At 71.1% G+C, this 57,671-nt stretch carries 44 protein-coding genes (2 of these 44 cut by a window edge); 17 read left to right on the top strand and 27 right to left on the bottom strand.

The window, feature by feature from the left end; genetic code table 11:
• From WMF33_RS40875 to WMF33_RS40860, 4 genes are all read right to left on the bottom strand, one after another.
• A protein-coding gene (locus WMF33_RS40875) for a zinc-binding dehydrogenase (RefSeq protein WP_061624923.1) crosses the window boundary here: on the bottom strand, positions 1–413 show its 5' end (the start). 757 nt of this gene lie to the left of the window's left edge; only the first 413 of its 1,170 coding nucleotides appear in the window; it begins with the start codon at positions 411–413; the stop codon falls past the left edge of the window.
• A gap of 136 nt (positions 414–549) precedes the next feature.
• A complete protein-coding gene (locus WMF33_RS40870; protein WP_437333673.1) occupies positions 550–1,224 on the bottom strand; it encodes a hypothetical protein in 675 nt (224 codons plus the stop codon).
• A gap of 114 nt (positions 1,225–1,338) precedes the next feature.
• The gene (lepB, locus tag WMF33_RS40865) at positions 1,339–2,793 is read right to left on the bottom strand and encodes a signal peptidase I (RefSeq protein ID WP_437333672.1); all 1,455 of its coding nucleotides are present in this window, start codon (positions 2,791–2,793) and stop codon (positions 1,339–1,341) included.
• Between the two features lie 235 nt (positions 2,794–3,028).
• Positions 3,029–4,102 carry a hypothetical protein gene (locus WMF33_RS40860; RefSeq protein ID WP_437333671.1) on the bottom strand — a complete coding sequence of 358 codons (1,074 nt, stop codon included), beginning with the start codon at positions 4,100–4,102 and terminating at the stop codon, positions 3,029–3,031.
• A gap of 118 nt (positions 4,103–4,220) precedes the next feature.
• Between WMF33_RS40860 and WMF33_RS40855 the strand changes: the two genes are divergently transcribed.
• The 4 genes from WMF33_RS40855 (at position 4,221) to WMF33_RS40840 (ending at position 10,833) form a co-directional block, all read left to right on the top strand.
• Positions 4,221–5,219 (top strand): NAD(P)H-dependent glycerol-3-phosphate dehydrogenase, encoded by a 999-nt coding sequence (locus tag WMF33_RS40855; RefSeq protein ID WP_437333670.1) that lies wholly within the window; start codon positions 4,221–4,223, stop codon positions 5,217–5,219.
• 111 nt (positions 5,220–5,330) lie between these two features.
• Positions 5,331–6,377: a hypothetical protein gene (locus tag WMF33_RS40850; protein ID WP_437333669.1), complete on the top strand. Its 1,047-nt coding sequence runs from the start codon at positions 5,331–5,333 to the stop codon at positions 6,375–6,377.
• 50 nt (positions 6,378–6,427) lie between these two features.
• Positions 6,428–8,374 carry a sigma 54-interacting transcriptional regulator gene (locus WMF33_RS40845; RefSeq protein WP_437333668.1) on the top strand — a complete coding sequence of 649 codons (1,947 nt, stop codon included), beginning with the start codon at positions 6,428–6,430 and terminating at the stop codon, positions 8,372–8,374.
• Entirely contained in the window at positions 8,374–10,833 is a 2,460-nt protein-coding gene (locus WMF33_RS40840; RefSeq protein WP_437333667.1) for an endonuclease MutS2, read from the top strand. The genes WMF33_RS40845 and WMF33_RS40840 overlap by 1 nt, the downstream gene beginning before the upstream one ends.
• A 57-nt stretch (positions 10,834–10,890) precedes the next feature.
• Here the strand turns inward: WMF33_RS40840 and nusB are convergent, their stop codons facing one another.
• The 8 genes from nusB to WMF33_RS40800 form a co-directional block, all read right to left on the bottom strand.
• On the bottom strand, positions 10,891–11,313 hold the full coding sequence (gene nusB, locus WMF33_RS40835) for a transcription antitermination factor NusB (protein WP_020740334.1): 423 nt from the start codon (positions 11,311–11,313) through the stop codon (positions 10,891–10,893).
• Between the two features lie 16 nt (positions 11,314–11,329).
• Positions 11,330–11,839: a 6,7-dimethyl-8-ribityllumazine synthase gene (ribH, locus tag WMF33_RS40830; protein WP_437333666.1), complete on the bottom strand. Its 510-nt coding sequence runs from the start codon at positions 11,837–11,839 to the stop codon at positions 11,330–11,332.
• A gap of 109 nt (positions 11,840–11,948) precedes the next feature.
• Positions 11,949–13,136: a 3,4-dihydroxy-2-butanone-4-phosphate synthase gene (ribB, locus tag WMF33_RS40825; protein WP_437333665.1), complete on the bottom strand. Its 1,188-nt coding sequence runs from the start codon at positions 13,134–13,136 to the stop codon at positions 11,949–11,951.
• 37 nt (positions 13,137–13,173) lie between these two features.
• Positions 13,174–13,917: a riboflavin synthase gene (locus WMF33_RS40820; RefSeq protein ID WP_437333664.1), complete on the bottom strand. Its 744-nt coding sequence runs from the start codon at positions 13,915–13,917 to the stop codon at positions 13,174–13,176.
• 17 nt (positions 13,918–13,934) lie between these two features.
• Positions 13,935–14,297, bottom strand: a complete 363-nt coding sequence (locus tag WMF33_RS40815; protein WP_020740330.1) for a PilZ domain-containing protein — start codon at positions 14,295–14,297, stop codon at positions 13,935–13,937.
• 6 nt (positions 14,298–14,303) lie between these two features.
• Positions 14,304–17,045: an Rne/Rng family ribonuclease gene (locus tag WMF33_RS40810; RefSeq protein WP_437333663.1), complete on the bottom strand. Its 2,742-nt coding sequence runs from the start codon at positions 17,043–17,045 to the stop codon at positions 14,304–14,306.
• Between the two features lie 1,114 nt (positions 17,046–18,159).
• Entirely contained in the window at positions 18,160–18,705 is a 546-nt protein-coding gene (locus WMF33_RS40805) for a hypothetical protein (RefSeq protein WP_437333662.1), read from the bottom strand.
• A gap of 321 nt (positions 18,706–19,026) precedes the next feature.
• Entirely contained in the window at positions 19,027–20,592 is a 1,566-nt protein-coding gene (locus WMF33_RS40800) for an acyl-CoA carboxylase subunit beta (protein ID WP_437333661.1), read from the bottom strand.
• 782 nt (positions 20,593–21,374) lie between these two features.
• Between WMF33_RS40800 and WMF33_RS40795 the strand changes: the two genes are divergently transcribed.
• A complete protein-coding gene (locus tag WMF33_RS40795) occupies positions 21,375–24,035 on the top strand; it encodes a protein kinase domain-containing protein (protein ID WP_437333660.1) in 2,661 nt (886 codons plus the stop codon).
• A gap of 9 nt (positions 24,036–24,044) precedes the next feature.
• Here WMF33_RS40795 and WMF33_RS40790 read toward each other — a convergent pair whose 3' ends face one another.
• The 3 genes from WMF33_RS40790 to pyrH all read right to left on the bottom strand — a co-directional run bounded on the left by WMF33_RS40790 (position 24,045) and on the right by pyrH (position 27,225).
• The gene (locus WMF33_RS40790) at positions 24,045–25,280 is read right to left on the bottom strand and encodes a KamA family radical SAM protein (protein ID WP_437333659.1); all 1,236 of its coding nucleotides are present in this window, start codon (positions 25,278–25,280) and stop codon (positions 24,045–24,047) included.
• Positions 25,267–26,343, bottom strand: a complete 1,077-nt coding sequence (locus WMF33_RS40785; RefSeq protein ID WP_437333658.1) for a peptidylprolyl isomerase — start codon at positions 26,341–26,343, stop codon at positions 25,267–25,269. The genes WMF33_RS40790 and WMF33_RS40785 overlap by 14 nt, the downstream gene beginning before the upstream one ends.
• A 120-nt stretch (positions 26,344–26,463) precedes the next feature.
• Positions 26,464–27,225, bottom strand: a complete 762-nt coding sequence (gene pyrH / locus WMF33_RS40780) for a UMP kinase (RefSeq protein WP_020740322.1) — start codon at positions 27,223–27,225, stop codon at positions 26,464–26,466.
• A gap of 169 nt (positions 27,226–27,394) precedes the next feature.
• Here pyrH and rpoZ point away from each other — a divergent pair, with 169 nt between their 5' ends.
• Complete coding sequence (gene rpoZ / locus WMF33_RS40775; protein WP_044986749.1) at positions 27,395–27,637, top strand: DNA-directed RNA polymerase subunit omega; 243 nt, start codon at positions 27,395–27,397, stop codon at positions 27,635–27,637.
• 141 nt (positions 27,638–27,778) lie between these two features.
• Positions 27,779–28,612: a class I SAM-dependent methyltransferase gene (locus WMF33_RS40770; protein ID WP_437333657.1), complete on the top strand. Its 834-nt coding sequence runs from the start codon at positions 27,779–27,781 to the stop codon at positions 28,610–28,612.
• 169 nt (positions 28,613–28,781) lie between these two features.
• On the opposite strand, the gene WMF33_RS40765 is transcribed toward WMF33_RS40770, so the two are convergent.
• Positions 28,782–29,519: a metallophosphoesterase family protein gene (locus tag WMF33_RS40765; RefSeq protein WP_020740319.1), complete on the bottom strand. Its 738-nt coding sequence runs from the start codon at positions 29,517–29,519 to the stop codon at positions 28,782–28,784.
• Positions 29,520–30,090: 571 nt separating this feature from the next.
• On the opposite strand from WMF33_RS40765, the gene WMF33_RS40760 reads away from it, so the two are divergent.
• Entirely contained in the window at positions 30,091–30,588 is a 498-nt protein-coding gene (locus WMF33_RS40760; protein ID WP_437333656.1) for a hypothetical protein, read from the top strand.
• A gap of 132 nt (positions 30,589–30,720) precedes the next feature.
• A complete protein-coding gene (tssM, locus tag WMF33_RS40755; protein ID WP_437333655.1) occupies positions 30,721–33,633 on the top strand; it encodes a type VI secretion system membrane subunit TssM in 2,913 nt (970 codons plus the stop codon).
• 10 nt (positions 33,634–33,643) lie between these two features.
• Here tssM and rimI read toward each other — a convergent pair whose 3' ends face one another.
• The 6 genes from rimI to WMF33_RS40725 all read right to left on the bottom strand — a co-directional run bounded on the left by rimI (position 33,644) and on the right by WMF33_RS40725 (position 38,833).
• Positions 33,644–34,168 carry a ribosomal protein S18-alanine N-acetyltransferase gene (rimI, locus tag WMF33_RS40750; protein WP_437333654.1) on the bottom strand — a complete coding sequence of 175 codons (525 nt, stop codon included), beginning with the start codon at positions 34,166–34,168 and terminating at the stop codon, positions 33,644–33,646.
• The gene (locus WMF33_RS40745; RefSeq protein WP_437333653.1) at positions 34,165–35,361 is read right to left on the bottom strand and encodes a vWA domain-containing protein; all 1,197 of its coding nucleotides are present in this window, start codon (positions 35,359–35,361) and stop codon (positions 34,165–34,167) included. The genes rimI and WMF33_RS40745 overlap by 4 nt, the downstream gene beginning before the upstream one ends.
• Before the next feature lie 71 nt (positions 35,362–35,432).
• On the bottom strand, positions 35,433–36,713 hold the full coding sequence (gene alr, locus WMF33_RS40740) for an alanine racemase (protein ID WP_437333652.1): 1,281 nt from the start codon (positions 36,711–36,713) through the stop codon (positions 35,433–35,435).
• A gap of 98 nt (positions 36,714–36,811) precedes the next feature.
• Positions 36,812–37,357 (bottom strand): hypothetical protein, encoded by a 546-nt coding sequence (locus WMF33_RS40735; RefSeq protein ID WP_437333651.1) that lies wholly within the window; start codon positions 37,355–37,357, stop codon positions 36,812–36,814.
• 391 nt (positions 37,358–37,748) lie between these two features.
• Positions 37,749–38,339 carry a GTP-binding protein gene (locus WMF33_RS40730; protein ID WP_012239857.1) on the bottom strand — a complete coding sequence of 197 codons (591 nt, stop codon included), beginning with the start codon at positions 38,337–38,339 and terminating at the stop codon, positions 37,749–37,751.
• An 11-nt stretch (positions 38,340–38,350) separates the two neighbouring features.
• Complete coding sequence (locus tag WMF33_RS40725) at positions 38,351–38,833, bottom strand: roadblock/LC7 domain-containing protein (protein ID WP_012239856.1); 483 nt, start codon at positions 38,831–38,833, stop codon at positions 38,351–38,353.
• 768 nt (positions 38,834–39,601) lie between these two features.
• On the opposite strand from WMF33_RS40725, the gene WMF33_RS40720 reads away from it, so the two are divergent.
• From WMF33_RS40720 to WMF33_RS40705, 4 genes are all read left to right on the top strand, one after another.
• Positions 39,602–43,414 (top strand): DUF3857 domain-containing protein, encoded by a 3,813-nt coding sequence (locus tag WMF33_RS40720; protein WP_437333650.1) that lies wholly within the window; start codon positions 39,602–39,604, stop codon positions 43,412–43,414.
• Positions 43,415–43,607: 193 nt separating this feature from the next.
• Positions 43,608–43,805: a 50S ribosomal protein L35 gene (rpmI, locus tag WMF33_RS40715; protein WP_020740309.1), complete on the top strand. Its 198-nt coding sequence runs from the start codon at positions 43,608–43,610 to the stop codon at positions 43,803–43,805.
• A gap of 26 nt (positions 43,806–43,831) precedes the next feature.
• The gene (gene rplT, locus WMF33_RS40710) at positions 43,832–44,191 is read left to right on the top strand and encodes a 50S ribosomal protein L20 (protein ID WP_020740308.1); all 360 of its coding nucleotides are present in this window, start codon (positions 43,832–43,834) and stop codon (positions 44,189–44,191) included.
• A 1,417-nt stretch (positions 44,192–45,608) separates the two neighbouring features.
• Positions 45,609–47,093, top strand: coding sequence for a sigma-70 family RNA polymerase sigma factor (locus WMF33_RS40705; protein ID WP_187345762.1), 1,485 nt, complete (start codon positions 45,609–45,611; stop codon positions 47,091–47,093).
• A gap of 163 nt (positions 47,094–47,256) precedes the next feature.
• On the opposite strand, the gene dacB is transcribed toward WMF33_RS40705, so the two are convergent.
• Positions 47,257–48,831 (bottom strand): D-alanyl-D-alanine carboxypeptidase/D-alanyl-D-alanine endopeptidase, encoded by a 1,575-nt coding sequence (gene dacB, locus WMF33_RS40700; protein WP_437333649.1) that lies wholly within the window; start codon positions 48,829–48,831, stop codon positions 47,257–47,259.
• Positions 48,832–48,989: 158 nt separating this feature from the next.
• Here dacB and WMF33_RS40695 point away from each other — a divergent pair, with 158 nt between their 5' ends.
• Both WMF33_RS40695 and WMF33_RS40690 read left to right on the top strand, forming a co-directional pair.
• Positions 48,990–49,505 carry a hypothetical protein gene (locus tag WMF33_RS40695; RefSeq protein ID WP_020740305.1) on the top strand — a complete coding sequence of 172 codons (516 nt, stop codon included), beginning with the start codon at positions 48,990–48,992 and terminating at the stop codon, positions 49,503–49,505.
• Positions 49,502–49,975: a hypothetical protein gene (locus WMF33_RS40690; RefSeq protein ID WP_437333648.1), complete on the top strand. Its 474-nt coding sequence runs from the start codon at positions 49,502–49,504 to the stop codon at positions 49,973–49,975. Before WMF33_RS40695 ends, WMF33_RS40690 begins: the two co-directional genes overlap by 4 nt.
• Positions 49,976–50,008: 33 nt before the next feature.
• Here WMF33_RS40690 and WMF33_RS40685 read toward each other — a convergent pair whose 3' ends face one another.
• Complete coding sequence (locus tag WMF33_RS40685; RefSeq protein WP_437333647.1) at positions 50,009–50,908, bottom strand: fumarylacetoacetate hydrolase family protein; 900 nt, start codon at positions 50,906–50,908, stop codon at positions 50,009–50,011.
• A 447-nt stretch (positions 50,909–51,355) separates the two neighbouring features.
• Between WMF33_RS40685 and WMF33_RS40680 the strand changes: the two genes are divergently transcribed.
• Complete coding sequence (locus WMF33_RS40680) at positions 51,356–53,041, top strand: CTP synthase (RefSeq protein WP_437333646.1); 1,686 nt, start codon at positions 51,356–51,358, stop codon at positions 53,039–53,041.
• A gap of 164 nt (positions 53,042–53,205) precedes the next feature.
• Here the strand turns inward: WMF33_RS40680 and WMF33_RS40675 are convergent, their stop codons facing one another.
• Positions 53,206–54,090, bottom strand: a complete 885-nt coding sequence (locus WMF33_RS40675) for an acyl-CoA desaturase (RefSeq protein ID WP_437333645.1) — start codon at positions 54,088–54,090, stop codon at positions 53,206–53,208.
• A gap of 222 nt (positions 54,091–54,312) precedes the next feature.
• Positions 54,313–55,296: a diacylglycerol/lipid kinase family protein gene (locus WMF33_RS40670; RefSeq protein ID WP_061628286.1), complete on the bottom strand. Its 984-nt coding sequence runs from the start codon at positions 55,294–55,296 to the stop codon at positions 54,313–54,315.
• Positions 55,297–55,391: 95 nt separating this feature from the next.
• On the opposite strand from WMF33_RS40670, the gene WMF33_RS40665 reads away from it, so the two are divergent.
• Positions 55,392–56,714, top strand: coding sequence for a hypothetical protein (locus WMF33_RS40665; RefSeq protein WP_437333644.1), 1,323 nt, complete (start codon positions 55,392–55,394; stop codon positions 56,712–56,714).
• A 36-nt stretch (positions 56,715–56,750) separates the two neighbouring features.
• Here the strand turns inward: WMF33_RS40665 and WMF33_RS40660 are convergent, their stop codons facing one another.
• A protein-coding gene (locus WMF33_RS40660; protein ID WP_437333643.1) for a hypothetical protein crosses the window boundary here: on the bottom strand, positions 56,751–57,671 show its 3' portion. Its footprint extends 951 nt past the window's final position; only the last 921 of its 1,872 coding nucleotides appear in the window; its start codon lies beyond the right edge, outside the window; its stop codon occupies positions 56,751–56,753.

Genomic DNA, 57,671 nt, shown 5'->3' with positions numbered 1-57,671 from the left:
TTATCGTCGGCGCACACGTGGGTGTCGCCGACGCGGCACTGGTAGCAGGCGCCGCAGGCGATGTGGCTCTCGGTCGACACGATGTCGCCGATCTCCAGCCCGAAGGTCCGCCGCGCGTCCGTCCCGAGGTCGACGACCCGGCCGAGCAGCTCGTGGCCGATCGTGCGCGTCGCCTTCCGGTCGCGATCGAGCGACTTGAAGATCATGTCCTTGAACGCGCCGCGGAACCAGATGCCGCGATCCGAGCCGCAGAAGCCCGTCATGATCGGCTTCACGAGGACGCTCGCGCGATCGTGGTAGTCCTTCGCCTCGTTGATCGCCGGGCGCTCGACCTCGTCCTTCGACAGCCCGACGGTGGACTCCCACGGCTGCTTTTCGCGGTTGTACGTCAGCGCCCACATCGTGTCGCTCATGCACCAGGCTCCTGTCTGGAGGTTCGAGGCGCACGCAGCTGGCGCTCGGGCGCCTCAGGCCCGTGTAGCGTGGCGCGCGAACGAGCGAGCGCCCATCAGAAAATTGCGCTCGGGCTGCTCACTTCGTCGGTGCACTCTACGGCCTCTTCAGGATGATCTTGCGCCGCGCGCCGCCGTCCGCCGCGCCCGCGTCGGGGTTGGCGCCGGCGCCGGTCGCCCCCGCGTCGCCGCCGCCGGTCGTCCCCGCGTCGGGGTTGGCGCCAGAGCCGGTCGCCCCCGCGTCGCCGCCGCCGGTCGTCCCCGCGTCGGGGTTGGTGCCGGAGCCGGTCGCCCCCGCGTCGCCGCCGCCGGTCGTCCCCGCGTCGGCCGTCTTGGGCGCAGGGGTCGCCGTCGCCGCGCGCGCCTCCGCGTCGGTCACGGTCGTCGCGCGGGTGTCGTTCACCTTGAGCTCGATCCAGCCCAGCGTGGGCTGGCCCCCGCTCTGGAAGGCCACGAGCATCCAGTCCTGGTAGCTCGCCTTGAGGTCGACGATCGCCCCGCTGTCGAGGCGCGCGAGCTCCTTCGATTTGGCGTCCGCCGACTGGTACGCGGCGAACTGCTGCTGAAGGCGCCGGCGCCCGGGCTGGGGCTCCATGGTCGGGTACGTGGCCACGTACCCGACGAGGTCCGTCGCGGCGGGCGCCACCGGGGGCGCCGAGGCCACCGCCGAGGTCGCTGCGCTCGTCGTCGAGGCCTCCTCCCTGCTGCACCCTGCTCCAGCGAGCAAGCTGCCCGCGAGCGCCAGGCTCCACATCTCGACCGCACGTGCCATCGTCTCCTCCGTCGCCTCGGGCCGGGGGACGCGCTGCGTCGGCCCGAGGGCCGGGGCAACGTACACGAGCGCCGCAGGGAGCGCAGCTCCCCACGCTCGCCTGTTTTGGCGGCCTCAGCGCTTGGATTGCCCGCGCGCGGGCGCGGGCGGCGGGGTCGTCTCGGAGACGGGAGGCCGCTCGCGCAGGCACTTGTCGAGGCCTTCCTGCAGCGTCGCCTCGTGCGCGCCGGGGAGCTTCGGGCGGCCCATCACGTTCACGAAGAGGCGATCCTGCGCGATGCCCCCGCCCGGCCCGAAGCTCATCCACACGAACATCGCGCGCCCCTTGATGTTCTCGAAGGGCACGCCCGCGCCGAGCCCGCCGCGCCAGCTGCGCGAGTCGTGGCTGTTGTTGCGGTTGTCGCCCATCACCCACGCCTCGTCGGCGGCCACCTTGAAGGGGCCCTGGAGCATGCCGCAGATGCCGCCCCGGCACGTGGAGCCCGGCGTGCAGTCGTCGTTCGCGACGCACATCGTCTCGTCGGGGTTCGTGTCGTAGAGCGTGAAGTACGACTTCTCCCCGAGGAACTCGACGAACAGCTCCGCCTGCCGGCCCTCGTAGCGGTAGGGGCCGACGTGACAGTGGGGGACGAGCCAGCCGTTGAGGATGGGGCGGCCGTTGATGGCCTCCAGCGTGTCGCCCGGGATGGCGATCGTCCGCTTGATGAAGTCCTGCTCCTTGTTCTCCGGGAACTTGAACACCATCACGTCGCCCCGCGACGGCGGCAGGCGAGGGAAGAGGCGCTGGTCGGTCCAGGGGATGAGCGGGCCGTAGGTGAACTTGTTGACGAAGATGTGGTCGCCGACCATGAGGGTCGGGATCATCGAGCCGCTCGGGATCTTGAACGCCTCGACGACGAAGGCGCGCAGGATGAGCGCCACGGCGACGGCGATGCCGATCGACTCGGCATACTCGCGCATCTCGCCCTTGCGCCAGCGGCCGAGGTGCTCGCCGACCGTGCGATCGGCGCGGCCGAGGGCGGCGTCGAACTCGTCGGCGTCGAACGTCTCGGCGCTCATCGCGCGCTCGAGGGCGGCGATCGCCTGCATCACCTGCTCGCGCTCGCCGCTCGTCAGCTCGCGCTCGACCTCGCGCTTCCGGCTGCGCAGGATCCGGTGCGCCTCCTCGAGGAGCGCCGCGGCGTCCTCGAAGCGGGCGCGCACCTTCGGCGGGATGTCCCGGCGGCCGCCGACGCCGATCGCCGACGCGAACGGCAGCTCGTAGCGGAACCGCCAGAGGATCATCGCGAAGATCGTGAAGAGCACGATGCCGGCCGGGATCTGCTGCTCGGCGACGAAGACGCGGAGCGGCTGGGTGCTCCCGCTCTCGGACGACGGGGTGAGCAGCCAGACGTTCACGACCGCGAGCGCGAACGGCACGAGGCAGATCCACACGAGGTGGAACAGGAAGCGCAGCACCCGGCCGTCCCGGCCGCCCGGCGGAGGCGCGCCGCCGGCCCCGCGCGCGTCAGCCCCTCCGGTCGGCTTGGCCGCGCTGACGCGGGGCTCCGAGCTCGAGCTGCCCCTCATCGAGGTTCGGAACTCCGAGCTTGCGGGCCGATTGGCCGCGACCGACGGTACGCTCTGGGGTTGTTCATCGGGGCGCGGCGGCAAGAGAGAGCTTATGTATACGCCGACCCTCGCCGCGGCAAGTGCGCAGGCGCGGCAGGCGGCGAGCGGTCCGTCGTCGCCGGCCACGTCGCCGTCCGCGCCGCCGGCGCGGGCGTCCGCGCCATCCGCGCTCCCGTCCGCGTCGCCGCCGCCGTCACGGCGCGTCCCCCGTCTCGACGGCGTAGCTCACCAGGGCGGCCCGGTCGTCGCGGGCGTACGTCGTCGGCTGCGTGCGCCCAGCGGCGTTCGTGTTGTCGATGACCAGGTAGTACTGCCCCTCGGGCAGCGGCACCGTCCGCCGCCAGGGGGCGCCGGAGTACACCGGCTCGTCGAGCAGGGGCGCCGCGGAGAGCGGCGGCGGCGCGGCCTGCGTCAGGTACGCCTGGAGCCACTGCTCGCCGGCGGTCCGGGGCACGAGGATCACGTCCACGCCCGGCGCGCCGTCGACGGCGACCGTGAGCGTCATGGCCTCGCCGCTGCCCGTGATCTCCAGCGGGCCGATGTAATCGCGCTGGCCCTGGTGCACCTCGGTGCGCTCGTTCGCCAGGAGGAGCCGGCCGTTGTCGCGCCGCGCGTAAGGCGCCTGGGGCCGCTGCCCCTTCTCGATGATGCCGAGGCCGAACTGCACGGCGCCGTCGTCGTCGCGGATGACCGTGAACCCCCGGGCGATCTCGGTCTTCACGAGCTGCGCGCCGAGCGCGTTGGCGTACGCGCTGCCCTGGGCCAAGGACACGCCGCCGAGCGAGATCGCCGCGGGCTGCTCGATGAGCTTGGTCGTGAAGCTCGCCGCCGTGGTCGACCGCTGACGGAAGTACACGTACATCGTGTCGCCATCCATCAGGAAGTCGTGATCGTACTCGACGGCGGCGCTCGCATCGAAGCTCATGCGCTTCGTCAGGTTCGTCCAGACCACGCCGCTGCCGCCGAACTGGAGGAAGAGGTTGCCGTTCGCGAGCTCCTGGGCGACGCAGGTGCCCGGGTAGAACCGGCCGGTCACCGGATCCTCGTCGCGGAGGCGCAGCGGCACGCTCCGCTTCCGCATCTCGCTGCAGAGCTGGCTCGTCGCGAAGGACAGGATCGCCCTGCGGAGCGACAGGTTCCCCGGATCGTTGACGACGCCCGGCATGACGCCGAGCGCGCCCTGGCCGCACGCGCCGCCCACCGTCCCGAGCACGGAGAGGCAGAGCGCGAGGCCGAGCGCGCGCAGCGCGGCGGTGCGGAAGAGCATGGGCGCAGCATAGTCGAAACGCCGGCGGGTCGAGCGGCGCGCCGCGTGCGTCCGCCCAGCCGGGCGCGCGGGGCACGCCGCTTTCGGCCCGGAGCGCCGGTGGTGATAGGGTCGCTCCATGGCGAACGTCGCAGTGATCGGGGCCGGCGCCTGGGGGACGGCGCTGGCGAAGTTGCTGGCGGACAAGGGCAACCCCACCGCGCTCTGGGCGCACCAGGGGGAGCTGGCCGAGCGCATCGAGCGCGAGCGCCAGAACCACCGCTACCTGCCCGGCGTGGAGCTGCCCGGGAGCCTTCGGGCGACGGGCGATCTCGAGGGCGCGCTCCGCGGCGCGGAGCTCGTCGTCGTGGTGGTGCCGTCGCACGCGCTGCGGGAGGTGGTCCGCGAGGCCAGGCGCCACATCCCGGAGGGCGCGCTCGTCTGCAGCGCGACGAAGGGCATCGAGAACGACTCGCTGATGCTGATGAGCGAGGTGCTCGTCGACGAGCTCGGGCGCGAGGCCGAGCCGCGCCTGTCGTACCTGTCGGGCCCGAGCTTCGCGCGGGAGGTGGCGACCGGTCAGCCGACCACCGTGGTGGTCGCGGGCAGGGGCCCGCAGGAGACCCACGCGGTGCAGCGCATGCTCGCGACGGATCGGTTCCGGGTCTACTCGTCCGATGACGTCGTGGGCGTCGAGGTGGGCGGCGCCCTCAAGAACGTCGTCGCCATCGCGGCCGGCATCTGCGACGGCCTCGGCCTCGGCCACAACGCGCGCGCCGGGCTCATCACGCGCGGCCTCGCGGAGATCGGCCGCATGGCGGCGGCGAAGGGGGCGAACCCGCTCACGCTGGCGGGGCTCTCCGGGATGGGCGACCTGGTGCTCACGTGCACGGGCGAGCTGTCGCGCAACCGCACCGTCGGGATCGAGATGGGCAGGGGACGGAAGCTCGAGGAGATCCTCGAGGGCCTCGGGCACGTCGCCGAGGGGGTGAAGACGGCGAAGAGCGCGTACGACCTCGCGGACAAGCTGGGCGTGAGCGCGCCGATCACGGTCGAGGTGTACCGCATGCTCTACGAGGGAAAGCCGCCGCCGCAGGCCGTCGTCGACCTCATGACGCGCGCCCTGACGAGAGAGTGAGAAAGAGCGAGGCGCGGGGGCGGCTCGGGGGAAGGCGCTTTCTCGCGCCGCGCGCGCGCCTCGCCGCGCGCGAGCGTGTAAAGTGGCGGCGCGATGCACACGCGACCTCTCGTGAGTCTCCTCTCCGCGATCCTCATGTCGAGCGTCAGCTGGACGGCCTCTGCCCAGTACGGCGCGCCGCCCTACGGCCAGCAGGGCGGCGCGTACGGGGGCCAGTACGGCGCCCCCTATGGAGGTCAGTACGGCGCGCCCTACGGCGGCTACGCCTACACGCCGCCGAAGAGCCAGCCCAAGTCGACGCCGCTCGAGGTCGGCTACCTCTACGCCACGTCCGTGGCTTACGGCGTGGGGACCGGCATCTGGTTCGACGCGCTCGTCGGCATCGACGATCCCGGCGTGCAGTTCATCGCGCCCGCGCTCCTCGGCGTCGCGGCGCCCGTCGGGGTCTACTTCCTCGACTCGCCGCCGATGCCGCGCGGCATGCCGTCCGCGATCGCCACCGGCATGGTGATCGGCGCGGGCGAGGGGCTCGGCGTCGCCTCCTACCAGTACGTCAGCGCGCGCAAGGGCGAGGAGTGGGGCTTCCTCGGGCTCGCCACCTCCGAGGTGATCGGCTCCACCGTCGGCGGCGCGCTGGGCTGGGGCTTCTACCACCTGCTCCGGCCCAAGCCGCAGACCAACATGCTCATCGCCTCGGGCGCGGTGTGGGGCTCCCTCATCGGCAGCGCGTTCGGGGCCGCCGCCAGCAACGGCGGCTGGAGCGAGGCGAACGACAGCATCTCGCTCGGGGGGCTGATCGGGTTCAACGTCGCGACCGCGGGCGCCGTCGGCGTGTCGATCGCCTGGACGCCCTCGTGGAACCAGCTCGCGTGGATGTGGGGCGGCCTCGGCATCGGCACGGTGGTGTCGCTGCCCATCTACTTCGCGTACATCGGCAGCGACCACGACCCGCGCCGCGGCCTCATCGCCCAGGGCGCGGCGGGCACCCTCGGCATCGTGGCGGGCGCCTTGTTCCTCGGGAAGCCGGACCCGCGCGGCGAGGTCGCCCTGGACGAGCCGGAGGAGCGCGGCGATCCCCCGTTCGCGCGCGTGCTCGGCGGCGGCATGGTGCCTTACCAGGGCGGCATGGGCGCCGTCGTCATCGGAGAGCTCTGGTAAGCCGCGGTGCGCACGCCAACACGGCTGCATGGGGCCGCGGCGCGCCTGCTATGCTGCTGTCGATGCCGACCCTGAAGTATTTCGCCTCGGAGGGCGCGCCACTCCTGTACAGCGTCCACAAGCCGGTCACGACGATCGGCAAGGCGCTCGGAAACGACGTCGCGGTCGCGGGGGCCGGGGTGCTGGAGCATCACGCGCAGATCGTGTTCGACGGGCGCGATTTCGTGCTCGAGGAGTGCGAGCGCGACGGCGAGATCGCGATCAACGGCAAGAAGAAGCGGCGCGCGCGGCTGGTGCACGGCGACCGGCTCCAGCTAGGCTCGGTCGAGCTCGGGTTCTCGATGTTCGCCGAGGCGCCGACGGTGAAGGAGCGGCTCCCCGCGTGCGACGGCGAGGCGGAGCGGCCCGCGCCGGCGCAGGGCTCGTCGGAGCTCGCGGGCGTCCGCAAGCTGTTCGCGTTCAGCGAGAAGCTCATCAACCGGCGCAGCGTCGACGAGCTCCTCGAGGCGATGCTCGACGACGTCATCGAGCTGACCCACGCCGACAAGGGCTTCCTGCTCCTCCTCGAGGGCGCGGAGGCGGCGGCGGACACGGCGGTCCGCGGCGGCGCCCCGTCCACGGCGTCTGCGGCCGGCGACCGCAAGCTCGCGGTGCGCGCGTCGCGCAACATCCGCAAGGAGGCCATCACCGACGCCGCCGGGGGGATCTCGGACAGCATCGTGCGGCAGGTCATCTCCTCGGGCCGCCCCGTGATCGTCTCCGACGCGCTCGCCGACACGCAGTTCGGCCGGAGCGACAGCGTCATCGCGATGAAGCTCTCCAGCGTGATGTGCGCGCCGCTCCTGTCGCAGGGCCAGATCATCGGCGCGCTCTACGTCGGCAACGACAAGATCAAGCACCTCTTCGATCGCGCCCAGCTCGACCTGCTCAGCATCTTCGCCTCCCAGGCCTCGCTCATCCTCCAGAACGCGATGCTCCTGAACGCCCTCCGGGCCGACAAGGCCAAGCTCGTCGCCGAGCTGCACGACAAGAAGTTCGGCGAGATCATCGGCGCCTGCCCGTCGATGCTCGAGGTCTTCCGCAAGCTGCAGAAGGTCGCCGCGACCGACATCAGCGTGCTCATCACGGGCGAGACCGGGACCGGGAAGGAGCTCATCGCGAGGGAGCTGCACCGGCGCAGCCCGCGCGAGGGCGGCCCCTTCGTCACCATCAACTGCGGCGCGATCCCCGAGAACCTCATCGAGAGCGAGCTCTTCGGACATGTGAAGGGCGCCTTCACCGGCGCCATCGCCAGCCGCCCGGGCAAGTTCCAGGTCGCCGACAAGGGCACGCTGTTCCTCGACGAGATCGGCGAGCTCCCGCTGAACCTCCAGGTGAAGCTCCTCCGCGCCCTCCAGGAGCGGGTGGTCTTCCGCGTCGGCGACTCGAAGCCCGAGAAGGTCGACATCCGCATCGTCGCCGCCACCAACCGGAACCTCGAGGACGAGATCCGCGCCGGCAACTTCCGGGAGGATCTCTACTACCGGCTCAACGTCGTGAACCTGTGGCTCCCGCCGCTGCGCGAGCGGGGCGACGACGTGCTGATCATCGCCAAGGTCCTGCTCTCGAAGTACGCGGACGAGCTCGGCAGCGCCGTGCGCGGCTTCAGCCCGGCCGCGCTCGCCGCGATCAAGAAGTACTCCTGGCCGGGCAACATCCGGCAGCTCGAGAACCGCATCAAGAAGGCGCTGGTCCTCTGCGATCAGGCGCTCCTCGCCGTGGAGGACCTCGATCTCGGCCCCGGCGCCGAGACGGCGATCATGCCGCTCGAGAAGGCCAAGGAGGAGTTCCAGCGGCGGTACGTGCTGGAGGCGCTCGAGCGCAACAACGGCAACCGCACGCAGACGGCCCGCGACCTCGGCGTCGACCCGCGCACCATCTTCCGCTACCTCGAGAAGGAGCAGAACCCGATGCCGAGCGGGGCCGGCGGCGTGGCCCGCGATCCGACCGAAGCGTGATGGAATACACCCCCGAAGGGCCCTTCGCAGACCCCTGTCCGACCAAGACCCGCGCCGATCTGGAGTGGGACCGCATCCTCGAGGCGCTCGCGGAGCGCTGCGCGTCGCGCGCCGGCAAGCGGCTCGCGCGGGCCCTGCCGTTCGCGTCGACGCGCGCCGAGGCGATGACCATGCTCGCAGAGGTGCGTGAGGCGGTCGAGCTCGCCCGGACCGGGGAGCCGGTGCCGGCGCGCGACGTCGCGGAGCTCGAGGACGCGCTCGACCGGGCGCGCATCGGCGCGTCGCTCGCCAACGAGGAGCTCCGCGCCGTGCTCGGCCTGCTCGAGGCCGCCCGGACCGCGCGGCAGTACCTGCAGAGCCGGCGCCAGATCGCGCCCGCGCTCTACGCGGCGTGCGCGACGAACCCGGAGCTCGACGCCGTCGCGCGCGAGCTCGACGCGGCCTTCGATCCGGACGGCACGCTCTCGGATCGCGCCTCGCCCCGCCTGGAGGCGCTGCGCGCGGAGCGGCGCGCGGTGCGCGAGCGGCTCGTCCGCCGCCTCGAGGACCTCATCAACAAACACGAGGACATCCTCCAGGACCGCTACTGGACCGAGCGCGACGGGCGCTACGTGCTCCCGGTGCGGTCCGACGCGCACGAGCGCTTCCCCGGCATCGTCCACGCGACCAGCGCGAGCGGCGCCACCGTGTTCGTCGAGCCCCGGGTGCTCGTCGAGACCGGCAACCGGATGAAGATGGTCGACGCCGAGGTCGCGCGCGAGGAGCAGGCGATCTACGCGGCGCTCACCGCCCGCGTGGCCGAGGACATCGAGAGCGTCGCCGCCGCCGCCCGCGCGCTCGCCCACGCCGACGTGCGCGCCGCCGCCGCGCGGCTCGCGAAGGACCTCGACCTCACCTTCCCGGACGTCCCCGAGGGCGCGTTCGCCGTGGATCGCGGCGCCTCCGAGGCCGCGGCGCGGCCGACCTCCATCGAGCTCGTCGGCGGCCGCCATCCGCTGCTCGCGCTCGACGGCGTGAAGGTGGTGCCGAGCGATCTCTCGATGAGCGCGGGCCGCGCGATGATCGTCTCCGGGCCGAACGCCGGCGGCAAGACGGTGGCCCTGAAGACGCTCGGCCTGGCGGCGCTGATGGTCCGCGCGGGCCTGCCGGTCGCGGCGCGGGAGGGCTCGCGGGTCGCGCTCTTCGACGTCGTGCTGACCGACGTCGGCGACGACCAGAACCTCCACAAGAACCTGTCGACCTTCAGCGCCCACGTGAAGAACCTCGGGCGCATCCTCGGCGAGACGCGCCCCGGCGCGCTCGTCCTGCTCGACGAGCTCGCCGGCGGCACCGACCCGCGCGAGGGCGAGGCGCTCGCCGCGGCCGTGCTCGACTCGCTCTGCGCGCGCGGCGGCACCGTCGTCTGCACCACGCACTATGAGGGCCTCAAGGCGCTCGCGCTCGGCGATCAGCGCTTCGAGAACGCCTCGGTCGGCTTCGATCTCGCCACCATGAGCCCGACCTTCCGGCTCGTCGTCGGCGTGCCCGGCGCCTCGAGCGCGCTCGCCGTCGCGCGTCGGTTCGGCATCCCGGGCACCGTGCTCGAGCGGGCCGAGCGCTTCCTCACGACGGAGGCGGTCACCTTCGAGCAGATGGTCGAGAAGCTCTCCGCCGAGCGCCGCGCGCTCGAGCTCGCGCGCGAGGACGCCGAGCGCGAGGCGGCCGCCTCCCGGGCGAAGCGGCGCGAGCTGGAGAGCGAGATCGAGCGGCTCCGGGACAAGGAGCGCGGGGTGATCACGCGGGAGGGGGAGGCGCTGCTCGCCAGCCTGCGGCGCGCGCGCGAGGACCTCAAGGCGGCGCAGTCGCGGCTGCGCGGCAAGCCCACCGAGGAGGACCTGCGGGCGGCCGCGCGCGCGATGGATGCGGTGGGGCAGAAGACGTCGATCGGCGGCGAGCTCGAGCTCCGCCCGAAGGACGAGCCGCCGGCGCGGCCGGCGGTCGATCCGGCGGCCATCCGCGTCGGCGCGCGCGTCTACGTGCCCCGCCTGCGGGCCGAGGCCGAGGTGGTCGAGGTCCTCTCGGGCGGCCAGCTGCGGGTCGCCGCCGGCGCGCTCAAGCTCACGACCTCGATCGCCGAGCTGCGCGGCGCCGGCGCGCCGCCTGCGGCCGCGGCGCCGCCCCAGCGCCGCGTCGACCTGGACGCGGCGGCGGACCCCGACGTGCCGATCCAGACGGCGGACAACACCGTGGATCTCCGCGGCCTGCGCGCGCACGAGGCGGTCGCGATGGCCGAGCAGTTCCTCGATCGCTCGCTCGGCGCGGGCCGCCGGGTCACGTTCTTCGTCCACGGGCACGGCACGGGCGCCCTGCGCGACGCTGTCCGCGAGGCGCTGCGCGGGAGCCCCTACGTGGCGCGCATCCGCCCGGGCGGTCCCAGCGAGGGCGGCGACGGCGTGACGGTCGCGTGGCTGAAGTGGTGAGGTGAGCGGCCGTCGCCGCGGCGCTCAGCGGCCGCGGCGCTCGGCGGGCCGCGGCGCTCAGCGATCCCGGTCGATGCGGCCGAGGTTCTCGGCGACCCGGTCGAGCACGCCGTTCACGAAGGCGCCGCTCTCCTCGCTGCCGTAGCGCTTCGCGAGCTCGACCGCCTCGTCGAGGATGACCGCGCGCGGCACCTCCGGGTGCTTCATGAGCTCCCACGCGCCGAGGCGGAGCACGTTGCGGTCGACCCGCGCCATCCGCTCGAGGCGCCAGTTCGTGCTCGCCTTGCGGATCGCCTCGTCCACGGCCGCGAGGTCCTTGGCGACGCCGTGCACCACCTCGTCCGCGTAGGCGCGCCCCTCCGGATCCCCCGGCGTCTCGCGCCAGAAGGTCGCGACGACGCGGGACGCCGGGTTCCCGCCGGCCTCCAACGCGAACAGCATCTGCAAGGCCGCCTCGCGGCCGGTCGAACGCGCACCCATCGCTCAGAACCTTCGTCTACAGGCCGGCGGCGTCCAGCGACGCGCCGAGCGAGAGCATCTCGATCGCGCAGACCGCGGCCTCCCAGCCCTTATTGCCATGCTTCGTGCCGGCGCGCTCGACCGCCTGCTCGATCGAGTCGGTCGTGAGGACCCCGAACGTGACCGGCACCCCGGTCTGGAGCGACACCGTCGCGATCCCCTTCGTGACCTCGGCCGCCACGTAATCGAAATGCGGCGTCGAGCCCCGGATCACGGCGCCCAGGGTGATGATCGCGTCGACGCCCTTCTTGTGCGCGAGCCGCCCCACGACGGTGGGCATCTCCCACGCGCCCGGGACGCGCACGATGGAGGTCCGCTCCAGCGCGCCGCCGTGCCGCGCGATGGCGTCGAGCGCGCCCTCGACCAGGCGGTCGACGATGAAGTGGTTGAAGCGGCTCGCCACGACCGCGAAGCGCGCCCCCGGCGGGACCACCAGGTTGCCTTCGATCACCCTCGCCTGTGCCTGCCCGACCGCTTGATCTGCCATCCGCCGTTCCTCTCTCTCGCCGCGCTCGGTGCGCGGCCTTCGCGCTCGCGATCCTCGTCCGAGCGCCCCTGCTCTCCGCGCGACCCGGCGCGCCAGCGCACCTCGCGCGTCAGGCCTCGCCCTTCATCGACACGAGCGGCACCCGCTCGGTCACGGTGAGCCCGAACCCGGTGATCCCGACGATCTTCGGCTGGCTGTTCGTGAGGAGCCGGATCTGGTGCACCCCGAGGTCCGCCAGGACCTGCGCGCCGAGGCCGAACTCCCGCAGCGTCGACGGCTGCTGCGCCCGCACGATGAGGGCGCTCTCGTCGGGGCCGGGGCCCTTCAGCTGCTCCAGCTCGCGGCCCAGGTCCCCTCGCGACGGGATGTAGACGATCACCCCGACGCCGGCGCCCTCGATCGCGAGCAGCGCCTCGCGCAGGTTCGAGCCGCCGTCGAAGGGCGTCGAGCTGAAGAGGTCCGCGACGGTCGAGCCGGAGTGCACGCGGCAGAGGATGGGCTCCTGCGTCGCGACCACGCCCTTCGTGAGCGCGAGGAACTGCCGCTGCTCGTTGATCACCTCGTAGACGTACGCGGTCCACTCGGTGCCCGTGAGGTCGAGCCGCAGCGTCCGGTCGCTCACGCGGCGGACCAGCCGCTCCGTCTGGAGCCGGTACTGGATGAGGTCCGCGACCGTCACGATCAGGAGGCCGTGCTTCGCGGCGAACACCTCGAGGTCCGGCATGCGGGCCATGCTGCCGTCGTCGTTCATGATCTCGCAGATCACGCCCGCCGGCCGCAGCCCGGCGAGCCGCGCGAGGTCCACGGACCCCTCGGTCTGGCCCGTCCGCACGAGCACGCCCCCGCGGCGCGCCTTGAGCGGGAACACGTGCCCCGGCGTGACGAGATCCTCGGGCCTCGCGTCGCGCGCGCTCGCGACCCGGATCGTGTGCGCCCGATCGGCGGCGCTGATCCCGGTCGTCACCCCGGTGCGCGCCTCGATGCTCACGGTGAAGGCGGTGCCGAGCGGCGGCCCGTTGCGCCCGGGCGCCGACATCATCGGCAGCTCGAGGCGCGCGACCTGCTCCTCATCGAGGGCGAGGCAGATGAGGCCGCGCCCGTGCATCGCCATGAAGTTGATCGCCTCGGGGGTCACCGCCTCCGCCGCCATGCAGAGGTCGCCCTCGTTCTCGCGGTCCTCGTCGTCGACAAGGATCACCATCTTGCCCGCGCGGATGTGGTCCAGCGCGGTGTTCACGCGGTCGAGGACCGCCTTGTCGATGGTCAGCCGGTGAGGCATCGGACCCCCGGAGGTCATGTCGTGGTCGAGCTTGCCGCTCGAGGCTGACAGGGCCTCACCAGAATCCCCCCGCGCGCAGCTTTGCGAGGAGTCGTTCGTCGTGATCCGCATTCTCTCCCGTATTTCCACGCTCTTCGCCGCGCTCGGCAGAGGCATCGCCCTCGCGCGCGTCCCTGCTCGAGAGGCTCTGCAGGCCGGCGATCGACACGACCTGGAGCGTCCGCGCCACGTAGCGCGCGAGCACGTCAACTTCAAGGTTGACGGCCGCGCCGGGGCGGAGCTCGCCGAGGAGAGTCCGGCCGATGGTGTGCGGCACCAGCATCACGTCGAACCACGTCTCCGCGGAGCCCGGCGTGGACACGGCGTTGAGCGTGAGGCTCGCGCCGTCGACGGCGACCGAGCCCTTGGGAGCGAGGAACGGCGCGAGCTCGGTCGGCGCGCTCACCCGCATGCGGAGCGCGTCGCCGGCGCGCGATTGCTCGACGACGCGGCCGAGCCCGTCGACGTGGCCCAGCACCACGTGCCCGCCCATGCGGGCGCCGAGCGGCGTCGCCCGCTCGAGGTGGACGCGCGCGCCGACCGAGAGCGCGCCGAGCGTGGTGCGGCCGAGGGTCTCGGAGGACATGTCGCACTCGAACCCGCCGGGCGCGATGCGATCGACGGTGAGGCAGGCGCCGTTCACGCTCACCGACTCGCCGAGCGTCAGCGGCCCGAGGCTCGCCTCGATGAGCGCGCGGGCCACGGCGCCGCCGCTCCGGCGGCGGAGGACCCCGATCGTCTCGACAAGCCCGGTGAACATCGCCGAAGCCCCTCTGCCTATTCCTTCGAGGCGCGGTGCCCCTGGCTCGTCAGGAGCTTGTCGATGAGCCCCTGCGAGTAGCTCGACAGCTCGGTGAAGACGACCCCCATCCCCTGCGGATCGTCGTGCACGCGCACGACCTCGCCGACGCCCTCGATCGTCTCGATGTCGTCCATGATCACGGTGAACCGGAGGTTCACCTTGGTGCCGACGGCGAGCGGCGTCTTCGACCGCACGAACACGCCGGTGCGGGAGATGTTCGTCACGTACTCGTTGATGAACGCGTCATAGGACTCGAACTCCTTGTTGATGGTGACGCGCTCTTCCCTGCGTCCCGTCTTCGCGTCGATGCTCTCCGGAGAACCCTGATCGTCCGCCATGGCGCCTTACCTGCCTTGCAGATCGAACTGCTCGAGGTGGTACTCCTTTCGGGGCACGAGATCGATCCGGCGCTGGAACAGCCGCTCCGCCTCCTGCACGGCGATGCGCTCGTCGTTCTTCAGGAGGTCGATCACGGCCGGATGCGCGTTCACCACGACCGAGTAGCCGGGCAGGTTCATCCGCTCGCGCCGGATCTGCCGCAGGATCTCGTAGGCGACGGTCTGCTTGGATTGCAGCTGGCCCGTCCCGTCGCAGTAGAAGCACGGCTCGAGGATCGTGCGCCCGAGGCTCTCGCGCGTCCGCTTCCGGGTCATCTCGATGAGGCCCAGATCGGAGATCCGGTTCAGCGTGGTCTTCGCCTTGTCCTTGGAGAGCAGCTCCTCGAGGCGGCGCCGCACCTTCTCGCGGTTCTGCGCGCGCTCCATGTCGATGAGGTCGAGGATGATCAGCCCGCCGATGTTGCGGAACCTGAGCTGATAGGCGATCTCCTCGACCGCCTCCATGTTCGTGGTCAGGATCGTCTCCTCGAGGTCCTTCGACCCCTTGCCGACGAAGCGCCCGGTGTTCACGTCGATCGCGGTGAGCGCCTCGGCCTGATCGATGATCAGGTGCCCGCCCGACGGGAGCGGGACCTTCCGCGACAGCGCGCGCTGGATCTCGTCCTCGATGCCGTACGCGTCGAAGATCGGCTCGGTCCCTTCGTAGAGCTCCACCGCGTCGGCGCGCTCGGGCATGAACATCTCGACGAAGCGCCGCAGCCGGATGTACTCCTCGCGGTCGTCGATGACGATCTTCTCGATGTCGTCGGTGAAGAGGTCGCGGGCGGTCTTCAGCACGAGGTCGAGCTCGGTGTAGAGCACCGCCGGCGCCCTCACGCCGCTCTCGCGCTTCTTCGCCACCTCGCCCCAGAGGCGCACGAGGTAGCCGACGTCGGCCTTGAGCTGCTTCTTCGTGAGGCCCTCGGCGAGCGTGCGCACGATGAGCCCGCCCTGCGGCGGCTTCATCGCCTCGATGGCGTCGCGCAGCCGGGAGCGCTCCTTCTCCGAGCCGATCCGCTTGGAGATCCCGATGTGATCGACCGTCGGCAGGTACACGACGTAGCGGCCGGGGAGGGAGATGTGGCTCGTGACCCTGGCGCCCTTCGTCCCGATGGGCTCCTTCGAGACCTGGACGATGACCTCCTGCCCTTCGCGGACGACCTCGCGGATGGGCGTCGATTTCGAGATGCGCGGCGGCTCGTTCTGCCAGCTGCGCGCGCTCTGCTGGCCGCGCGCGGCGCTCTTGCCCTTGCCGTCCCGCGCCTGCTCGCGCCCGCGCTCTCGCGTCCGCTGCTCGCCGCGCCCGCGCTGCTCGCGATCGCGTCCATCGCGTCCGCCCTGCTGTCCGCGTCCGCCCCGGTCGCGGCTTTCACGGCCTTCGCGGCTTTCACGGCCTTCGCGGCTTTCGCGTGCCTCGCGGCCTTCGCGTGCCTCGCGGCCTTCGCGCGCCTCGCGGCCTTCGCGCGCCTCGCGGCCTTCGCGCGCCTCGCGACCTTCGCGTGCCTCGCGGCCTTCGCGCGGCGCCTCGCGCGCTTCCGTGGCGACAGCCCCCTCGGGCGCGGCGCTGACCCCCTCGATGTTGGCACGTCGGTCGCGCGTTCGTCCCGACCGGCGCACGCGCGCCTCGCGCCGCCCGCGCGCGCGCCCGTTGCGCGCACGCGCTGCCGGCGGCACCTCGTCGCCGGGCGCGTCGGGCGCGGCTTTCGCGACGGCGCCCTCGGCGGCTGGCGACGCGCTCGCCTCCTGCCCGGACGGCCACTCGCCGGAGGCACGCGCAGCGGGCTCCTCGGACGCGATCTCTGCGGGGGCTTCCGTTTCCCCGCGGTCCGTGGCGTCGCTCCGCGCCTCGGGGCGCTCCTCGGCCGCGCTCCACACGTCGGCGGCGTCCTCCGGCGGCGGCGAGGCCGGCTCGAGGTCGTAGGCGGGCGTGTCGAGCTCGTCGTCGTCCTCGGCCTCGGCGTCCTCCGGCCCAGCTTCGTCGGGCCCTGACTCCTCCGGACCGGCCTCGTCGACGTCGCTGCCGCTGCCTGCCGCGACCAGCTCCTCGTCGTCGTCGTCCGCGCCCTCGTGCAGGTGTCCGCCGTCGAGCCCCGGCACCGGCTCGTCGTCGGCCTCGTCGAGGGTCACCATCGAGCCCACGCCGGCGAACGCCTGGCCGGAGGGGCTTCCGAGCACGTCGAGCGCCGTGGGCAGCTCGATCGGCACGTCGCTCGATTCGTCGAGCGGGCTGTCCGCCTCGAGCGGGCTCTCGGCCTCGAACCCCTCATCGGCCCCGAAATCCGCCCCTTCGTGGGGCTCGTGGTGTTCGGCTGCGGCGTCGGGGCCCTCGGGCGCGGCCTCCTCTGCGCCGGATAGCTCGTGAACCTCGCTTTCTTCAGGCCCAGGCGCCTCGCTGGCGCGCGCGGCGCGGCCTCGGGAGGAGGCGCGCTCCTCTTCGGCAGGACGGCGATGCCCAGCCAGGTATGCCTCGAAGTCGTCGGGCCGGATGAGGTCCTCGACGTGCAGGAAGGCGGCTCGCTCGAGCCCCACGTCGATGAACGCGGCCTGCATCCCGGGCAATACGCGGCTGACCTTGCCGAGGTAGATGTTTCCGAGCGTCCCCTTGGAGCTCTCCCGCTCGAGATGCAGCTCAGCGATGATCCCATTTTCGATCAGCGCGACGCGTGTCTCGCGGATGTCCACATTGATGACGAGAAGGTTCTTTCCCATGTCGGATGCCGCACATCGGCGGCGCCGCCAAGCGTTACCACGGGTTGCCCGAGCCATGAAGGCGCAACCCGGCGCGCGCTGCGCGATTGAGGGCGTCGGGGGTCACAGGTCGCCGAGGTGGGCCGGCCGCCAGCACGTGAGCTACCTCGCGTATCCGCGGCCACGCCCCGAGGCGCGGCGGCGGCTGGCGTCGGCCCCGGGGGTGCGGCGGCGGCTGGCGCCGGACGGCGTACCGGCGCCGGCCGAGGCTCCGGCGGCGGGGCAACGGGGGCCTCCAACCTGGGACGGGCGCCCCAACCTGGGACGGGCGGGCGCCCCAACATGGGACGGGCGGGCGCCCCAACCTGGGACGGGCGCCCCAACCTGGGACGGCGGGCGCCCCAACCTGGGACGGGCGGGCGCCCCAACCTGGGACGGCGGGCGCCCCAACCTGGGACGGGCGCCCCAACCTGGGACGGGCGCCCCAACCTGGGACGGGCGGGCGCCCCAACCTGGGACGGGCCCAACCTGGGACGGGCCCAACCTGGGACGGGGCCCCAACCTGGGACGGGGCCCCAACCTGGGACGGGCCCCAACCTGGGACGGAGCCCCAACCTGGGACGGGGCCCCAACCTGGGGCGGGCGCCCCAACCTGGGACGGGACCCCAACCTGGGACGGGCGCCCCAACCTGGGACGGGGCCCCAACCTGGGACGGGCACCCCCATCCGAGGCGGCGGTACCCCAACCCGGGACCGACGCCGCAACCCCGGACCGACGCCTCAACCCCGGACCGGCGCCCCAACCCCGGACCGGCGCCCAACCCCGGACGGTATTCCCAGCAGCGAGCGGCCAGCCCTTGCGCAGCCTCCGACCGCCCCCGTCCTCTTGTCCCCCCGGCACCCTGCCGGCGCCCCCTCCGGCGCTGCCGCGCGCACCGCCGTCCCGCACCGCATGCTCCAGGCCGGCCAAGGCGAGCCCCGCGCCGAGTGCGCCTGTCTCGCGGATACAGCTGCAGCAGATTCCACGCAGCCCGCAGAGCCCGCCCGCCGTCCGCCGTCCGCCGTGCCAACAAAAGGCCGAAGGGGGCGGCCATCGGACGCCCCCTTCGGAGATGACGTGCTGCTGGTCAGCGCCTCACATCGCGCACAGCGGCTCTTCGGAGGCACCGCAGTTCTGGGCGCACTGCTCGCAGACAATGCACTTGGTGATGGCGTCGTACGCCTCCACCCCGGCCTCGTTCGCCGTGCGGCACTCGTCGATGCACGTCGCCGGATCTTCCTCGTCCGAGCAACGATCGACGCATTTCACCAGGTCAAAACATCCCATGTCGGCATTATCATCCACGCAGGCGTCGATGAACTCTTTGCATGCGTCGTCGGCGGCGCACTTGTAGCAGCCCGTCCCGTCGTCGCTGCCGCACGCGTCCGTCGTGTCATCACACGTCGGGATCCCTGTCGAGGAAGAGCTCGTGGTGCTCGCGCCTCCGTCGCCGCCCGAACCGCCGCCGCCGGCGTCGCCGCCGTCGCCGCCGTTGCCGCCGTTGCCGCCGCTGGCGCCGGAGCCGCCGCTCCCGTTGCTGCTGCTGGTGGTGCCGTTGTTCGGCGGGTCGGTGTTGTCGTCACCGCACGCCACGAGGGCGCAACCGGAAATCAAAAACGCAGCGAATACCCAAGATTTCATGCTCAATACCTCCACAGAACCCAACCGACCCCTCATTCGTATACTCGGCGACCCCCCAACGCTCGGTATGCCCGCCAAACCACCCGTCCTCCTGCAACCGGCCCCCGGGTGCGCTTGTGCAGATCGTTGGTCAGAGAGAAGCATCGCGCGTGGAGAGCAAAGAAAAACAGCCACGCAAGTTGTTTTTACACGCTTGGGATCGGCCGCGCAACGGCGTCGCTCGATCCGGCTCCCTCCTTCCAAGGCGTTCTAAGCGGTTTTGCAGGCCGATCTCTCGCTGAGCGAGGCTCTCGTGGGGCTCCCCGTCGCCCCAAAATTCTACTAAAGCGGGATGTTTCCGTGTTTCTTCGCTGGGTTCTTGTCCCGCTTGTCGCGCAGGAGGTCGAGGGCACGCGCCAGCCGAATGCGGAGCATGCGCGGGTAGATCACCTCGTCTATGAAGCCGAGCTCGGCCGCCCTGTACGGGCTCGCGAACGTCGTCCTGTAGTCCTCGACGAGGCGCGCGCGGGCGGCGGCCGGGTCCGCCGCCTGCTGGATCTCCCTGCCGTAGACGATGTTCACCGCGCCCTCCGGGCCCATGAGCGCGATCTCGGCCGTGGGGAAGGCGAGGTTGTAATCGGCCCGGATGTGCTTGGACGCCATCACGTCGTAGGCGCCGCCGTAGGCCTTGCGCGTGATCACCGTGATCTTGGGCACCGTGGCCTCGGCGAACGCATAGAGCAGCTTCGCTCCATGAGAGATGATCCCCCCATATTCCTGGTCGAGCCCCGGGAGGAAGCCGGGGACGTCCACGAGCGTGACGAGCGGGACATTGAAGCAGTCGCACAGCCGGACGAAGCGCGCCGCCTTGATGCTGGCCTTGATGTCCAGGCAGCCGGCGAGCACCTGGGGCTGGTTCGCGACCACCCCGATGGGCGCGCCCCCGATCCGGGCGAGCCCCACCACGATGTTCTGCGCATAGCGCGCGTGGATCTCGAAGAAGCGGCCGTCGTCGACCACGGCGCGCACGAGCTGCTTGACGTCGTACGGCCCCGACGGCTCGATCGGGAGCATCGTGTCGAGCTCCGGCACCTCCCGGTCGACCGGATCGACCGCGGCGCGGCGCGGCGGAGCCTCGGTGTTGTTCGAGGGCAGGAACGAGAGCAGCTCGCGGACCTGCGCGAGCGCTGCCCGGTCGTCGGGTGCGGTGAGGTGGCATACGCCGCTCCTGGCGGCGTGGGCGGCGGCGCCGCCGAGGTCTTCCTCGGTGACGTCTTCGTTGGTCACCGCCTTGATGAGCTCGGGGCCGTTGACGAACATGGTGCTCGTCCGCTCGGTCATCAGGATGAGGTCGGTGATGGCGGGCGAGTAGACGGCGCCGCCGGCGCACGGCCCGAGGATCGCGCTGATCTGGGGGACGACCCCGCTCGCGAGCGTGTTGCGAAGGAAGATCTCGGCGTACCCGGCGAGCGACTCGATGCCCTCCTGCACCCGCGCGCCGCCCGAGTCGTTCAGCGCGACGACGGGGGCGCCCACCTTCATCGCGAGGTCCATCACCTTGCAGATCTTCGAGGCGTACGCGCCGGAGAGCGAGCCGTCGAACACGGTGAAGTCCTGCGCGAACACCACGACCTTGCGCCCGTCGACCAGGCCCCAGCCGGTCACGACGCCGTCGCCGAGGACCTTCCGCTCGTCCATGCCGAAGTCGGCGCACCGGTGGACCACGAACCGGTCGATCTCGACGAACGAGCCTGGATCGAGGAGCAGGTGGATGCGTTCCCGCGCGGAGAGCTTGCCGGCCTCGTGCTGCTTGGCGACGCGATCCCCCCCGCCCCCGTCGAGCGCGCGGCGGTTCATCTCGTCGAGACGAGCGAGCGCCGGACGCGTCAGGGCCGCCGAATCAGCCATACCGCGCCCTACCACGGCGCCCCCCGGGGATCGAAACCCCGTCGCGCGGCGCGCCGGCGCGCCGGCGGGCCAGCGCGGCGGCGGGCCGGCATGAAGGGCGGAGCGGCGGAACGGCGCGACGGCGGCCGGACGGCGCCGCGGGGGACGGGCCCACCCGCTGGTACGACAACGACGACAATGGGCGAGGTCGTCGGAATCGTGCCCGACGTGCGGGAGGTGCGAGCCGGCGGCAAGCACGCGAGGGGCGGGCGTGAGGCGCGAGCCGCGGAGGCGCGCGGGACGTGCGACGAAAAATGACCGGGCCCGGACGCCATCCGCCCTACTCTCTTGCCCAGGCGAGGGGACACCACGTAACCTGGGCAGCGCTCATTTATCGCTGGTAAATGCAGGAATTTCCGACACATAGAGTCTCTGAGGACCGGGGCGCGCGGGCGGCCGTCGCCGCTCCGGCCCTGCCGCGTCGCGACTTCCAACGGGGCAGCTCGGGCCGGCGCGGCAGCAGAGCGGGCGCCTGCCACGGCGGCTGACGTGCGCCGCCTCGTGGGACGCGCACCGAGCGGCGGCGCCGGCAGCCCTGCATCCGCCGCGGGAGCGCTGCGCCCTCGCGGCGCGCGCGGCCTTGCGCTCAGCGGTCCCACCGCGGCCTTCCGCCTCGCGTCTCGCGGTGAGATCGTTTCGGACGAGAGGTCGCTCGAGTGAAGCTCGCTCAGACTCGCGAGGCTCGTGCCCTGGCCGTCGCCGCCGTGGCGCGAGGGCTCATCGAGCCCAACGCCCTTTGGGACATGGCCTGCCGATGGACCCTCGGCGGCGCGTCGACGCCCCAGGAGCTCTTCGAGGGGATCCTCACGCCGGAGCAGCTGGCGGCGCTCCCGGAGCTGCTCGCGCAGGAGGGGCGCAGCCCGCCCGCCGCGCGCGCCCTCGCGCCGCAGGTCGACGATCTGGACGCGCTGCGCTTCGACACGCAGCGGGAGATCGATCTGCCGGGCGAGGAGGTCGTGGCCGATTTCCCGACGCTCGCGACCTCCGCCACGCGCGCCGTGAACGCCGGCGGCAGCCGCTACGAGGTCGGCGAGGCGCTCGGCGCGGGCGGCGCCGGGAAGGTGGTGAAGGCGCGCGACCGGGAGATCGGGCGCGTGGTGGCGCTGAAGACGCTGAAGCCCGGGGCCGAGGCGGACTCCGCGGTGGGCAACCGCTTCCTGACCGAGGCGCGCATCACGGCCCAGCTCGAGCACCCGAACATCATCCCGGTCTACGACCTGGGCACGCTGCCAAACGGCCAGCCCTACTACTCGATGCGGGTCGTCAAGCGGCAGAGCCTGCAAAACGTGCTGACGAACCCCGAGCTCCGCAAGCAATGGCCGCTCGTCCGGCTCATCGGCGCGTTCGTGCAGATCTCGCGGGCGCTCGCCTACGCGCACCGGCGAGGCGTCGCGCACCGCGACATCAAGCCGGAGAACGTGCTGCTCGGCGACTACGGCGAGGTGTACCTGGGCGACTGGGGCAACGCGAAGCTGCTCTCGAGGGCGGAGGTGAGCGAGCCGATCACCATCGACCCGAGCGGGCAGGACTTCGGCCGGAAGCGGCACGAGGCGGTCGCGAGCGCGCTCTCGGGCACGCCCGGGTACATCGCGCCGGAGCAGATCCGGGGGGACCAGAAGCGGATCGATCACCGCGCGGACATCTTCGCGCTCGGCGTGGTGCTCTACGAGATCCTCACCGGCGAGCACCCGTTCGACGCGCCGACCGTGCTCGCCGTGATCCTCGCGACGCAGACGCGCGACCCCAAGCCGCCGCGCTCGATCTCGCCGAGCTGTCCGCTCTTGCTCGAGGACCTCTGCCTGGCGATGCTCGCGAAGGATCCCGATCAGCGCCCGCCGACCGCCGACCGCGTCGCGGCGGAGGCCGAGGCGTTCCTCGAGGGCGCCAAGGAGCGGATGCGCCGCCGCGAGGAGGCGATCAAGCTCTGCGAGCTCGCCAAGGCCCCGCTCGAGCGCGACCGGCGGCTCGACAGCGAGCGCGAGCGGCTCGTCGAGGAGGCGCGTCGGCTGCTCAAGGACGTGAAGGAGTACGAGCCGATCGAGCGCAAGCGGGCCGGCTGGCAGCTCGAGGACAGGGCGGCCGGGGTCGAGCGCGAGCAGGCGCGCGCCGCGGCCGAGGCGATCGATCTCTACACGAAGGCGCTGGCGTACGACCCGGATCTGGTCGAGGCGCGCGCCGGGCTCGCGGACCTCTACTGGTCGCGCGCGGTTCGGGCCGACCAGGAGCACCAGCACGCGGCGCGCATCTACCACGAGGCGCTCGTCGCGGAGTTCGACGTGGGCCGCTACGCCGCGCTGCTCACCGCCGACGCGGTGCTCTCAGTCGACTCGTCGCCGTCGGGCGCCAGCGTCCTCGCGTACCGGTACGTCGAGAAGGACCGCATCCTGGTGGCGAGCGACGAGCGCGCCCTCGGCCGCACCCCGCTCCGCGAGGTGCACCTCAAGCCGGGCAGCTACCTCTTCGTCCTGAAGCGCGCCGGCTACCGGGACGTGCGCTACCCGCTGCTGCTCAAGCGGGGCACCCACCACCGCGTCGAGGTGAACCTCTACACCGACGCGGAGATCGGCGAGGGGTTCGTCTACATCCCCGGGGGGACGTTCATCGCCGGCGGCGACGCGCAGGCCTACGATCCGCTCCGCCGGGCCGAGCTCCACGTCCCCGACGTCGCGATCGCGAAGTTCCCGGTCACCTTCCGCGAGTACTGCGAGTTCTTGAACGAGCTCGAGTCGCGCGATCTCGATCTCGCGCTCAAGCGCGCGCCGCACGGGACGCGCGGCTCCGAGGGCTACGTCGCGCGGCCGGCCAGCGGCGGCGGGTGGGAGCCGCTGCCCACCGTCGTCGAGGGCGACGCGCAGAAGCGGTTCCCGGCCGAGGAGGGGCACCTCTGGAACCTGCCCGTCATCCTCATCGACTGGTTCGACGCCGTGGCCTACTGCCGCTTCCGGAGCGAGCGTGACGGGATCGAGGTCCGGCTCCCCACCGAGCTCGAATGGGAGAAGGCGGCGCGCGGGACCGACGGCCGGTTCTACCCGTGGGGAGATCATTTCGATCCCACGTTCTGCCTGATGCGCTCGTCGCGACCTTTCCTCGCGCAGCCGGAGCCGGTCGGGACGTTCCCCATCGACACCTCGCCTTACGGCGTGCGCGACATGGCGGGCGGCGTGCGCGAGTGGGTCGCCGACGTGAACGGCGAGAAATCGTGGGTGGAGACGTCGCGTGAGATCGAGTCGACCGCCGACGCCGGCAGCGACGCGCCCCCGTGGCGGATCGCCCGCTCCGGGAGCTGGGCCGCGGACTCGCAGCAGTGCAGGAGCGCGTCGCGCACCCGCTTCTTCGGGATCACGCGGGCCCTGAACCTGTCGTTCCGGATCGCGAAGCCGCTCTCGCGCGGCCCGGGCCGCTGAGCGGGCGGCTCAGCCGCCGGGCTGCGGCGGGGGGTCGACGTACTCGACCTCGACGCCGCGGTGGGTGCGGAGCACCGTGCGCCCGGGCCGGCGATCGACGACGTAGTCGGGGCCGACGGGCACCTTGCCCATCCCGCCTGGGGTATCGACGATCAGCTTCGGCAGCGCGATGCCGGTGAGCCGTCCCTGGAGCTGCTCCATGAGGGAGATGCCGGTCGCGAGCGGCGTGCGCAGGTGCGCGGTGCCGCGCACGGGGTCCATCTGGAGCAGGTAGTACGGGCGCACGCGCCAGCGCACGAGCCCCCGGAAGAGCGCGGCCAGCGTCGTCGCGTCGTCGTTGATGCCGCGCAGCAGCACGGTCTGGTTCATCACGGGGAAGCCGTTGTCCACGAGCCGCTTGCAGGCGCGCTCGGCGGCGGGCGTGAGCTCCTTCGGGTGGTTGAAGTGCGTCATCACCCAGAGCGGATGGTGCGGCCTGAGCGCGCGCACGAGCTCCGCGGTGATGCGCTGAGGCAGCGTGACCGGCACGCGCGTGGCGATGCGGATCGTCTCGACGCTCGGGATCTGCCGCAGGCGGGCGATCAGCCGCACGACGCGGTCCGTCGAGACCGCGAGGGGATCGCCGCCGCTCACGATGACGTCGCGCACCTCCGGGTGCGCCTCGAGGTAGGCCATGGCCGGCGCGAGGCGATCGAGCGCCACCGCGCCGCCGCCGTCGCCGACCATGCGCGAGCGGGTGCAGAACCGGCAGTACACCGCGCAGCGATCGGTCGCGAGCAGCAGCGCGCGATCCGGGTACCGCTGCACGAGGTGCGGCGCGACCTCGTGCGCGACCTCGCCCAGAGGATCGACCAGATCTCCGGGCACCTCGGCCGCCTCGTCGGCGAGCGGCACGCACTGACGGCGGATCGGGCACGCGGGGTCGCCCTCGTCGCAGAGGCTCAGGTAATACGGGGTGACGCGGATGGGCAGCCCGGCCTTCTCGGCGCGCCGCGCGCCCGCGAGCTCCTCCGGCGTGAGCGACAGCGCTCGGTGCAGCTCGTCGGCGCTCGAGAGCGCGTGGCGCAGCTGCCATGTCCAGTCGCTCTGCCGCGCCTTGGCGCGGGCCGGTCGCGCGCCCTGCTCACCGCCCGCGGCGGGCGCCGCGGGGAGCTCGGGCGGCGCGACGGCGCGGGCGCCCGCGCCGTCGTCGCTGGGCCGCCGGGTGAGCTGCGCCGGGGCGACGAGCGCGCTACTTGCCCGCATCGCTCGACGAGGGCGCGGCGCCGCCGGCCTGCTCCGGCTGCGGCGCGCTGGGCTTCGCGGGATCGGGCTGCGGCGCGCTCCCGGGCTGCGTGAGCTGCGGCGGCAGCTTCACCGAGGAGAGCGCCGCGTCGTTGATCTCGACGGGGAACTTCTTCCGCAGCTCGTCCTCGAGGGCGCGCTCCTGCTCCTGCATCTTCTGCTGGAGGAGCGCGACGCGGATCGAGCGCTCGGCCTCCGCGAGCGCGCGCCGGTGGCCGCCCGTGAGCCCGCTCAGGCGGACGATGTAGAACCGGCCGTCGGCCTCGACGAGCTCGTCGCTGACGGCCCCCACGCTGGCGATCCGGAAGACGGCCGCGCGGACCGGCTCCGGGACCTGCGGGTGGGCGCCGCGCGGATCGCCGGGCGGGCTGACGATGCCGAGCTCGCCCGCGAGATCGAGCGGCGGCGCCTTGCTCTTGTCCTTCGGCGCGCCGAGCGAGTGCTTGAGGAAGAGCTCTCCCCACGCGCTGCTGCTCGCGGCCTTCTGCGCTTCCTTGAGGACCTTCTCCCCGAGCGCCCTGTCGCCGACCACGATGGCGGAGACGCGCCTTCGCTCGGGCTCGCTGAACTTGTCGGCGTTCGCCTCGTAGTACGCGCGCACCTCGGACGCCGGGATGTCGGCCGGCGCGGGCAGGCCCTTGCGCGCCTGGGCGATCATCGCCTCGCGGAGGATCTGCCGGATCGCGTCCTCGACCGCGGCCTCCTTGTCGAGGCCGCGGCGCTTCGCTTCCAGCGCGAGCAGCTCCGCGTCGATGATCTCGCTGAGCAGCTCGCGGCGCCGCTCCTTCGTCTGATAACGGAGCCGATCGAACTGATCCATTCGCTCCAGCGTCCTGCCGAAGTCGCCGAGGGTGATCACCCGGTCGCCGACCTTCGCGAGCACGCGCGCCGACTGCTCGGCGCTGAGCCCGAGGACCGGCTCGCCCGCGTCCGCCGGGACCTGGAGGGCGGGCTCATCGCAGCTCGAGACGAGCGCGGCGAGCGAGATGGCGAGCAGGGGGCGGCGCACCGGAGCTCGGATCATTGCTGGCTCGGGGTCTAGCACGGTTTCCTCGCGGCTCGAGGGCGCGCCGGCCTGGCTCGCGCCGGCGGGGCGCCGCGGCCCGTCGCCCGCGGCGGGGCGCTGCGGGACGATCGCGCGCGTTCAGTCGACGATCGTGCCGATCTCCTCGCCCCTGCACACGCGGAGGATGTTGCCGCGGGTCATGAGCTTGAACACGCGGATGGGCATCTTGTTCTCGCGGCAGAGGGTGACCGCGGTCGAGTCCATGACCCCGATCCTGTCCGCGAGGAAGCGGTCGTAGCTCAGGTGCGCGAACATCTGCGCGCCCTCGTGGCGCACGGGATCGCGGTCGTAGATGCCCTCGACCTTGGTCGCCTTGAACAGCGCCTGCGCCTGGATCTCCATCGCCCGCAGCGCTGCCGCCGTGTCGGTCGAGAAGAACGGGTTGCCGGTGCCCGCGGCGAAGATGACGATGCTGCCCTTCTCCAGGTGACGCATCGCCCTGCGGCGGATGTACGGCTCGGCGACCTGCCGGATCTCGATCGCGGTCATGACGCGCGTCGGCACGCCCGTCTTCTCGAGCGCGTCCTGCAGGGCGAGCGCGTTGATGACGGTGGCGAGCATGCCCATGTAGTCGCTCTGGGAGCGGTCCATGCCCGCGCTCGCGCCCTTCAGCCCGCGGAAGATGTTGCCTCCGCCCACGACGATCCCGATCTGCACCCCCATCCGCTGGAGCTCGGCGATCTCGCCGGCCACGTGGTGGAGCGTCTCGGGGCGTATGCCGAACCCGCCTTCTTCGCCGCAGAGCGCCTCGCCGCTCAGCTTGAGGACGATGCGACGGTATTTCAGCCCTGGGGCCGGACGGGGGGGAGGGGGGAGGAGGGAATCCTGCTCAGCGGCCACGGGGGCACCTCGTAGTCGGGACCTGCGTCGAGGGCAACGAGCAACGTGCGCCGCGCGGCGCCGTCGACCGGCGAGCGCAGCAGCGTGGCAGCGCGCCGCGGCGGTGCTGAGCCGCCGAGCGGCATATACCTTGCGCTGGCCGGAGCAGGGCGCTAGTCTCGGCCCCCCTATGGCGCGTGTGACTGTGGAAGACTGCCTCGAGCGCGAGGAAAACCGTTTCGCTCTCGTCGTGCTTGCGGCCAACCGGACGCGGCAGCTCATGAAGGGCGTGGACGCCCTCGTGAAGACGAAGAACAAGCCTGCCGTGACCAGCCTTCGGGAGATCGCCGCCGGTAAGGTGCACTTCCACCGGAGCTCCCACGAGGTCGTGTCCGAGTGGCTCCAGCAGATGAACGCTGGCGGCCAGCGCTGAGGGCGCATCGGGCGAGCGTGCTCTCGTGACGCACGCCTCCGTCGGCCCGGCTTCTCGGCGCGCTCGCGCCCGAGCGCCAGCGCTGCGCTCGATCCGTTGCTTCCCATGAAAGGTGCGGCCACGCCCCGGTCGAGGCGGTCTTTGCGCTCGGGCCAGCCTCGCGATCCGGAGCTCGAGGCGGGGACGTCGGCCCACTACGAGGACCCGGCGTACTACGCGAAGACGTATGCGCGCCGGCAGGACGACGTCCGCTACTACGTCGATCTCTCGGTGGCGTCCGGCGGGCCGGTGCTCGAGTACGGCTGCGGCAACGGGCGGATCACGCTGCCCGTCGCGAGGGCGGGGGTCCGGATCACGGGCGTGGATCTGTCGGCGCCGATGCTCGGCGATCTGCGCGCGCAGCTCGGGCGGGAGCCGCGCGGCGTCTCCTCTCGCGTGAGCGTGCGGCGAGCGGACATGCGGGCGCTGCGGCTCGGGCGCCGCTTTCCGCTCGTGATCTGCCCCTTCAACGCGTTCCTGCACCTGTACACGCGCCCGGACGTCGAGCGCTTCCTCGCGCGGGCGCGCGAGCACCTGACGCCGCGGGGCGAGCTCGTCTTCGACGTGTCCATGCCCGAGCCGGCCGAGCTCGCGCGCGATCCGGATCGCGCCTACGCCACGCCGCGCTTCCGGTATCCCGAGAAGGACGGCCCGGGCACGGTCGTCCGGTACACGGAGCGGTTCGACTACGACAAGGTCCGGCAGATCCTGTTCGTGTCAATGGAATTTTCGCCCGTCGACGGCGGCGAGCGCTGGATGACGCCGCTCGCCCATCGTCAGTTCTATCCGCAGGAGCTCGAGGCCTTGCTCCACTACAACGGCTTCGAGATCACGGCGCTCCGCAGCGACTTCTCCGAAGCGCCGCCCGACAACCAGACGAGCATGCTGCTCTATCACTGCCGTCCCCGGAACTCCGTTCGCCCCGGCCGCGCTTAGGCGCCGAGCGGCCGCGTCGTCAGCGGAAGACCAGGACCGCAGGTCAGCGAAAGCCACGCGCGGTCCCGCCTCGCGGAGGCGCCGGGTCGCCATCGGACGAGCGCGCGACGGAATGGCCGCCGCGCGCGGCTGCCAGCTCGCGCGCCGCGCGCGGATCCGCGAGGCGCTCTCAGACCCCGATGTAGAGCCGGTGGGCGAAGTTGCGCTCGAGCTTGGCGCGCAGCACCTTCTCCGCCGCCGTCTCGATGTCGTACTCGACGCGCTTGAACTCGAAGCGCTTCGTCTCGCTGTCGTAGATCGTGTAGCTCGCGCGGTTGTCGTAGTCCCGCGGCTGTCCGACCGACCCGACGCTCACGATGTACTTGCGCCCCTGCTCGAGCTGGAAGTCCACCGCCGGGAGCTCCTCGACGCTGTTCGGCGTGAGCGCGAACACCTTGCAGAGGTGGGAGTGGCCGATCAGCGTGATGTGGCCGAGCTCGTTCCACATGGGCAGGCACTCGCGCGCCTGCTCGGGGGCGAAGATGTACTCGAACTCCTCGAGCCGGACGGGCGATCCGTGGCAGAGGTCGACGTTGATGTCCGTCAACTTCTCCTGGTACGTCAGGCTCCGGAGCCACGCCGCGTTCTCGGAGGAGAGCATCGCAGCGTGCGTGTCGAGCGCCTGCCGGGCAGCCTCGTAGTAGTACGAGTAGTCCATCCGACCTGCGACGGCCGCGTCGTGGTTGCCGAGGATCGTCTTCTTGGCCACCTTCCGGACGAGGTCGGCGCATTCGTTCGGCGAGCCGCCGTAGCCGACCGTGTCCCCGAGGCAGTAATAGACGTCGATGCGCTCGTGGCGGTAGGACTCGAGCACAGCGCTGAGCGCCTCGTAGTTGGCGTGCGTATCGCTGAAGATCCCGAGTCTCATTTCGACGCGAGGGCGGAGCTTAGCACGATGGCCTCGACTTCCGTTAGGAATTCAAACCCGAATCCACGGCCGGGCTGATCAGGGCGGGGGCTCAGGGCGACCGGCTTTCCGGAGCAGCTTCGGCGGCCCATGCTTTCGCTGCGCCGGCACTTCCCTTCGAGGCGGAGCTTCGAGGAGGAGCGAGGGCCGGCCACGTTCCATCTCGACGATTCGCCCGACGATCCGACCCGACGACCCCGGCCCGACGACCCCGACAATCCCGAAGCCTCAGGAGCTGTCAGGATCGTTGCGACCACCGAGCCTGCGGAGGCGCTTGCTGAGTCGCTCCCAGCGCGACCACGTTGACGAGCGGCCACCCGCACCGGAGAAGGATAGCGTGGAGCCCATGGATACCAAACAGAACGGTGCAGGGTCCTCTCCGATTTCTCTGGAGCGGTCGGCCGAGCCTGCTCCGTCCGCTGCAGCTGTCGCGCCGCCGCCGCCCGCCGTAGAGGATCTCGCCGAGGGGTGCGTCCGGTTTGTCGAGCGCGCTCTCGGTGTACGGCTTGACTATCGGCCGGAGACCCTGCCCGTGCTCGATCACTACCTGGAGCAGGCGCGTGGGGCGACGTCGGAGAGGGTCGAGGCGTTGCCGGTGGTCGCTCACATGGCGGGCGTGTACTTCGGCGAGGTCATCCGGCGCCAGCACGCGTCGTGGTGGCGCATGGACGGCGAGGATCCGACCTACTGGCAGCTGGAGTTCGAGTCGGTTTACCTCGCGTTCAGCCCGGTGCTCTTCATCCGGGAGGCGCTCACGCGCGGTCGCGGCGCCGAGGCCGCGCGGGACCTGGCCGAGGACTCGGTGAGCGGCGATCCGGCGGCGCTCGAGCTGGAGGAGGAGGACCGCGAGGCGGTCGCCGAGAGGCTCGCGGAGCTGCCGCAGGTCTCCGAGGACGAGTACTACGCCCCGTCGACGCGGCTCGAGGTGATCGACATCGCCGTGGACGCGATCCGCTCGCGCCGGCTCGCGGCCGGCGAGGAGACGGACGCCGCGCTCGAGCCGGGCGACTACGAGCGCGGCGACGGCTGATCCCGGTGCGGCCGCGCGCGAGCGCCGCTCGCGCGCGCGGCGGCGTCGCGTCGCGCGCGCGAAAGCCGCTCGCGCGCCGCGCTGCGCGTGGGACGTGCTCCGGAGGCGGCGACCGGTGGTATCGTCGCCATCGTGTTGTGGGTCCTCTTCGGGTTGCTGCTCCTCATCTCGTGGGCGGCGTACTTCACGTTCGGGCTGTCCACCGCGGTCCCGATCGCGGCGAGCGTCGTCGTCGCGCTCTCCGCGGTCGCGCTCTTCGTGTACCGCCGCGTCAAGGCGGGCCGCGCCGCGTCTGCCCTGGAGCGGGCGATCGTCCAGCAGGGGGCGCAGCAGGCGCTCAACGCGCGGCCCGAGCGGCGCGCCGAGATCCAGGAGCTCCAGCGGCAGGTCCAGGGCGGCATCAGCGCGCTGAAGAGCTCGAAGCTCGGCAAGGGCAAGAAGCACGGCAGCGCCGCGCTCTACTCGCTGCCCTGGTACGTCATCATCGGCCCGCCGGGGGCAGGGAAGACGACGGCGCTGAAGCACTCCGGCCTCGTCTTCCCCTACGCGCACCCGAGCAACGGCGGCGGCGTACGCGGCGTCGGCGGGACGCGGAACTGCGACTGGTGGTTCACCAACGAGGCGATCCTCCTCGACACCGCGGGGCGCTACACGACCGAGCAGGACGACCACGAGGAGTGGATCGCGTTCCTGCAGATGCTCCTCAAGCACCGCGCCCGTCGCCCGCTCAACGGCATCCTCGTCGCCGTCAGCGTGACGGACGTCATCGACGCGAGCGAGCAGCACATCGAGCAGATGGGGAAGAAGCTCCGGGCGCGCATCGACGAGGTCATGACGCAGCTCCACATGGTGCTGCCCGTCTACCTCCTGTTCACCAAGTGCGATCTCATCGCGGGCTTCTCGGAGTTCTTCGGCGACATGCGCAAGAGCGACCGCGCCCAGGCGTGGGGGGCGACGCTCAAGCTGAGCGCGGACAAGGCCGACCCGGGGAGGCTCTTCGACGCCGAGTTCGACGCCCTCGCGAAGCAGATCCATGGCCGCGCGCTGAAGCGGCTCGTCATGGAGCGCAGCCGGGAGGTGCGCGAGCGCGTCTACCAGTTCCCGCTCGAGTTCTCGGGCATCCGCCGGAACCTCTCCGATCTGGTCTCGACCGTCTTCATGGTCAACGCCTTCCAGGGCACGCCCATCTTCCGCGGCTTCTACTTCACGAGCGGCACGCAAGAGGGCAGGCCGCTCGACCGGGTGCTCCAGCGCATGGGCCAGGCGATGGGGATCCGCACGCACGAGGCGGCGGCTCAGCAGAACGTGGAGTCGAAGAGCTACTTCCTCCACGACGTGTTCATGAACGTCGTGTTCCCGGACGGGGACATCGCCGCGAGGAGCGCGAGCGAGATCCGGCGCCAGCGCGTCGTGCGCGGCGCGATCAGCGCGGCGGCCGCGGCCCTCGGGGTCATCCTCGCGATCCCGAGCGTGGTGTCGTTCGGCAACAACCGCGAGTTCCTGCGCGGGGTCGAGGCCGACGCGCGCGCCGTGAGCGCGCTCCGGTGGGAGGACACGCGGCCGCTCTCGGACAAGCTCGCCGCGCTCAGGCCCGCGCTGGATCGGCTGCAAGAGATCGACAAGGCGCGCGAGGAGGGGCCGCCGGACGGGATGGGCTGGACGATGTTCCAGGGCGAGACGGTCTACCCCCCGCTCTTGCACGTCTACGTCGCGAGCCTCCAGAACGGCTTCGTGATCCCGTGCAAGCAGCGGCTCGAGGACCGCCTCAAGCTCGCGAAGGGAGAGCACTACCTGCGCGAGCGCAACGACCTCAAGCTGTACCTGATGCTGAGCGACGTCGAGCACCTCGACATCAACTGGGCGAAGGACAGGCTCACCTCGCTCTGGGCCGAGGTGCTCCGGCCGACGTCGAACCTCAACGAGAGCGACCTGAAGAAGCAGCTCGAGCCGCACGTCAGGTACTACCTGTCACTCATCAAGCAGAAGAGGGTCACGCCCGTCGCGCCCAAGGCAGAGCAGGTCGCGAGCGTGCGCGCGACGCTGCAGGCCGTGCCGGTGCGGAAGCGCTACTACGACTTCTTCGTCAACTCGATCATCGAGGAGAAGTACGACGAGACGGGCGACAACAGCCGCGCGAACCGCAAGTACCCGCCGCTCACGCTGGCCGACATGTTCGCCGACCGCCCGGACGTGCTGAAGGTCATCAGCAGCAAGCAATTCGCCAAGGAGAAGCGCTGGAAAGAGGTCGACGGTCCGTACACCGAGAGCGGGCACTTCGAGGTGCTCGATAAGATCCGCCAGGGCGCCGACCTCTTGAGGGCAGAAGAGTGGGTCGTGCCGCTCGCGCCCGGAGAGAGCGCCGCGATCGACAAGGATCTGGACGGCCTCGCGGCCGACTACGACGCCCGGTACATCGCGCAGTGGACCGACTGGATGGCGGACCTGACCGTGCGGATGCCGGCCAACCTCAAGGAGGCGAAGGAGCTCTACATGGAGCTCGCCAAGCCGGACTACCCGTACCTCCGCATCCTCCGCGCGCTCGAGGACAACACGCAATGGAAGCGGGATCGCAGCGCGATCGAGGACTCGGGCTTGCTCAAGCTGGGGAAGCAGCGCGTCGAGAGGAAGATCGAGCAGACGACGAGGTTCAAGGTCCCTATCGACGTAAAGCTCATCCGGAACCGCCCGAGCCCGGTCCCGGACGCGTTCAAGCGGACCGTCGAGTTCGGCGTTCCCGCTGCGTCGAGCGGCTCCGCGCCGATCACGGACACGCCGCTGGCGAGGTACATCTCGCTGCTCAGCTCCCTCCGCGACGAGATCCAGCGGCTCGAGGACGTGAACCCCAACGTCGACGCGCGCCTCATGGCCGAGCGGCTGGTCGAGGCGATACGGCAGGCGGACGCGCTCCTCCAGCCCTTCGACGAGCGGGCCAAGACGCTGCTCCGGCCGCTCTTGCTGACCCCGCTCCAGGTGGTGGCCGCGCGGCTGCCGCCGCTGTCGGCCACCTCCCGCTTTCCTGCGGCGTCGGCAGCTGCGCAGCGCTGAGCGGCGCCGCTCAGACCTCGATGCGGATCTCGTCGCGGCCTGGCTGCACCGCGCCGGTCGCGGGGTCGAACGTGAGGACCATCTCGACCGCGTCCTCACCGTTGTCGCTGTAGTACCGGGGGCGCACGCCCATCGCCGTGAAGCCGAGCTTCCGGTAGAGCCGGATCGCCGCCCGGTTGGAGCGGCGCACCTCGAGCAGGACCAGCCGCACGCGCTGCTCCTGCGCGTACTCGAGCGAGCGGCGCATCAGCGCCGTCGCGAGCCCGCGCCGCCGCGCGGTCGGGCAGGTGGCGACGTTGAGCACGTGCAGCTCGTCGGCCACGTGCCACGCGATCAGGAAGGCGAGCGCGCGCCGCTCCTCGCGCGCGACCCAGCACCGCGTCCAGGGGCGGCCCAGCTCCTCTCGCGCGGAGAACTGCGGCACGTCGAAGGCCGCGGACGCGACCGCGTCGATCTCGTCGAGCGCGGCGTCGTCCGCGGACTCGGCCGTCAGCTGGATCAGCGTGGGCGCGCTCTTCGCCTCGTCGCGCCTCACCTCGCCACCTCCGTGGGGCAGCCGGAGACGATCTGCACCTGCCCGACCCGCCCGCTCTTGAGCTTCTGGCACGCGTCCCCGAGCAGCTCGACGACCGCGGGGGAGCTCCAGCGCCAGCCGTCCTCCGGGTCGTACGGGACCAGCTCTTCGTCCAGGTAGACGTTAGTCTGCCCGTCCTCGGGCGGCGGGTCGACGAGGTCGAACTCGCAGGAGACGACGATGCTGGCGATCTTCGACAGGACGTTGCCGAGCGTGTCGAGGTCGTCGACCTTGAAATAGAACGGGCTCACGAACTGCGCCGTGCCGCCGGCGAGCGCCATCTGGTCGAGGACATCGCCGTAGAACTCGCTCCCCGGGATGCCGACGACGTAGACCTCGATCCCGCTCGCCGCGAGCCGCTCGATCGCGGCGACCGTATCGCCGCGGTCGAGGCACCCTCCTGGCCCCGAGAGGCCTGACGGTGTGCAGCAGTTCTCCTGGGGGCATTGTTGCTCGATGTTGGCGATGCACTCCTCGGCGCCGCACGTCGCGGCGCTGTTGCAGTTCGGGCCGCCGTCGGTCGCGAGCACCACGATCGTCTTGCCCGGGAGCTCCACGAGGCTCGGCGTGAGCGCCGCGAGCGTCGCCGCGGTAGGCGTCCCGCCGAGCGGCTCGACGCGCGTCGCCGAGCGGAACCTCGAGGTCGTCGTGGCGCCTTCCTGCGAGGCGGCGAAGGGATCTCCCGGCGTGACGGGGAACACCTCGCCGCCGGGCTTGCACGGCGCATCGGAGGTCGCGTCCAGCGGGAACACGGCGGCGCCGACGTTGATCAGCGGGCCCAGGTTGTGCACGAGGTCGACCGCCGCCTCGCGCACCCGGTCGTAGCGGGTCGCGCGCGACGAGGCAGGGCTGAGCATGCTGCCCGACGCGTCGAGGACGAAGTAGAGGTTCGGCGCCTCGGCGATCGTCACCTCGTGGACTTGGTTGCCGCAGAGCCCACCCGCGTCCACGGGCGGCGGCCCGCTCGAGCCCCCGGGTCCGGGGTCGAACTCGTCCTCCGGCTCCTGCGCGCCCTGGCCGCCGCCGTTGCGTGGACGCTGCGCCTGACCTTCATCCTCGCAGGCGGACAGCGCCGCGCCGCCGAGCGCGAGCGCGGCCGCGAGGCCGCAGAGCACGCCGTAGACGCCGGCGCGCTGCTTCACGGCCGTCTTCATGGAGAGCAGCGTACCACGCCCGTTCGCACCGGCAGCGCCGGCGCGGGCGGCGAGCGCCGCCGCGCGCGAGCTCAGGGCTCTCGGTAGAACCTGGGCACGCGGCGAGAGATGCTCGTCAGCACCTCCCAGGCGATCGTCCCCGTGAGCCCGGCGATCTCTTCCGCGCTGATCGTCGCGCGCCCGAGCGGGCCGTCCTGGGTCCCGAGGAACACCACCTCGTCGCCCACGCGGGCTCCCGGCGCGTCCGTCACGTCGAGCATCGTGAGATCCATCGACACGGCGCCCGCGATCGGCGCGCGCTGACCGCGCACGAGGGCCGCCCCGCGGTTCGACAGCTGGCGGCTCAGGCCGTCGGCGTACCCCATCGGCACGGTCGCCACGACGCTCTCCCGCGACGCCTGCCAGGTGTGGCCGTAGCCGATCCTGTCGCCCTTCGCGATCGTGCGGAGCGCGACGATCTCGCTGCGCACCCGGATCACCGGCTTGAGGTCGGGCGCGAGCCCTGGGCACGGCGAGATGCCGAACAGCGCGACCCCGGGTCGAACGACGTCGAGCCACGCGGCGGGGAGGCGCAGCATGGCCGCGCTGTTCGACGCGTGCCGGATCCGCGGCGCGAGACCGAAGCTCTTCGCCCGCTGCTCGATCTCCTCGAAGCGCCTCATCTGCTCGATCGTCACGCCGAGATCGTCGGCGTCCGCGCAGGCGAGGTGGGTCATGAGCCCGTCGAGCCTCACCTCCGGGTGCTTGGCGAGCATCGCGAACACCGCCTCGATCTCCGAGCTCGCGGCCCCGAGCCGACCCATGCCGGTGTCCACCTTCAGGTGGACGCCGACGCGGCCGCGCTGCTCGAGCCGCACCACGTTCGCGAGGCGCTCGATCTGCCCGGCGTCGTAGACGACGGGCACGAGATCGCGCGCCATGATCTCCTCGAACCCCTCACGGCGGGGGCCGTAGTAGCCGCCCATGACGAGGATGGGCAGCCGGATGCCGGCGTCCCGCAGCTCGATGGCCTCCTCCAGGAGCGCGACGCACAGACCGGGGATCCCGGTGCGCTCGAGCGTCCTCGCGACGGCCGGCGCGCCGTGCCCGTACGCGTCGGCCTTCAGCACGCCCCAGATCTGCGGCCGCTTCGCGCCGGTCAGCGCGCGCTCGAGGACCCGGAGGTTGTGCCGCAGGTGGGCGAGGTTCACCTCAGCGCGGGTCGGCCGCACCGCGTCCGCTGGCGCCGCCCGGCGCGGCCGCAGGACCCGCACGGGGCCGGCGCTCGAGCCGAGCCCTTCGACGGGCGACGCCGTGCCGTTGCGATCGGAGGTCGTGCTGCTGAGCTCTGTGGGCGCGTGCGAAGCGGACATCGTGTACGCGGATAGCCCTACGCTCGATCGCGGGTCAAGATTCCAGGCCATCTTGGTGCGACAAGGTGAGGCATGTTCGCAGAGCGCAGCGCCGCCGGTCAGAAGCAGCCGCGCATGCACCGCGTGTACTTGCCGGAGCACCCCTTCTCGCAGCCGGCGGACCTGCAGCCCTGCCGGCACCCCTTCCAGCTCGCCTCGCACGCCGCGCTGCACTCCGCCCCTGGCGGCGCTGCGTCCTCGGCGGCGCTCGGCGCCGCGTCGGGGGCGCCAGCGTCCGCCTCCTCCGCGGGCGCGGCCACGTCGGCGGTCAGGAGCCTGGGCGGCGGGGCGAGCGCGCTCGTCGGCTCCGGCACGGCGGGAGCCCGGCTGCTGGGCGGGCTCCACTCGCCTTCGTCGAAGTCGCTGGCGTGGCTCAGCTGCCTCGCGCGGAGCGCGGCGTACTCGACGCGATCGCGCGTCTGCCCGAACGTGTAGAACTGGAGCCACTCGTCCCAGCACGCGCGCCGCAGCGTCGGCTTCACGTCGGCCAGCGAGTCGAGCGCCATGCAGTGCTCGAAGCGTACGTCCCCCTCGTAGACCGCGTTGATGCTCGCGCCGCACGCGGTCACCGAGGCGGCGAGGCAGAGGAGGGTCCTGAACCGCACGAGCTACGAACACCGATAGCAGAAAAGCTCGGCCCCGGTGTGCCCCCTGGCTCGCCGGCTTCGGGACCGCGTGGGTCGACGGGCCGAGGTGCTCTCCGGTTGAACTTTGCCCTGCGATGCCGTACCTTGCCGCCCCTTCGCACCGGCGGCGGCGGCACGACGCCTCCGCGCCGGGCGCCTCAACGGAGCCTGTCCATGTTCCTCATGCTGTCGAAAGGTCCTCGGAAGACCACGCGCTCCAAGTCGAAGCGCTACCGGTCCAAGCTGAAGGCGAAGAACCGCAACCGGCGGAACCGCATCTACCAGCGCGCCTGATGGTTGCAGCGAGCGCGAGCGGGCCTTCGCGCCTCGCTCGCCCCGCTGTGCTTCGCTCGTGGGGCTGCCCCTTGTCTTAGGGGCCGCCCTTTTTCAGCTCGGTCAGCACCAGCTTCGCGACCGCCTTGAGCGTGTCGAACACCCCGACGCCGGTCCGCGCGACGCCCTCGAAGTCGGGGACGTTGGTCGGGTTGAGCAGCGACCGGAGCTCCTCGACGGTGCCGATCTCCGGCAGGTCCCGCTTGTTGTACTGGATGACGTACGGGATCTTGTCGAGCGAGTAGCCCTGCTCGGCCAGGTTCGTGCGGAGGTTCTCCACCGACTCCTGGTTCGCCTCGATGCGACCGAGCTGCGAGTCCGCCACGAAGACCACGCCGTCGACGCCCTTCAGGATGAGCTTGCGGCTCGCGTCGTAGAAGACCTGCCCCGGCACCGTGTACAGGTGGAACCGCGTCTTGAAGCCGCGGATCTCGCCCAGCGCGAGCGGGAGGAAGTCGAAGAAGAGTGTCCGGTCGGTCTCGGTGGCGAGGGAGATCATCTTCCCCTTCGCGTCCGGGTTGGTGCGCTCATAGATGTACTGCAGGTTCGTCGTCTTGCCGCAGAGACCCGGGCCGTAATAGACGATCTTGCAGTTGATCTCGCGCGCCATGTAATTGATGAAGCTCATCGACCGCGCTCCTAGTCGTTGAAGAGGTTGTCGATGTCCTCGTCGGTGATCTCGGCGAACGGCGAGTCAGCGCCCGGCTCCTGCACCTTCTTGAGCAGCGCCTCGAAGATGTGGTTGAGCTCCTCGCTCGCCTTTCGCACCCGGAGCCTCACCAACCCGAGGCTCGACTTTGAGTCGAAGATCACCACGAGGATGACGCGGTTCCCGACCAGCTGGATGTGGATGTTCGCCTTCTCACCCTCGTGGAACTGAGTGGCGAACTCGTTCTCCTTGAGGAGCTTCGCCATCCCGCCCGTGGCGGCGATGTTCCCCGCCGTCAGCGAGGCGAGCGACGTGGTGTCGAGGTTGTCGACGTCCCCGCTCGCGGCGATCAGTTGCCCGTTCTTGTCAACGATGAAGACGACCTTCGCATTGGCGTCCTTGACGAGGCGATCCACCACGCTCTGGATCTGATTGAATTCCTCCTCGTACATCACCATCTGAGGGTTGACCATCGTTCCTCCGCCAGCGCTCTCGCGATGGGGCCCTGGGCATTGCGGGCTCTGTAGCCCTTGTCATCACCGGGCGCCGCACGTGCGGTCCCCGACCATCGTCATCCAACCGGCTTCCCGCTGTGCGGGTCTGCCTTACCACCGGTACCACGTTCGCGGCGCCACGCTCGCTGCCTGGGGCTTGCATGACCGGTTCGCGGTGCGCAGTGCCGCTGCTCCTCGACCGTGCGCCCGTACATCTTGGGACGTTTCTATCCGAAGCAGGTGCGGCGGAGCAAGGCGGCCCTTTCTGGAAGTTGGAGGATCGCGCAGCGGGGCCCCTCCGAGCGCTGCTCGAGGTCGACGGACCTCGCTCCCACCCCGGCCCCCGTCGGCCCCGGTCCTGGCGCTTTCCAGGCGCCGCTCCGCGGCTGCAGGCCGGGCGTTCTTCTCGTCCAACTATTTGAATTAAAAAGATTTTTTTGCGACCCGAAGGGCGCGGCGGACCGCTGCCGGACCGCCGCTGCGCCCCGCTCCGGGGGCCCGCTGCTCGCGGGCGCGCCGAGCAGCGCTCCTGTGTGCTGGGCAGAAGGTCGGGAAAATTCCTGGGATCAGCGCGGGCGGCGCGGCGGGCTCATGAACGCGCTCCTCGACGTGCGAGAACCCGGGAACGTTGCCTGCCGGCGCGCTTTGCTGGCCGTGAGCGTCAGCGCTTGACCTGGGCCGCTTCATGGCCTGTGCGGGCGAGGCTTGCGCTTGACCGATGGCTTCGGCCACGGGATAGCGCCCTGGATGAGTGACGTGCTCAACCGGACCGAGCCCCGTGGAATCGAGCTCGACGCGGGGACGACGAGGAAGCGCTTCTCCTGCGCGCTCGCCGCGGGGGCGGCGGCCCTGGCGTGCGCCGCGTCGATCGGCTCGGATGCTCGCGCGGAGCTCGGCGCGGTGCACCCCGAGGTGCTCGCCGCGCACGCGGCTGTCCGCTCCGCGAGGGGGCCGGAGGTTTACGGCGCGCTGCGCGAGCTCTGGCGCACGTGGGACCGCGCCGATCCGACGCAGGTCGAGGAGGCGATCGCGTCGATCGCGGAGAGCGGCGCGACCAGCGCGCCTGCCCGCGTCTACGCGGAGCTCCTCTCGGCGTACGCGCGCAGGCGGCGAGGCGATCTCGACGGCGCGGTCGCGAAGATCCAACGGCTCGGGTTCATCGGTCGCTGGGCGACGATCGGCCCGTTCGACAACGAGAACAAGGGGGGCTTCGATCGCGCGTTCGGGCCCGAGGAAGAGCTCGATCAGCCGATCGTGGCGGGCAGGACGTACGACGGCAAGGCGCGGGCGGTCCGCTGGCGCGTGCCGCCCGAGGCGCCGCAATACGGGTGGTTCGATTTCGGCGATGTCATCCGCCCGGTGGAGGGCGTCTGCGGCTACGCGACGACGTTCGTGCGCGCGAAGTCAGGGACGCGCGCGCCTCGGCCGATCTCGGTCTGGGTCGGCGCCGACGGCGCCTTCAAGCTGTTCTGGAACGGCGAGAAGGTCCTCGCCGATCCGGGGTACCGCGAGCTCGACATCGATCGGTTCGCCGCGCTCGTGTCGCTGAAGCCGGGCTACAACCGCCTGACGATCAAGGTCTGCGGAGGTGCGTCGGCGCCCAAGTTCGCGCTCCGCATCGGCGACGAGAAGGGAGCTCCGGATCTCGATCTGGAGGTGACCTCCGACATCGGGACGCAGGTGACGGCGCCTCAGGGGCAAGCGGGCGTCGCCAGGCGTCCTTCCGACGCGCGGGCGCAGGCTGGAGCGCCGGCCTCGGGAGCGACGCTCGCCGCGCGTGCGCTCGCCGTCGAGGGGCCCATGCAGGCGTTCGAGCGCGCCGCGGGCGCCGCCCGGCCCTCGCCTGCGCTGCTGGAGGCGTTCGCGCGCTACCTCATGCTCACCGGCGGCGACGCCGAGGGCGAGCACAGGGCGCGCGATCTCGCGCGCCGCTCCGCCGAGGCCGAGCCGAGCGTGCGACGCTACCTGCTCGCGGGCCAGCTCTCGGAGGACAGGAACCAGCAGCGCGCGTGGATCGAGCGCGCCGCGCAGCTCGCGGGCCGTGGGCGCGAGGACGTCGACGTCCTGCTCGCCCAAGCGCGGCTCGCGCAGACGAGCCCGAACTGGCGGGAAGCGGCCCCCATCTACGAGCGCATCCTGGCCGCGGACCCCGACCACGTCGTCGCTGTCCTCGGGCTCGTCGACCTCTACGTGGAGGCGGGGCTGAAGCGCACCGCCCTCGCCACGCTGGAGCGAGCGCTGTCGCGCCAGCCGAGCAGCGTCTCGCTGCTCCGCGCGTCGGCGGCGCAGCTCCGCGCGCTCGGCCGCGACACGGAGGCCGCCGAGACGGAGGCGCGCTACGCGGCGCTTCGCTTCGACGACTCGAGCTTCCTGCACCAGCAGGTCGAGCTCGCGGTGGCGCGGCGCGATCCTGCCGGAGCGGAGCGCTGGCTCGAGCGCTTCCTCCGCAGCGAGCCCGACTCCGTCTGGGCCCGTTCGGTCGCGGCGCGCACGTACCGGGCGCTCGGTCAGGGCGATCGCGCCCTCGCCGCGCATCAGCGCGCGCTCGCCATGGCGCCGGAGGACATCGGCACGCTGCGCGCGCTCTCGGATCTCTACGGCGAGGAGGGCAACCGGGAAGCGCAGCTCGAGATGCTGCAGCAGATCCTGGCGATCAGCCCTCAGGCGAAGGACGTGCGCGAGTACATCGAGCACATCGAGCCGCCGAAGCCGCGCGCAGACGAAGCCTACGCCTGGGCGCCAGACCGCTTCCTCCCGATGCGGCGCAGCGCTGACCGGCAGTATCCCAAGCGCACGCTCCGCAGCCTGACGGTGACCACCGTGTTCCCGAACGGCCTCGCCAGCCGCTTCCGTCAGGTGGTCTTCCAGCCGCTCACGGACGAGGCCGCGGCGAGCGCCCGGCAGTACGCGTTCGAGTACCAGGCCGATCGCCAGACCGTGAGCCTCCGGGCCGCGAAGGTCTACCGGGCCGACGGCAAGGTCGACGGGGCGATCGAGAGCGGCGAGGCGGGCGCGAACAACCCGGCGCTCGCGATGTACACCTCGGCGCGCACGTTCTACGTCAGCTTCCCGCGGCTCAACGCCGGCGACGTCGTCGAGCTGCGCTACCGCATCGACGACGTCAGCCCTCGCAACGAGATCGCCGATCACTTCGGCGAGATCGAGTACCTCCAGAGCGACGAGCCGATCGCCAGCAGCGAGTACGTGCTGATCACGCCGAAGGCGAAGCCGTTCCACGTCTTCGCGTCCCCGCTGCCCGGCCTCGTGCGTGAGACCAAGGAAGACGCCGAACGGCGCATCTTCCGCTTCTCCGCCGCCTCGGTCCCGGCGGTCGCCCCCGAGCCGGCGATGCCCGCGTGGTCCGAGATCCTCGCGCATGTCCACGTCTCGACGTTCAAGAGCTGGGACGAGGTCGGCTCCTGGTACTGGGGCCTCGCGCGGGAGCAGTTCGACGTGGACGACGAGGTGCGCAAGCGGGTGCGCGAGATCACGAAGGGCCTCAGCGACGATCTGAGCAAGGTCCGCGCGATCTACAAGTACGCGACCGAGACGCGCTACGTGGCGCTCGAGTTCGGCATCGAAGGCATCCGCCCGAGGAGGTGCGCCCAGACGCTCGCTCGCGGCTGGGGTGACTGCAAGGACAAGGCGACGCTGATCGTGACGATGCTCCGCGAGCTCGGCATCCCGGCGACGATCGTGCTCGTGCGCACCCGCATGCGAGGCGGCATCGAGCCGGAGCCCGCGAGCCTCGCGCCGTTCGACCACGCCATCGCGTACGTGCCCTCGCTCGACCTCTACCTCGACGGAACGGCGGAGCACTCCGGCTCGACCGAGCTGCCGATCATGGATCGCGGCGCGATCGCGCTTCAGATCAACGAGGGCAAGCCGAAGCTCGTTCGCCTCCCTGAGCCCCCGCCGGAGGCTTCCGTCGTGCAGCGGACCGTCGACATCGCGCTCGGGGCCGACGGGTCAGCCCAGCTCGGGGTCGACGTCCAGGTGGCCGGCGCGTTCGCGCCGGAGTGGCGGACCCGTTACATGGCCGAGGGGACGCGCCGCGATCGGGCAGGTCGGGACCTCGCCGTGGACTTCGGGACGGTCGAGCTGGCTCCCGGCAAGGCGGGCGTCGAGGTGAACGACCTCGAGGACATCGAGCAGCCAGTGAAGCTGCGGGCGAGGGGAAAGGCTGTCGCGCTCGCTCGCCGGGAGGGCGACAGCCTGTCGATTCCCGCTGTCCCCGCCCAGCGCCTCGCCACGGAGTTCGCCTCCCTGTCGGTACGTACCCGCGACGTGATCATCCCTGCGCTCACCACGCGCCGGGACGAGTGGTCGATCCGCCTCCCTGCGGGGTGGCGCGTCACCAGGGCGCCGCTGCCCCAGGAGGTGGACACCCCCTTCGGCAAGTTCTCCATCTCGGTCGAGCAGTCCGCGGGGAAGGTCGTCGTTCGCAGCCAGATCTCCCTCGCCAGGTCGCGGATCAAGCCGTCCGAGTACATGGAGTTCAGGCTGTTCTGCGAGACCGCGGACCGTGCGTTCGGCCAGCGGGTCGTGCTCGGCAAGTGAGCGACCGCCCGAACCATGCCGGAGCCGCGGCAGTTCGTCGACGACCGGCGCCGGCCCCTGCCTCGGCCTTGACAATCTTGCGGTGGGTCGCCATAAAGCGCCCCCTCTACGCATCCCTGCGGCACAGAACAGCCGCTCCGGTGGTTCGGAGCGGTGGCCGCTGGGAGCGGTAGGCACTCGGATCGAGGGCGTCATGCCGAAGATGAAGACGAACCGCGCCGCGGCCAAGCGGTTCAAGGTGACCGGCTCCGGCCGGATTCGCCGCAGCAAGAGCGGCCTCAACCACTGCATGCAGGAGAAGAGCAAGAAGCGCCTGCGTCGTCTCCGCAAGAACGACATGGTCGACTCTGCGATGGAGAAGCGCGTCAAGCTGCTTCTTCCCTACGGCTGACCCTGGATCAGTGAGGTAGAGCTCCGATGCCGCGTGTAAAAAGAGGGTTCAAGGCCCGTCGCCGTCGCAACCGCGTCCTCAATCAGACCGAGGGCTACTTCCTCGGCCGGAAAAATCGCTTCCGCCAGGCGGTCGAGGTCCTGCGTCACGCCTGGGAGTACGGCTACATCAGCCGCAAGCTCAAGAAGCGGGATTTCCGTCGTCTCTGGATTACTCGGATCAACGCCGCCGCGCGCCTGAATGGCACGACCTACTCCCGCCTCGTCAGCGGGCTCAAGAAGGCGGGCATCGCGCTCGATCGGAAGATCCTGTCCGAGATCGCGATCCACGATCCCGCGTCGTTCGGTGCTGTGGCGAAGCTCGCCGCGCCCTCGTCGGCCAGGTGACGGTCCCGGGCGGTCTGCACGCGCATCCGGCCGCACCTTCCTGAGTCGGTCGAGCCTGCCAGACCGCCCCATCTGGGGCTGAGAATTTCAAGATCGAAGTATTTTTCGCATCAAGCTGCCTGGTGAAGCAGGCTGCTCTGGCCACCGCGCCTGTGGGCATGGAGGTCCAGATCCATCTTCACGGTGAAGGCACGCCGCTCCCCGTCCCTGGCATGAATGGCTCTGCCGTCAGGTGAGGCGAGTCGGCACCGAACGAATGCACAGTGTGCACATCCTGCACGCCGGCTACGCATCTTTGATGGCACCCTATGACCCTGCTGCCAGGGTGAGCTGAGACCCAGCTCCCAGATCTTCAACGGCTCCAGCGTCGCACATCGTCCTCGCGACGGGCCCTTCGCACATGCAAGGCCGGAGGAGCCTAAGGCCGTTCCCGACCCCGCTCCCCCGGGTTACACATAGCTGCGAATTCCGCTGTGCCTGATCCGCCGCTTGGAAATACTAACTTTCCAGGTGGATCTGTCGGGAAAAATAACCTTCTCCGCCTTCGGCTGTCGGGTGAGGGCTCGACATTGGCATCGGGAGGCCCAGGTTCAGGAAACATCGAAGCGCGCTGACAGGACGGCCTCAACGGTCGGGTCCGGCCCTCTAAGGGTCGGAAACGACAGCATATTCCCTTGCCCGTGCCGCGAGGCCGACCCCGCCGGAGCCCATGAGAGGCCGGCGAGCTCGATGTCCTCAAGGAGACAGGTTGCCGATGTTGTTGCGTCCCCGAAAGCGTACCCAGCCATGCAGTTCGGCTCGGTCGCAGCGAAATGTTTCGCTCGACACGACACGGACGGCACCTTCCACTCTACATACCGCACCCAGGGCGAGCTCTCAAACGGGAGAACACGGAACGCACGCCAAAAAAGGCACTGTTCTTGCTTCTGGAGTTGGGCTGCCATCAGGAGCCGGCTCGAGAGCATCACTCTGCAAGAGCAGGTCTGCCTCAGGCGAGAAGAGTTCGACCGGAATCAAAAGAAAGCACCAGCGGTTGCCGGTTTCAACAGGGGCTCCTTCGGTCAGCTCCTGCTCCCTGTTTGGCACGAAATCGTCTCGCTCGCCGTCGAAAGGTGGCGAGGCATTTCAATCTCGCAAGGTCAGCCGTTTAGAAGTGAACGCCGACACAAAGACCAAGATGAGCACGTCGACCGCCCGCCGTCCAGAAACTGCGCGGAGAAACGCCAAGTCCTCTGCTGTAGGTACCTCTGCGCGGCTCGCGGCATCCAAGAGCTCGCAGGGAGCCGAGACCGCATCGGCTCCCCGGCGGGCGGCATCGCAGACCACCGATCCGGGGGTCTCCGATGTCGAAGAATTCGGGGACAGCCAGTCGCCGCGCTCGCACTTTCAAGGAGCTACCACCGTGGAGGGAGCCGCCATGAGGTCGACCAAGAGCAACGCCACTGTAGTGAAGGGCGACCCGCTCGCTCAGGGTGGGACGGCCACGCCGGAAATCGGAGCCCTCAGCCTTCTGGAAGACGACCAGACGGAGGAGACCGTCGTCCGACCCCGCCCGGCGGAGATCCTCGACGAGGATCGGGCGGCTGACTTCATGGATCTGGACCTCGGACCGCTCGATCGGCTGCCGCAGCCCGAGCGGGCGAGGAACCAGGATCGGGAGCTGAAGGATGTCGAGGACGGCGGGGGCGACTCGATGCTCGCCCGTTACTTCCGCGACATGGCGCTGCACCCGGTGATGGGGCCGGACGAGGAGCTCGACACCGCGCGCGCGGTCGAGCGCACCGAGGTGGACCACTGGGTGGCCCTCCTCTCGTACCTGCCTGCGGCCGAGTACATCCTCACCGCGCTCGAGGAGGATGTCGCCAAGGCTGGCGAGGACGAGGTGAAGGCTCCGCAGATCGCGGAGCTGCAGAAGCTCGTCCGCCTGGCGAAGAAGCAGAAGGGCAAGCTCCTGCCCGAGCAGGAGAAGCCGTGGACGCAGCTCTCCGAGGAGCTCGCTGCAGCCGTCCGGCTGCCGGACTCGGATCGCCTCTGGATGGCGCGGGCCTTCACCATCGCGCGCGATCTCGTGCGCGAGCCGGACTTCGAGGACGACGTGAGCGATCCCGAGGAGACGCGTCCCACGCGGCCGAGGCTCCCGATGTCCAGCTCCTACCGTCGGTACCTCGATCGGGTCGAGCGGACCTTCCAGGCGCAGCACGACGCGAAGAACCGCTTCGTGAAGGCCAACCTGCGGCTCGTCGTGTCGATCGCGCGCCGGTACAACCGCGGGCGTCTGCCGCTCATCGACCTGATCCAGGAGGGCAACATCGGGCTGATGAAGGCGGTCGAGCGCTTCGACCACAGCCGCGGCTACCGCTTCTCGACCTACGCGTCCTGGTGGATCAGGCATGCGATCAGCCGCGCGCTCGCCGACAAGGGCCGCGCGGTCCGCATCCCGGTCCACATGCTCGACACGTACAACCGCGTGGCGCGGGCGACGCAGGCGATCATCGCGCGCACGGGGCACGAGCCGACGATCGAGGAGCTCGAGAAGGAGACGGGGGTCCCGCGCGAGAAGCTCGACAAGGTGAAGGACTTCTACGCGGAGACGCCGTTCTCTCTCGACCGTCCGGTCGGCGACGAGGACGGGCGAAAGTTCATCGACTTCCTCCAGGAGGAGAACGCGCTGTCGCCGTTCGATCACCTGGCGAACAGGAAGTGGAGCGACGAGGTCCGACGGCTCCTGACCACCCTCACGCCGATCGAGTCGCGGATCATCCGCTGGCGCTTCGGTCTCGACGATGAGGATGAGCTCACGCTCAAGGAGATCGGCGACAAGTACAACCTGTCCCGCGAGCGCATCCGCCAGCTCCAGGAGCAGGCGCTCGGCAAGATCCGGAAGCAGATGCGCGACTACTGAGCGACGAGCTCAGCAGGTGCGACGATGCGGCCGCGCAGCGCAATGCTGCGCGGCCGCGCTGCTCGAGCCGCCGGATCCCGACCGTCCGTGGGAGCGCGCCGAAGCGAGCGGGGCTCGGGAGCGCGCCTCGGCAGCGACGTGACGGCAGCGGCCGGCCGCGACCTCACGGCGTGCGTGCACCCCGCCAGAGCTCGTCGGCGAGCGCTCCGACGAAGTCGTCGATGGCCCTCCGCACCGGATCAATCTTCCCCGGGACCTCCGCGACCAGGACGGCGAAGGCGATCGGAGATCGGCCGGGCGGCGGGAGGACGTAGCCGGAGAGGGCCACGACCGAGGCGAGCGTCCCCGTCTTGGCCCGGATGGCGCGCTCCTTCGACCACCCGCGGAAGCGGCCGCGCAAGGTCCCGTCCACCCCGCCGATCGCGAGCTGCGCGGTGAAGTCCGCGCCGAGCGCCGGATCGAGGAAGGCGGCGCGGAGCAGCCGCGCGATGGCCGCTGGCGACGCGCGGGCCGCGTCGAACAAGCCGGAGCCGTTCCGCAGGACGACGCCCTCTGCGAAGGCGTCGAGCTCGCCGAGCGTCTCGCCGACCAGCGCCGCCGCAGCCTCGGCCGTGCCGGGGCGTCCGCGCTTCTCGGCGGCGAGCGTCTTGAAGATCGTCTCCGCGTAGAAGTTGTCGCTGTCCTTCCCGAGGGCGGCGAGGAGCTCGCCGAGAGGCGCCGAGCGGTGAGCCACGAGGAGCCGCTTCTGATGCTCGCCGCCGAGCCGCACCTCCCCCGGGACCTCGACGCCCACTTCCTGCAGCATCTCCTTGAGCGTGTACGCAACGAGGAGGCGCGGATCATCGACGCGTCTCGCCACGCTCACCGCGCGGCCGCCCTCCGGGACGTGCCCGCTGAGGTGCGCGACGAGGCGGTGTCCGCTCGGCTCGAGCCGGACGCCGATCCGCTCCGGTGTGTCGCGCTTCGCGGTGGTCACGGCGCCACGGAGCACCACGAAGCCCGGGGGATCGATCGCCACGGAAGCGGGCTGGCCCGCCTTGGATGGCCGCACCGTGAAGAGCAGGGCGTTCGCGTTCAGCGACGCCGCCGCGACGGGGGCACGGAAAGCCGCCCACTCGTCCGGCTGCTGCTCGAAGGCTGGAGGCACGAAGCGCGCGTCGAAGTAGCCCTGGTCGATCGAGATCGCCGCGACCTTGCGGACCCCGGCCGCGCGCAGATCGCGCGCCATCTCCCAGAGATCGCGGGTCCTGAGCGACGGATCTCCCGAACCTCGGAGCACGAGCTCGGCGACGCTTCCGTTCGACGCGTCCCCGTAGAGGCCGGTCAGGTAGCGGTAGCCCGGGCCGAGCAGGCGCAGCGCAGCGGCGGCGGTGAAGAGCTTCGCGTTGGACGCAGGGTTGTACAGTCCGCGCTCGTCGAGGGCGGTGAGGGTCGCTCCGCTCGCGATGTCGAGCGCGAGCACGCCGACCCGCCCCCCCGCGCGCCGCACTTCGGCGGCGAGCTTCTCGACCTGCTCTCGAGCACGCCCAGGGTCGAATTTTTGAGGCCCAAGCGCGCCGAGGGGCGAGCGGGGGGCGCTCGGGTCCCCGGGTACGTCGAGCGTGGGCTTCGCGGTGCGGGTCGAGCGCTCCGCGGGAGCCGCGCCGCCGTCGAGCGGCTGCGAGCCGCTCGGGCGGGCGAGGATCGACGAGAGCACGAGCGCGACCACGGAGAGGGCGCGGCGGGGATGTCGAGGCATGACGGCTCTCCGGCTCTACAATGTCTTCGCCGCGGGCGCCTCCTCCGGTCGACCGCTCGGCGCGGGCTGGGCGATGCTTCTCGGAGTTGTCCTCGCAAAGGAGAGCTTGCTAGGGTGCGCGCAGCACTCCTTCACGCTCTGTTCGAAGGGAGGACACCGTGTCCCAGCAGCATTCGACCCGCGCGCTCTTGCCGCTCATCATCGTCGCGGCGGCGGCATGCTCCGGCGCCAAGCCCAAGCAGGCAGGGGAAGACTACAACTTCGACCAGACATATACCGGCGAGGCCGCACCGGCCGAGACGGGCAGCTCCGACGCCGCCGAGGCGAGCGCGCCCTCGGACAGCGGCGGCGGGCTCAACGACGACCAGAAGAAGCAGATGGAGATCGCGCTGCGGCGCGGCGGCGACAAGGCGGCGAACTGCGCCGAGGTCGTGCCCAACGCGCCGACCGGCGAGGGCGAGGTCAAGGTCGTGTTCGACGGCCAGAAGGGGCGCGTTACCGACGTGCTGGTCGGACCGCCGTTCGCAGGGACGCCCGCCGAAGCATGCGTCAAGCGCGCCTTCGTCGGAGAGATCGTGCTGCCGTTCGAAGGCGAGCCGCTCGAGGTCCCCTACACGGTGAAGCTGCCGTCGAAGAAGGCCGGCTCCGCACCGTCCAGCAAGAAGGCCCCATGAAGAGCGTCGCGCTCGCCGTCGCCGCTGCGCTCGCGCTCTCCGCGGCTTCCGCCGGCGCGGAGGAGCCAGCGTCGCCTCCGCGGTACCCGCCGTCGTCGGCGCGCGCGAAGGTCATCGTCGGCGGCGTGGCCGTGACGGCGCTCTCCTATGGTGCGGCGTTCCTGGCCGCGACCTCGTGGCCCGAGGTGCCCGGGTCGAGCGAGCTGAAGATCCCGATCGCGGGCCCCTGGATGGCGCTCGCCAAGAACGGCTGCGCTTCGGATGATCCGGACTGTGGAGCGAAGCTGTACCTGCGCGGGGCGCTCACCATCGTCGGTGGGCTCGCGCAGCTCGCTGGCCTCGGCCTCGTCGCCGAGGGCATCTTCATGACCACGGAGGCGCGCTCTGCGCAGCCCGCGGCGATCACGGTGCGGCCGGCTCCGGTGATCACCGCGACCGGCATGGGAGCCGGCGTCGTCGGCACGTTCTGATCCACCGAGGACCTCGGCGATGCGCCGGCGCGCTCACCCGCGGCGCCACGGCAACGGGGCAGGGCCTCGGACCGGTTTGCCCCTCAGCCGTCCGATGCGCTCGATCATCAGCTCCACGCTGGCTCCGTACGGTACGCGCTGGCCGGCGCTCCCGCCGAAGACCCGGCCTGCTCCGACCACGTCGCCTGCGCGCAGCTCGATGTGGTTGCTGATGTACGCGACGGATTCGGCCAGCGAGAAGGTCCACTCGCCGATGCGAGAGCAGGGGCGCGACGCGGCGCCGACGCGGACCTGGGTCCGCAGCACCTCGACCGGGCCGAGCTCGTCGGGCGTGACCAGAACCGGACCGAGCTGCGTCGCGAAGTCCCTCGCTTCCGACGGCGGAAGCCCGCACGCCAGCGAGCGCGCCTCCAGGCCGCGCGCGGTCCAGTCGTTCAGCACGGTGTACCCCGCGATCGCGCGCTCCACATCGTCCGGCGTGGCGCGCCGCAGATCCTCGCCGAGGAGCGCCGCCAGGTTCAGCTCGTAGTCGGGCTCGTCCTCGAGCGCGGGGAAGGGGATCGCCGCATCGTGCCCGAGCAGCGCGCGGCTGTTGCCGAACCGATACCAGGGGCGCTCCGCGCCGTGCGCGTAAGGGCCGAGCTGGATGTACGCCGCGCGATCCGTGGCGCAGGGCGGCAGCCAGAGGACGGTGGACGGGTGCAGCTCCGTCGACGAGGGGCGATCTCCGCTGAGGAGCCGATCGTCCAGCGCGTGGAGACCGGCACCGCGGAGCGCCACCACGCGCGTGTGAAAATCGGACACGCCGCGGATCTCCGCGAGCTTCGTCCCGAAGTGGCGCTCGAGCTCCGCGACGTCGTAGAGCGCGCCGTCCCGTTCCAGCGCGACGATCGGGGTGGACGTCGCGAGCTGGAGCACGTGGGCGATTCTCATGGCGTGGCCAGGCCGCGGAGAGCCGGCGGAGCGTACCATCCCGGTCCGCCGACGCCCCGGGCCGACGGAGCCCCCGCGGCCGCGGCCGCGGTCGGGCCCGATCCGGAGGGGGCTCGGCCCTTCTTGGGAGATCGGATTGCCCTTTGCATTGACGAGCTGAGAGAGCGGCCTAGAATGCCGGCGGATTCAGAGCGGCATCACGTCGCGCAGGCTTGCCTCGAGCTCATCCGGTTGCAGACGGGCTCGCACGGCAGGTCAGGTTCTGTTGCCGGCGCGGGATCCCCCTCGCGGGGGATTCCTCTGGCTTCGGTCCTGTTGACGGGGCCGTGCGGCTTGTAAGCCGGGCAAGGTATTTGCCGTGGACAGCCGAACCTCGCGTCGCTCACCTTTGAGCGCCGCCGAGGAACTGGTTACAGGCGCGCACACGGCGCAGCGGAGCGATGGGTCATGAGCAAGCGGACCAAATTCGTCTTCGTCACAGGCGGAGTCGTATCGTCGATCGGCAAGGGACTGGCTGCGGCCTCGATCGGGGCGCTGATGGAGTCCCGTGGGTTGAAGGTCACCCACCTCAAGCTGGACCCGTACATCAATGTCGATCCCGGCACGATGTCGCCCTACCAGCACGGCGAGGTCTTCGTCACGGACGACGGCGCAGAGACCGACCTCGATCTGGGGCACTACGAGCGCTTCACGCTCGCCCGGATGACGAGGCAGAACAACTTCACCACGGGCCGCGTCTACGAGGCGGTCATCTCCAAAGAGCGCCGCGGCGAGTACCTCGGGGCGACGGTGCAGGTGATCCCGCACGTCACGGACGAGATCAAGCTCCGCATCCGCTCCGCGGCGGATGGGGCCGACGTGGCGATCGTGGAGGTCGGCGGCACGGTGGGCGACATCGAGTCGCTCCCGTTCATCGAGGCGATCCGCCAGCTCAAGGTGGAGTCGGGCGCGCAGAACGCCATCTCGGTGCACGTCACGCTCGTGCCGTTCATCGCGACGGCGGGCGAGCTGAAGACGAAGCCCACCCAGCACTCGGTCAAGGAGATGCGCGAGATCGGCATCCAGCCGGACATCCTGCTCTGCCGCTGCGATCGGCCGCTCCCGCGCAGCATGAAGGAGAAGATCTCCCTCTTCTCGAACGTCGCCGTCGACTGCGTGATCGCGGCCGTCGACGTCGACTGCATCTACGAGCTCCCGCTGGTCCTCCACGCCGAGGGGATCGACGAGAAGATCACGGAGCTGCTCAACATCTGGGCGAGGCAGCCGGACCTGTCGTCCTGGCAACGCATCGTCGAGCGGTTCAAGAAGCCGTCTCGCGGCATCGTGAAGATCGGCGTCGTCGGTAAGTACGTGCACCTGCGCGACTCCTACAAGTCGCTCCACGAGGCGCTCGTCCACGGCGGGCTCCACAACGACGTGCGGGTCGAGCTCGAGTACATCGACTCCGAGCAGATCGAGGCGCGCGGCGCGCCCGAGGTGCTGTCGAACCTCGACGCGATCCTCGTGCCCGGCGGCTTTGGAGATCGTGGGACCGAGGGGAAGATCGAGGCCATCCGGTTCGCGCGCGAGGAGAAGATCCCGTTCTTCGGGATCTGCCTCGGCATGCAGCTCGCGGTCGTCGAGTTCGCGCGGCACGTCTGCGGCATGGCGGGAGCGAACTCCGTGGAGTTCGATCGGAACGCCCCCTACCCGGTGATCGATCTGATGCCCGACCAGAAGGGGGTCGTCGAGAAGGGCGGGACGATGCGCCTCGGCGCGTACCCGTGCGTGCTGGACAAGGGCTCGGTCGCCGCGGAGGCGTACGGGCAGACGAGCATCAGCGAGCGGCACCGGCACCGCTACGAGGTGGCCAACAAGTACCGCGAGGCGATGGTGCAGAAGGGGCTCGTGCTCTCCGGAACGTCGCCCGATCAGCGGCTCGTCGAGATGATCGAGCTGCGCGAGCACCCGTACTTCGTGGGCTGTCAGTTCCACCCGGAGTTCAAGAGCCGCCCCCACAGCGCGCACCCGCTCTTCGCTCGCTTCGTCCGCGCCGGTCTGGAGCGCCAGCGCGAGCGCAGCAAGGCCGAGAAGCCGAAGCCTGGCGACTCCGCCACCGCTCACAGCCAGCAGGCTGCCTCGTCGGTGAATTAGCTCGCGTCCCACGCCGGAGAGCCGCGATGGATCTCCGGCCGCCGCGCCTCCGCAAATGCGCGGGGACGGCGCTGTTCATCGAGCGGGCTGCCGCGAGCGCTCCCGGCGAAGGCTGACCAGAAGCCTCCGACCGGGAGAGGTCCGATGCCGAGCGGCGCGGGCGATCAGACGTCGCCGAGGCTCGGCCGGCCCAGCGGCGGAGCGTCGAGCGGCTCGACCGGCGCGGCCTGAGGGGCGAGGAGCGGCGAGCGCTCGCCGACCTCCTTGATCAGGTTCCGCTGCAGCACGTGCGCCGGCGCCGTCCTGAGGTCCCAGATCAAGCCGAGCTTCTCCATCCCGCGCAGGATGTAGAAGCTGACGTCGACCTCCCACCAGAAGAAGCCCTGGTTGGCGCTGCTCATGTAGTGGTGGTGGTTGTTGTGCCAGCCCTCGCCGAGCGTGACCAGCGCGAGCCAGAAGTTGTTGCGGCTCGTGTCGGTCGTCGCGTAGCGCCGCGAGCCGAACACGTGCGCGAGCGAGTTGATCGTGAACGTGCCGTGCATGAGGGCGCACGTCGACACGACGTAGCCCCACAGGAAAGCGTCGTAACCGCCCAGCGCGAAGAGCAGCGCCATCATGCCGAGCGGCCCGACCACGTGGTAACGATCCAGCCAGCGGAGCTCAGGGAAGCCCGCGAAGTCAGGGATCCGCTTCAGGTCGAGCTCCTCGTGCTCGCGGCCGAGCCACCAGCCGATGTGCGCGTACCAGAACCCGCGACGGAGCGGGCTGTGAACGTCGCGCTCGGTGTCCGAGTACTTGTGGTGGACGCGGTGCGTGCCCCCCCACCACAGCGGGCCCTTCTGCGTCGCCGTGGTCCCGAGCAGCGCGAGCAGGAACTGGAGGCCACGGCTCGTCTTGTAGCTCCGGTGCGAGAAGTACCGGTGGTAGACCGCCGTGATCGCGAACATCCGGACGAAGTACGTCGCCGCAGCGAGCGCCGCGAGCTTCCACGTGGCGCCTCGGACGATGGCGACCACGGTGCCCACGTGGATCGCAACGATCCCCAGCACGTTGAAGACCTGACCGGAGCTCGGGCCAGGCTTCGGTACGACGACTCGTGTAGGGCTCGATGCAGGGGCTTGCGTGATGGTTTCCAAGGTGCATGGAGCATCGAGCACGCCCGTCACTGGGGTTCACGACACCGGTCATGATTCCGTCACGCAACGCGCCGCCCGGCACCCGGCACCCGGCACCCGGCAGACGGGGCGCTCGTCGCCGGCGAGCGCACGGGCTCAGGGACGCGGGGTCAGGACGTCGATGGCCGGCCCGGCCGAGATCCGGACCTCGCTCGCCCGGAGGGGATCTCCGTCGAGGATGTAGGGGCCGTCGCCGGGCGCTGGCGCGCCGTCGAACCGGACCGTGAAATCGCGGACGAGATCGTCGAAGTGATCCCGACCGCCGATGCGCCGGCCCGCAAGGACGAGCGGGGCGCGCGGACCCAGCTCCCGGGGGGGTAGCGCGCTGGCGACGAGGTGCGGGCGCTCGAGATCCTCACCGGCCCGGTAGGTGACCCGCATGTGGATGCCGAGATCGCGCACCACCGACGAGCAGACGAGCGACCAGGCGCGCGGGGCGAGCCGCCGCCCCTCCACCTCGATCGTGCAGGGCAGCGGTTCGAGCACGCGCCGCGCATAGGAGCCGCCGTAGAACGACTCGATGAACACCCGCGACACGATGCGCGCGGCGGCGCCGTATCCGTCTCCTCCGCGCTCGTAGTAGACGTCGAAGAAGCTGGCCACGAGCCCGGTGCCGAAGATGAAGCCGATGCGCTCCTCGACGCCACCGCCGCGCGTCGTCGCTCGCGCGCGCAAGGTGGGCCGACGGACAACCCCGGGGAGGGCGGCGCCGCTGCGAAGGCCGCGAGCTTCGTGGATGAGCCGCTCGAGGAGCACGGCCGGATCGCCCGTCATGCCCCAGTTGCGCGCGACGGTCGCCACGGTCCCGCCAGGCAGGAGGACGAGGGGCGGCAAGGAGCGCTCGCCGAAGGCGCGGGCGAGCGCCGTGACGCCCGCCATGAAGCTGCCGTCTCCGCCGGAGAGCGCGACCAGATCCGTGCCACGCCGCGCGATCCGGTCGCAGACCTCCGCGAGCTCCGCGACGCTCGAGGTCGGATGGAGCTCCGCAGCGCCAGCGCAGGCGGCCGACATGCGGTCAATGAGCGAGGGCTTCGCCCGGTACCGGCGCGCTGTGGTGTTGACGATGACGTCGATACGCATGGTGCCGGGGCGTGAGCGCCGTATAGAACGGATTCCCCGGGTGGTCGAGCCGAAGGGGCTTCGAGCGCGAACTTCGGCGCGGTAAGAGTCGCCTCATGCACCGCGCGCTCCCTAGGTCGATCCTCGCCGGCCTCCTCTCGCTCGCCGCGGTCGTCGGCTGCGCGAGCTCGGCCTCGATGCGCGCGGCCGAGGCGGGCAGGTTCGACGAGCTGCGCCGCGCGCTCCACGACGAGCTGCGCCGCGGCGCGCTCGACAGCGACGACGCGCGCGCGATCGCCCGCGCGGTCGCGGAGGGGGAGATCGCGCGCGCGACGCCGCCGTCCGGGATCGATCTCCTGCGCGAGCTCCGGACCTGCGCGCGCCCGCTGGAGGACGCGCTCGCCGAGCGCGCCGCGGGCTCGGACGCGGTCGCGACAGCCGCAGCGATGATCCTCCTCGAGGCAGGGCTCACCGAGCCAGAGCGCGCGAAGCTGTACGCAAACGACGCGGCGGCCGGGAGGTCCCCTGACAAGAACGCGGCGCTCCGCGCGCTGGAGGCGCGGGCCTTCGTCGCCGCCGAGGACGGCGCGGCGCGGCGCGCGCGGATGCTCGACGGCGATCAGGAGGTGCGCGTCTCGGCGCTCCGCGCCGCGATCGCGGCGGCGGACCCGAGCGACCGAGGCGCGCTGCTCGAAGCGGCGCGGCTCGACCCGTACCCGCTCGCGCGGACGCTCGCGATCCGCGCCGCCGGTGCGCTCGGCGGTCGAGAGGTCGTGCTGGCGTTGCGCGATCTCTGGACCCTCTCGGATGAACCCGGGCGTGAAGCGATCGCCGAGGCGTGGGCGGCGCCGCGCGCGATCGACGCCGGCGGGCGCGCGCAGCTCCTCTGGGCGATCTCCACCCAGCGCGGCGCGCCCGCGATCGCCGCCGCGCGCGGGCTGGTCCGCGCCGGCGGCGACGGCGCCGGGGAAGCCGTCGCCGTCCTTATCAGCGCGATCCGCACCAGCCAGACGAGGGACCGCGTCTACGCCATCCTCTCCGCGCCGCTCGAGGATGCCGCGGTGCGAGCCGCGCTCCTCGAGGCGCGGGCCGATCCGGATGACGCGGTCGCCTTCGCCGTCCACGCCCGCCACGTCGATGCCCCGCCGCACCTCATCGCAGCGCGCGAGCGCACCGCCGCGACCGCGTGGCTGACGAAGCTCGCCACGGGCACGTCGACCCGCGCGGTGCTCGCGCGGGGCGTCCTCGCCCGCGCGGGCGTCAGGTCCGTCGTGCCGCTCCTGGAGCGCGATCTCCAGTCCCGGGAGATCCCGGTCCGCGAGGCGGCCGGCGTCGGCCTGGTCGATCTCGGCGAGATCCCGCGCGCTGCCCCGCTGGTCGCCGACGCCGATCCCCGGGTCAGGAGCGCGGTGGCCTGCGCGATCCTCGGCGCGTCCTGACCGCCGCCGGTGGCCGCGCGCGGCGCGCTCGTCCGCTCAGAACCTCGAGACGAGCTCGAGCCGCGCGCCCTCGAACGGCGGGAAGGTCCGGCACACGCCGGAGACGCAGCGCAGGCCCCCGCGCCGCTGGCCGACGAAGAGCTGCGCCGTGTCGACGATCTGATCGAGCACCGTCCTCCTCGAGCCGGATTTCCATTGCAGGCCCCCGCTGAAGAAGTGGCAGAGCTCGCCGTCCTTGCCGGGCGCGCAACCAGGTTGAGACGTGTACTCGTAGCCGAAAATTGCTGCCAGGTGGGGCGACCACTGGAGCGCGAGGTAGTTGTCCCCTTCGACCCAGGACGACTCGAAATTCTCCGGCCTGTAGCGGCGGCGGCTGTTGCCCTGCACCTGGACAGAGAACGCGCCAGCGAGGTGCTTCACGATGTCGTAACGGACGTAGCCCTCGCTGTAGAAGGCGCGCTCCGGCTCGGCCTCGTCGGATTGTCGAGCTCCGGCCCACGCGCGCACGTGCGAGCGGCTGCGGTCGAAGTGGAGCTCGGTGCCCGCCGCGACGTCCCACGTGTCGGTGCGGTTCGCGTCGTCTTCGATGCAGCCGTCGCTCGCCTTCTCCGTGAAGCTCACGTAATGACCGACCCAGGCGTACACGGCCAGGCTCCGGTCGAAGCGGTAGTCGACCCGCCCGCGCCCGCCCGTCACGCAGACGTTCGGCGCGCCGATCGGCTCCACGTAGACGGGCTCCGCCGTGGGAGGTTGGTTGTACGCGAGGCCCTTGTACTCGGGCGCGCTGAAGCCAGGGTTCAGCGGGTCGACATCGATGTTGGCCAAGAGCGGCGCGAAGCGGCGATAGTGCTTCCCCTCGAGCGACACGGCGACCGGCCCGCTGCGGGCGTTCGCCGCCGCGTAGATCGCGTAGCCCGGCCGGACGCGCTGGCCCTCTTCCGTTCGGCCCGGCTGGCC

It is taken from the genome of Sorangium sp. So ce394 (genome assembly GCF_051474665.1).
GTDB lineage: Bacteria > Myxococcota_A > Polyangia > Polyangiales > Polyangiaceae > Sorangium > Sorangium cellulosum_D.
The sequence above is the reverse complement of the archived record's forward strand: the minus strand, read 5'-3'. Positions and strand labels throughout refer to the sequence as shown.

Bases quoted from the DNA above. Each gene is read 5' to 3' on its own strand.
- WMF33_RS40870 (WP_437333673.1), bottom strand. From the start codon at position 1,224: ATGGCACGTGCGGTCGAGATGTGGAGCCTGGCGCTCGCGGGCAGCTTG.
- lepB (WP_437333672.1), bottom strand. From the start codon at position 2,793: ATGAGGGGCAGCTCGAGCTCGGAGCCCCGCGTCAGCGCGGCCAAGCCG.
- WMF33_RS40860 (WP_437333671.1), bottom strand. From the start codon at position 4,102: ATGCTCTTCCGCACCGCCGCGCTGCGCGCGCTCGGCCTCGCGCTCTGC.
- WMF33_RS40855 (WP_437333670.1), top strand. From the start codon at position 4,221: ATGGCGAACGTCGCAGTGATCGGGGCCGGCGCCTGGGGGACGGCGCTG.
- WMF33_RS40845 (WP_437333668.1), top strand. From the start codon at position 6,428: ATGCTGCTGTCGATGCCGACCCTGAAGTATTTCGCCTCGGAGGGCGCG.
- WMF33_RS40840 (WP_437333667.1), top strand. From the start codon at position 8,374: ATGGAATACACCCCCGAAGGGCCCTTCGCAGACCCCTGTCCGACCAAG.
- nusB (WP_020740334.1), bottom strand. From the start codon at position 11,313: ATGGGTGCGCGTTCGACCGGCCGCGAGGCGGCCTTGCAGATGCTGTTC.
- ribH (WP_437333666.1), bottom strand. From the start codon at position 11,839: ATGGCAGATCAAGCGGTCGGGCAGGCACAGGCGAGGGTGATCGAAGGC.
- ribB (WP_437333665.1), bottom strand. From the start codon at position 13,136: ATGACCTCCGGGGGTCCGATGCCTCACCGGCTGACCATCGACAAGGCG.
- WMF33_RS40820 (WP_437333664.1), bottom strand. From the start codon at position 13,917: ATGTTCACCGGGCTTGTCGAGACGATCGGGGTCCTCCGCCGCCGGAGC.
- WMF33_RS40815 (WP_020740330.1), bottom strand. From the start codon at position 14,297: ATGGCGGACGATCAGGGTTCTCCGGAGAGCATCGACGCGAAGACGGGA.
- WMF33_RS40810 (WP_437333663.1), bottom strand. From the start codon at position 17,045: ATGGGAAAGAACCTTCTCGTCATCAATGTGGACATCCGCGAGACACGC.
- WMF33_RS40805 (WP_437333662.1), bottom strand. From the start codon at position 18,705: ATGAAATCTTGGGTATTCGCTGCGTTTTTGATTTCCGGTTGCGCCCTC.
- WMF33_RS40800 (WP_437333661.1), bottom strand. From the start codon at position 20,592: ATGGCTGATTCGGCGGCCCTGACGCGTCCGGCGCTCGCTCGTCTCGAC.
- WMF33_RS40795 (WP_437333660.1), top strand. From the start codon at position 21,375: ATGGCCTGCCGATGGACCCTCGGCGGCGCGTCGACGCCCCAGGAGCTC.
- WMF33_RS40790 (WP_437333659.1), bottom strand. From the start codon at position 25,280: ATGCGGGCAAGTAGCGCGCTCGTCGCCCCGGCGCAGCTCACCCGGCGG.
- WMF33_RS40785 (WP_437333658.1), bottom strand. From the start codon at position 26,343: ATGATCCGAGCTCCGGTGCGCCGCCCCCTGCTCGCCATCTCGCTCGCC.
- rpoZ (WP_044986749.1), top strand. From the start codon at position 27,395: ATGGCGCGTGTGACTGTGGAAGACTGCCTCGAGCGCGAGGAAAACCGT.
- WMF33_RS40765 (WP_020740319.1), bottom strand. From the start codon at position 29,519: ATGAGACTCGGGATCTTCAGCGATACGCACGCCAACTACGAGGCGCTC.
- WMF33_RS40745 (WP_437333653.1), bottom strand. From the start codon at position 35,361: ATGAAGACGGCCGTGAAGCAGCGCGCCGGCGTCTACGGCGTGCTCTGC.
- alr (WP_437333652.1), bottom strand. From the start codon at position 36,713: ATGTCCGCTTCGCACGCGCCCACAGAGCTCAGCAGCACGACCTCCGAT.
- WMF33_RS40730 (WP_012239857.1), bottom strand. From the start codon at position 38,339: ATGAGCTTCATCAATTACATGGCGCGCGAGATCAACTGCAAGATCGTC.
- WMF33_RS40725 (WP_012239856.1), bottom strand. From the start codon at position 38,833: ATGGTCAACCCTCAGATGGTGATGTACGAGGAGGAATTCAATCAGATC.
- WMF33_RS40720 (WP_437333650.1), top strand. From the start codon at position 39,602: ATGAGTGACGTGCTCAACCGGACCGAGCCCCGTGGAATCGAGCTCGAC.
- rpmI (WP_020740309.1), top strand. From the start codon at position 43,608: ATGCCGAAGATGAAGACGAACCGCGCCGCGGCCAAGCGGTTCAAGGTG.
- rplT (WP_020740308.1), top strand. From the start codon at position 43,832: ATGCCGCGTGTAAAAAGAGGGTTCAAGGCCCGTCGCCGTCGCAACCGC.
- WMF33_RS40705 (WP_187345762.1), top strand. From the start codon at position 45,609: ATGAGGTCGACCAAGAGCAACGCCACTGTAGTGAAGGGCGACCCGCTC.
- dacB (WP_437333649.1), bottom strand. From the start codon at position 48,831: ATGCCTCGACATCCCCGCCGCGCCCTCTCCGTGGTCGCGCTCGTGCTC.
- WMF33_RS40690 (WP_437333648.1), top strand. From the start codon at position 49,502: ATGAAGAGCGTCGCGCTCGCCGTCGCCGCTGCGCTCGCGCTCTCCGCG.
- WMF33_RS40685 (WP_437333647.1), bottom strand. From the start codon at position 50,908: ATGAGAATCGCCCACGTGCTCCAGCTCGCGACGTCCACCCCGATCGTC.
- WMF33_RS40680 (WP_437333646.1), top strand. From the start codon at position 51,356: ATGAGCAAGCGGACCAAATTCGTCTTCGTCACAGGCGGAGTCGTATCG.
- WMF33_RS40670 (WP_061628286.1), bottom strand. From the start codon at position 55,296: ATGCGTATCGACGTCATCGTCAACACCACAGCGCGCCGGTACCGGGCG.
- WMF33_RS40665 (WP_437333644.1), top strand. From the start codon at position 55,392: ATGCACCGCGCGCTCCCTAGGTCGATCCTCGCCGGCCTCCTCTCGCTC.